This window comes from Phenylobacterium sp., assembly GCF_031360265.1.
Lineage (GTDB): Bacteria > Pseudomonadota > Alphaproteobacteria > Caulobacterales > Caulobacteraceae > Phenylobacterium.
In genome coordinates, this window is the sequence record NZ_JANMBF010000038.1 from 1 (window position 1) to 53,351 (window position 53,351).

At 68.6% G+C, this 53,351-nt stretch carries 47 protein-coding genes; 28 read left to right on the top strand and 19 right to left on the bottom strand.

Annotated features, from left to right (window positions below; all coding sequences use genetic code 11):
* The 3 genes from RMN86_RS03065 to copD form a co-directional block, all read left to right on the top strand.
* The coding region (locus RMN86_RS03065) for a CusA/CzcA family heavy metal efflux RND transporter (protein ID WP_309604356.1) at window positions 1-2,476 on the top strand (2,476 nt) is incomplete at its 5' end.
* A 188-nt stretch (window positions 2,477-2,664) separates the two neighbouring features.
* Window positions 2,665-3,033, top strand: coding sequence for a copper homeostasis periplasmic binding protein CopC (copC, locus tag RMN86_RS03070; RefSeq protein WP_309604357.1), 369 nt, complete (start codon window positions 2,665-2,667; stop codon window positions 3,031-3,033).
* Between the two features lie 4 nt (window positions 3,034-3,037).
* A complete protein-coding gene (gene copD, locus RMN86_RS03075; RefSeq protein WP_309604358.1) occupies window positions 3,038-3,970 on the top strand; it encodes a copper homeostasis membrane protein CopD in 933 nt (310 codons plus the stop codon).
* 56 nt (window positions 3,971-4,026) lie between these two features.
* Here copD and RMN86_RS03080 read toward each other — a convergent pair whose 3' ends face one another.
* Entirely contained in the window at window positions 4,027-4,812 is a 786-nt protein-coding gene (locus RMN86_RS03080; RefSeq protein ID WP_309604359.1) for a copper resistance protein B, read from the bottom strand.
* A gap of 16 nt (window positions 4,813-4,828) precedes the next feature.
* Here RMN86_RS03080 and RMN86_RS03085 point away from each other — a divergent pair, with 16 nt between their 5' ends.
* Entirely contained in the window at window positions 4,829-5,047 is a 219-nt protein-coding gene (locus RMN86_RS03085) for a hypothetical protein (RefSeq protein ID WP_309604360.1), read from the top strand.
* 160 nt (window positions 5,048-5,207) lie between these two features.
* On the opposite strand, the gene RMN86_RS03090 is transcribed toward RMN86_RS03085, so the two are convergent.
* Window positions 5,208-7,007 (bottom strand): copper resistance system multicopper oxidase, encoded by a 1,800-nt coding sequence (locus RMN86_RS03090; RefSeq protein ID WP_309604361.1) that lies wholly within the window; start codon window positions 7,005-7,007, stop codon window positions 5,208-5,210.
* 321 nt (window positions 7,008-7,328) lie between these two features.
* Here RMN86_RS03090 and RMN86_RS03095 point away from each other — a divergent pair, with 321 nt between their 5' ends.
* From RMN86_RS03095 to RMN86_RS03120, 6 genes are all read left to right on the top strand, one after another.
* Window positions 7,329-7,661: a copper-binding protein gene (locus RMN86_RS03095; RefSeq protein ID WP_309604362.1), complete on the top strand. Its 333-nt coding sequence runs from the start codon at window positions 7,329-7,331 to the stop codon at window positions 7,659-7,661.
* A gap of 120 nt (window positions 7,662-7,781) precedes the next feature.
* On the top strand, window positions 7,782-8,075 hold the full coding sequence (locus RMN86_RS03100; RefSeq protein WP_309604363.1) for a hypothetical protein: 294 nt from the start codon (window positions 7,782-7,784) through the stop codon (window positions 8,073-8,075).
* 5 nt (window positions 8,076-8,080) lie between these two features.
* Window positions 8,081-8,512, top strand: coding sequence for a periplasmic heavy metal sensor (locus tag RMN86_RS03105; RefSeq protein ID WP_309604364.1), 432 nt, complete (start codon window positions 8,081-8,083; stop codon window positions 8,510-8,512).
* Complete coding sequence (locus RMN86_RS03110; protein ID WP_309604365.1) at window positions 8,509-9,096, top strand: RNA polymerase sigma factor; 588 nt, start codon at window positions 8,509-8,511, stop codon at window positions 9,094-9,096. Before RMN86_RS03105 ends, RMN86_RS03110 begins: the two co-directional genes overlap by 4 nt.
* 184 nt (window positions 9,097-9,280) lie before the next feature.
* Complete coding sequence (locus RMN86_RS03115; RefSeq protein ID WP_309604366.1) at window positions 9,281-9,787, top strand: nuclear transport factor 2 family protein; 507 nt, start codon at window positions 9,281-9,283, stop codon at window positions 9,785-9,787.
* A gap of 179 nt (window positions 9,788-9,966) precedes the next feature.
* Window positions 9,967-10,533 carry a cytochrome c gene (locus tag RMN86_RS03120; protein ID WP_309604367.1) on the top strand — a complete coding sequence of 189 codons (567 nt, stop codon included), beginning with the start codon at window positions 9,967-9,969 and terminating at the stop codon, window positions 10,531-10,533.
* Window positions 10,534-10,558: 25 nt separating this feature from the next.
* Here RMN86_RS03120 and RMN86_RS03125 read toward each other — a convergent pair whose 3' ends face one another.
* Both RMN86_RS03125 and RMN86_RS03130 read right to left on the bottom strand, forming a co-directional pair.
* Window positions 10,559-11,833 carry a hypothetical protein gene (locus RMN86_RS03125; protein ID WP_309604368.1) on the bottom strand — a complete coding sequence of 425 codons (1,275 nt, stop codon included), beginning with the start codon at window positions 11,831-11,833 and terminating at the stop codon, window positions 10,559-10,561.
* 24 nt (window positions 11,834-11,857) lie between these two features.
* Complete coding sequence (locus tag RMN86_RS03130; RefSeq protein ID WP_309604369.1) at window positions 11,858-14,203, bottom strand: heavy metal translocating P-type ATPase; 2,346 nt, start codon at window positions 14,201-14,203, stop codon at window positions 11,858-11,860.
* 112 nt (window positions 14,204-14,315) lie between these two features.
* On the opposite strand from RMN86_RS03130, the gene RMN86_RS03135 reads away from it, so the two are divergent.
* The 5 genes from RMN86_RS03135 to RMN86_RS03155 all read left to right on the top strand — a co-directional run bounded on the left by RMN86_RS03135 (window position 14,316) and on the right by RMN86_RS03155 (window position 18,412).
* Window positions 14,316-14,591 carry a metal-sensitive transcriptional regulator gene (locus RMN86_RS03135; protein ID WP_309604370.1) on the top strand — a complete coding sequence of 92 codons (276 nt, stop codon included), beginning with the start codon at window positions 14,316-14,318 and terminating at the stop codon, window positions 14,589-14,591.
* Window positions 14,592-14,804: 213 nt separating this feature from the next.
* Window positions 14,805-15,638, top strand: coding sequence for a universal stress protein (locus RMN86_RS03140; protein WP_309604371.1), 834 nt, complete (start codon window positions 14,805-14,807; stop codon window positions 15,636-15,638).
* Between the two features lie 76 nt (window positions 15,639-15,714).
* Window positions 15,715-16,770 (top strand): type II glyceraldehyde-3-phosphate dehydrogenase, encoded by a 1,056-nt coding sequence (locus RMN86_RS03145; protein WP_309604372.1) that lies wholly within the window; start codon window positions 15,715-15,717, stop codon window positions 16,768-16,770.
* Window positions 16,767-17,072, top strand: a complete 306-nt coding sequence (locus tag RMN86_RS03150) for an HAD hydrolase family protein (RefSeq protein ID WP_309604373.1) — start codon at window positions 16,767-16,769, stop codon at window positions 17,070-17,072. The genes RMN86_RS03145 and RMN86_RS03150 overlap by 4 nt, the downstream gene beginning before the upstream one ends.
* Window positions 17,069-18,412: a glucoamylase family protein gene (locus RMN86_RS03155; protein WP_309604374.1), complete on the top strand. Its 1,344-nt coding sequence runs from the start codon at window positions 17,069-17,071 to the stop codon at window positions 18,410-18,412. Before RMN86_RS03150 ends, RMN86_RS03155 begins: the two co-directional genes overlap by 4 nt.
* 7 nt (window positions 18,413-18,419) lie before the next feature.
* Here RMN86_RS03155 and pgm read toward each other — a convergent pair whose 3' ends face one another.
* The 3 genes from pgm to RMN86_RS03170 form a co-directional block, all read right to left on the bottom strand.
* Window positions 18,420-20,093 (bottom strand): phosphoglucomutase (alpha-D-glucose-1,6-bisphosphate-dependent), encoded by a 1,674-nt coding sequence (pgm, locus tag RMN86_RS03160; RefSeq protein ID WP_309604375.1) that lies wholly within the window; start codon window positions 20,091-20,093, stop codon window positions 18,420-18,422.
* 81 nt (window positions 20,094-20,174) lie between these two features.
* On the bottom strand, window positions 20,175-28,715 hold the full coding sequence (locus RMN86_RS03165; protein WP_309604376.1) for a GH36-type glycosyl hydrolase domain-containing protein: 8,541 nt from the start codon (window positions 28,713-28,715) through the stop codon (window positions 20,175-20,177).
* 125 nt (window positions 28,716-28,840) lie between these two features.
* On the bottom strand, window positions 28,841-29,044 hold the full coding sequence (locus RMN86_RS03170) for a hypothetical protein (RefSeq protein ID WP_309604377.1): 204 nt from the start codon (window positions 29,042-29,044) through the stop codon (window positions 28,841-28,843).
* A gap of 411 nt (window positions 29,045-29,455) precedes the next feature.
* Here RMN86_RS03170 and RMN86_RS03175 point away from each other — a divergent pair, with 411 nt between their 5' ends.
* From RMN86_RS03175 to RMN86_RS03210, 8 genes are read left to right on the top strand one after another with little or no spacing between them, the layout of a single operon-like run.
* Window positions 29,456-29,743, top strand: coding sequence for an integration host factor subunit beta (locus tag RMN86_RS03175; protein WP_309604400.1), 288 nt, complete (start codon window positions 29,456-29,458; stop codon window positions 29,741-29,743).
* Window positions 29,744-29,752: 9 nt separating this feature from the next.
* A complete protein-coding gene (gene mscL, locus RMN86_RS03180; RefSeq protein ID WP_309604378.1) occupies window positions 29,753-30,226 on the top strand; it encodes a large-conductance mechanosensitive channel protein MscL in 474 nt (157 codons plus the stop codon).
* 34 nt (window positions 30,227-30,260) lie between these two features.
* Window positions 30,261-31,286 carry a class I SAM-dependent methyltransferase gene (locus RMN86_RS03185; protein WP_309604379.1) on the top strand — a complete coding sequence of 342 codons (1,026 nt, stop codon included), beginning with the start codon at window positions 30,261-30,263 and terminating at the stop codon, window positions 31,284-31,286.
* Window positions 31,287-31,325: 39 nt separating this feature from the next.
* Entirely contained in the window at window positions 31,326-31,967 is a 642-nt protein-coding gene (locus tag RMN86_RS03190) for a phosphoribosylanthranilate isomerase (protein ID WP_309604380.1), read from the top strand.
* Window positions 31,968-31,978: 11 nt separating this feature from the next.
* Window positions 31,979-33,214: a tryptophan synthase subunit beta gene (trpB, locus tag RMN86_RS03195; protein ID WP_309604381.1), complete on the top strand. Its 1,236-nt coding sequence runs from the start codon at window positions 31,979-31,981 to the stop codon at window positions 33,212-33,214.
* On the top strand, window positions 33,211-34,044 hold the full coding sequence (gene trpA / locus RMN86_RS03200; protein WP_309604382.1) for a tryptophan synthase subunit alpha: 834 nt from the start codon (window positions 33,211-33,213) through the stop codon (window positions 34,042-34,044). Before trpB ends, trpA begins: the two co-directional genes overlap by 4 nt.
* A gap of 4 nt (window positions 34,045-34,048) precedes the next feature.
* Window positions 34,049-34,972, top strand: a complete 924-nt coding sequence (gene accD / locus RMN86_RS03205; protein WP_309604383.1) for an acetyl-CoA carboxylase, carboxyltransferase subunit beta — start codon at window positions 34,049-34,051, stop codon at window positions 34,970-34,972.
* 10 nt (window positions 34,973-34,982) lie between these two features.
* On the top strand, window positions 34,983-36,305 hold the full coding sequence (locus RMN86_RS03210) for a folylpolyglutamate synthase/dihydrofolate synthase family protein (protein WP_309604384.1): 1,323 nt from the start codon (window positions 34,983-34,985) through the stop codon (window positions 36,303-36,305).
* 15 nt (window positions 36,306-36,320) lie between these two features.
* Here RMN86_RS03210 and RMN86_RS03215 read toward each other — a convergent pair whose 3' ends face one another.
* The 3 genes from RMN86_RS03215 to RMN86_RS03225 form a co-directional block, all read right to left on the bottom strand.
* Entirely contained in the window at window positions 36,321-37,058 is a 738-nt protein-coding gene (locus RMN86_RS03215) for a SprT family zinc-dependent metalloprotease (RefSeq protein WP_309604385.1), read from the bottom strand.
* Window positions 37,059-37,068: 10 nt separating this feature from the next.
* Window positions 37,069-38,364 (bottom strand): polyhydroxyalkanoate depolymerase, encoded by a 1,296-nt coding sequence (locus RMN86_RS03220; RefSeq protein ID WP_309604386.1) that lies wholly within the window; start codon window positions 38,362-38,364, stop codon window positions 37,069-37,071.
* An 88-nt stretch (window positions 38,365-38,452) separates the two neighbouring features.
* Entirely contained in the window at window positions 38,453-39,070 is a 618-nt protein-coding gene (locus RMN86_RS03225) for an SCO family protein (RefSeq protein ID WP_309604387.1), read from the bottom strand.
* A 128-nt stretch (window positions 39,071-39,198) separates the two neighbouring features.
* Between RMN86_RS03225 and RMN86_RS03230 the strand changes: the two genes are divergently transcribed.
* A complete protein-coding gene (locus tag RMN86_RS03230; protein WP_405041304.1) occupies window positions 39,199-40,575 on the top strand; it encodes an ActS/PrrB/RegB family redox-sensitive histidine kinase in 1,377 nt (458 codons plus the stop codon).
* 84 nt (window positions 40,576-40,659) lie between these two features.
* Window positions 40,660-41,217 carry an ActR/PrrA/RegA family redox response regulator transcription factor gene (locus RMN86_RS03235; protein ID WP_309604389.1) on the top strand — a complete coding sequence of 186 codons (558 nt, stop codon included), beginning with the start codon at window positions 40,660-40,662 and terminating at the stop codon, window positions 41,215-41,217.
* Window positions 41,218-41,223: 6 nt separating this feature from the next.
* On the opposite strand, the gene RMN86_RS03240 is transcribed toward RMN86_RS03235, so the two are convergent.
* Window positions 41,224-41,595 carry a MarR family winged helix-turn-helix transcriptional regulator gene (locus tag RMN86_RS03240; RefSeq protein WP_309604390.1) on the bottom strand — a complete coding sequence of 124 codons (372 nt, stop codon included), beginning with the start codon at window positions 41,593-41,595 and terminating at the stop codon, window positions 41,224-41,226.
* Between the two features lies 1 nt (window position 41,596).
* Window positions 41,597-41,887 carry a hypothetical protein gene (locus tag RMN86_RS03245; RefSeq protein ID WP_309604391.1) on the bottom strand — a complete coding sequence of 97 codons (291 nt, stop codon included), beginning with the start codon at window positions 41,885-41,887 and terminating at the stop codon, window positions 41,597-41,599.
* A 126-nt stretch (window positions 41,888-42,013) separates the two neighbouring features.
* Between RMN86_RS03245 and RMN86_RS03250 the strand changes: the two genes are divergently transcribed.
* The gene (locus RMN86_RS03250) at window positions 42,014-43,123 is read left to right on the top strand and encodes a histidine kinase (RefSeq protein WP_309604392.1); all 1,110 of its coding nucleotides are present in this window, start codon (window positions 42,014-42,016) and stop codon (window positions 43,121-43,123) included.
* Complete coding sequence (locus RMN86_RS03255; RefSeq protein WP_309604393.1) at window positions 43,120-44,007, top strand: LytTR family DNA-binding domain-containing protein; 888 nt, start codon at window positions 43,120-43,122, stop codon at window positions 44,005-44,007. Before RMN86_RS03250 ends, RMN86_RS03255 begins: the two co-directional genes overlap by 4 nt.
* Window positions 44,008-44,070: 63 nt before the next feature.
* On the opposite strand, the gene mmcB is transcribed toward RMN86_RS03255, so the two are convergent.
* The 7 genes from mmcB to RMN86_RS03290 form a co-directional block, all read right to left on the bottom strand.
* On the bottom strand, window positions 44,071-44,517 hold the full coding sequence (mmcB, locus tag RMN86_RS03260; protein WP_309604401.1) for a DNA repair putative endonuclease MmcB: 447 nt from the start codon (window positions 44,515-44,517) through the stop codon (window positions 44,071-44,073).
* 74 nt (window positions 44,518-44,591) lie between these two features.
* Window positions 44,592-45,125, bottom strand: a complete 534-nt coding sequence (locus RMN86_RS03265) for a lipocalin family protein (RefSeq protein WP_309604394.1) — start codon at window positions 45,123-45,125, stop codon at window positions 44,592-44,594.
* 167 nt (window positions 45,126-45,292) lie between these two features.
* A complete protein-coding gene (locus tag RMN86_RS03270) occupies window positions 45,293-46,420 on the bottom strand; it encodes a ferritin-like domain-containing protein (RefSeq protein ID WP_309604395.1) in 1,128 nt (375 codons plus the stop codon).
* 157 nt (window positions 46,421-46,577) lie between these two features.
* Complete coding sequence (locus tag RMN86_RS03275; RefSeq protein ID WP_309604402.1) at window positions 46,578-48,974, bottom strand: ATP-binding protein; 2,397 nt, start codon at window positions 48,972-48,974, stop codon at window positions 46,578-46,580.
* Window positions 48,975-49,032: 58 nt separating this feature from the next.
* Entirely contained in the window at window positions 49,033-49,395 is a 363-nt protein-coding gene (locus tag RMN86_RS03280; protein WP_309604396.1) for a response regulator, read from the bottom strand.
* 240 nt (window positions 49,396-49,635) lie between these two features.
* Window positions 49,636-50,046 carry a metallopeptidase family protein gene (locus tag RMN86_RS03285; RefSeq protein ID WP_309604397.1) on the bottom strand — a complete coding sequence of 137 codons (411 nt, stop codon included), beginning with the start codon at window positions 50,044-50,046 and terminating at the stop codon, window positions 49,636-49,638.
* Window positions 50,039-50,572 (bottom strand): hypothetical protein, encoded by a 534-nt coding sequence (locus RMN86_RS03290; RefSeq protein ID WP_309604398.1) that lies wholly within the window; start codon window positions 50,570-50,572, stop codon window positions 50,039-50,041. The genes RMN86_RS03285 and RMN86_RS03290 overlap by 8 nt, the downstream gene beginning before the upstream one ends.
* A gap of 229 nt (window positions 50,573-50,801) precedes the next feature.
* Between RMN86_RS03290 and RMN86_RS03295 the strand changes: the two genes are divergently transcribed.
* Window positions 50,802-53,126, top strand: coding sequence for a PAS-domain containing protein (locus RMN86_RS03295; protein ID WP_309604399.1), 2,325 nt, complete (start codon window positions 50,802-50,804; stop codon window positions 53,124-53,126).
* Window positions 53,127-53,351 lie beyond the last annotated feature (225 nt).

A 53,351-nucleotide genomic window follows, 5' to 3' on the forward strand; every position in this document is an offset into this window, starting at 1 on the left:
ACTGGCCGAGGCCGAATATATGGTCCGCGCCTCCGGCTACCTGAAGACGCTGGACGACTTCCGCGCAATCCCCTTGAAGACCGCGGCCGGCGGTGTGCCGGTGCGCCTGGGCGATGTCGCCACCGTCCAGATCGGCCCGGAGATGCGCCGGGGCGTCGCCGAACTGAACGGCCAGGGCGAGGTGGCTGGCGGGGTGGTGATCCTGCGTTCGGGCAAGAACGCGCGGGCCACCATCGCGGCGGTGAAAGTCAAGCTCGCGGAGCTGAAGAAGAGCCTGCCCGCCGGCGTCGAGATCGTCCCGACCTATGACCGTTCCCAGCTCATCGACCGAGCGATCGGCAATCTGCGCGAAAAGCTGATCGAGGAGTTCGTCATCGTCGCCCTGGTCTGCGCCCTGTTCCTCGGGCACGCGCGCTCCGCCCTTGTGGCCATCCTGACCTTGCCGCTGGGCGTGCTGGCGGCCCTGCTGGTGATGCGGGGGCAAGGCGTCAACGCCAACATCATGTCGCTGGGCGGCATCGCCATCGCCATCGGCGCGATGGTCGACGCCGCGGTGGTGATGATCGAGAACGCCCACAAGAAAATCGAGCGCTGGGAAGGCGCCCATCCGGGTGAGCATCTCGAGGGCGAAAAGCGCTGGATCGTGATCACGGAGGCGGCGGCCGAGGTGGGGCCGGCGTTGTTCCTCAGTCTGGTGATCATCACCCTAAGTTTCGTGCCGGTGTTCTCGCTGCAGGGTCAGGAAGGCCGCCTCTTCGCGCCCCTGGCCTTCACCAAGAGCTACGCCATGGCCGCCGCCGCGATCCTGTCGGTCACGCTCGTCCCGGTCCTGATGGGCTGGCTGATCCGAGGCCGAATCCCGGCTGAGAACGCCAATCCGCTCAACCGCTGGCTGGCGGCGGGCTACGGACCGGTGCTGGGTTGGGTCATGCGCCGGCCTCGCGCCACGCTGCTGATGGCGGTGCTGGCCTTCGCCACCACGGCCTGGCCGCTGGCACACCTGGGCGGAGAGTTCATGCCGCAAATGAACGAGGGCGATCTTCTCTACATGCCCTCGGCTTTGCCCGGCCTTTCCGTGGCCAAGGCTTCGGAACTTCTCCAACAGACCGACCGGCTGATCAAGACCGTGCCGGAGGTTCAGACTGTGTTCGGAAAGGCGGGCCGCGCCGAGACCGCCACGGATCCCGCGCCGCTGGAGATGTTCGAGACCACCATCCAGTTCAAACCGCAGAGCCAGTGGCGACCCGGCATGACGCCGGAGAAACTGGTCGAGGCCCTGGACCGGACCGTGAAGGTCCCCGGCCTCACCAATGTCTGGGTGCCACCAATCCGCAACCGCATCGACATGCTGGCCACCGGTATCAAGAGTCCGATCGGGGTCAAGGTCTCGGGGTCGAACCTGGCTGACCTGGACCGCATCGCCCACGCCGTGGAGACCGTCGCCAAGGGCGTCCCCGGCGTCAGCTCGGCCCTGGCCGAACGGCTGACGGGCGGGCGCTACGTCGACGTGGACATCGACCGCGCGGCCGCCGCCCGGTTCGGGCTCAACATCGCCGATGTCCAGACGATCGTCTCCGGCGCGATCGGCGGCGACAATGTCGGCCAGACGGTAGAGGGGCTCGCGCGCTATCCGATCAACGTGCGCTATCCCCGGGAGCTGCGTGACAGCCTTGAGGGCCTGCGCACCCTGCCGATCCTGACCCCCGCCGGTCAGCAGATCACACTGGGCTCGATCGCGAGGCTGACGATCGCTGAGGGTCCGCCGATGCTGAAAACCGAGAACGGTCGGCCTTCGACCTGGGTCTATGTCGATGTCCGCGGGCGCGACCTGGCCTCGGTGGTCGGCGATCTGCAAAAGGCGGTGACCAAGGACGTCAAGCTCTCGCCTGGCGTCTCGGTCACCTATTCAGGCCAATTCGAATATCTGCAGCGCGCCGTCGAGCGGCTGAAGCTGGTCGTGCCGGCGACCCTGCTGATCATCTTCGTCCTGCTCTACGTCACCTTCGGCCGGTTCGACGAGGCGGCCCTGATCATGGGCACCCTGCCCTTCGCGCTCACCGGCGGGATCTGGACGCTTTACTGGCTGGGCTTCCACCAGTCGGTCGCCACCGGGGTCGGATTCATCGCCCTGGCGGGCGTCTCCGCCGAGTTCGGGGTGGTGATGCTTATCTACCTCAAGGACGCCCTGGCCGGGCGCGGCGAAAATCCGACCGACGCCGAGGTCGAGGCGGCGGTCCGGGAAGGCGCGCTGATGCGGGTTCGCCCCAAGGCCATGACCGTGGCGGTGATTGTCGCGGGCCTGCTGCCGATCCTGCTTGGTCACGGAACCGGGTCGGAAGTCATGAGCCGGATCGCCGCGCCGATGATCGGCGGGATGCTGACCGCCCCCCTCCTCTCCATGCTCGTTGTGCCCGCGGCCTATTTGCTGCTGCGCCGCCGCCGCCGGGACCGTTCGACGCCAAGGCCGGAACGCTGACAATCCGGCGCGGCCCCTTCCGGCGTTGGCTTGCCATGACCAGGACCTTCACGGCCATCCGGGCGGCGTAGACTGAACGTCGTCAAATTTGGCTGGCGTCAGAGCTCCGCGGGCGGCATCCCTCGAGGGATGACGGCGCGCAAGCGCGTCGTCACCCAGGCACGTCCGTTCATCGCAAGGAAAACCGCATGCTCGCTCGCATCCCCCAATCGGCCGTCGTCGCTCTCGGCGCCGTCGCCCTGCTCTCCGCAACCCAGGCTTTGGCCCACGTCTCTCTCGTCAAGTCCGATCCCGCCGCGAACGCGACCGTCGCGTCTCCCAAGACCATTGCCTTGACCTTCGACGAAGAGCTCACCCCAGCCTTCTCGGGCTTCAACGTGATGATGGGCGATGGCATGAAGATGAAGTTCAAGACGACCGTTTCCAAAGACCACAGGACAATTACGGGGGTCTCGAGCGGTCCTCTCATGGCGGGCGCCTACAAGATCGCATGGCATGCCGCGGCGGCCAATGACGGCCATAGGTCGACCGGCGCCTTGGCGTTCACCGTGAAGTAGCCAAGTGTTCGAACCTGCGGTCGTCGTCCTCAGGTGGGTCCAGATGACGGCGGCGATGATCCTGTTCGGGTCGTCGCTGTTCTTCCTCTACGCCATGCCGCGGGCCGGCCCTGGCGCGGCCGGCGCGCTTCGGTGGCCCCGGCCCGTGCTGATCGCCAGCGCCGTGACGGTCCTGGTGGCCTGTAGCCTCGGCTTTCTGGCTCAGACCGCCGTCCTGGCGGGTTCCCTGCACGACGCGCTCCAGCCTGACGCGCTGAACGCCGCCCTCACCGGAATGAGCTTCGGACGATCCAGCCTCGTCCGCGCCGCGGTGGCGGTCCTGTTGCTCGCGACGTCCGGCTTCCGCGGATCCGCGCGAACGGCTTGGTGGCGCGCGGCCCTCGCCGGCGGCGTGATCTGCGCGAGTTTTGCGTGGATGGGCCACGGCGCGGCGACCAGGGGCGCCGGCGGCCTGCTGCATCTGGCCAGCGACATCGTGCACACGCTGGCCGCCGGTGTTTGGATCGGCGCCCTGGTCGCGTTCTTTGTCCTGTTGATCACCGACCACCGGCATGGCGATCAAGAGCGCCGAGCGGTGCACGCCGCCCTGCATGGCTTCTCGGGCCTTGGCTCCGGACTGGTGGCGGTCCTGGTGGCGACCGGGCTTGTCAACGGATGGTTTTTGGTCGGCCTGCCGAGCCTGCCGCACCTGTTGACCACCTTCTACGGCCAGTTGCTCAGTCTCAAGGTCCTGCTCTTTCTGGGGATGGTCGGCCTGGCCGCCGCCAACCGCTTTCATCTGACGCCTGCCTTGGACGCGGCGCTGAGGAAACCGTCAGAGACTCGCAGCGTCGTCGCGGCCTTGCGCCGCAGCCTCGTCGTGGAGACAGGATTGGCCATCGCCGTCCTCGCGCTAGTCGCCTGGCTCGGAACCCTTGCGCCACCCCTGGCCGCATAGGTCCGGAATCATCGCGCCATGGCTCCAAGCCGGCCCTCGAGGTCGCCACCGCGATGTCAGAACCAGGCTCGGACTCCGACGACAAGGCTCGTCGTCTCCGGATTTTCTCCCAGCGCCCGAGCATAGCTGGCCGTCTTGCCGGCCTTGCGATCGTAGGAAACACCGATATAGGGCGCGAATTCGCGCGTGATTTCATAGCGCAGCCGCAGGCCAAGCTCGGCGGTCGAAAGACCTGCGCCCGTCCGCGTCTCCCGAGTGTCCTGCGCCGCCAGGTTGAGCTCGACGCGCGGCTGCAGGATCAGCCGTTGCGAAAACCGCAGATCGTAGGTCGCCCCGATCCGCCCAAGCAGTTCGCCCTTGTTCGACAGGAACAGCGCGCCGCCGACATCGAACCAATAGGGCGCGAGCCCTTCGACGCCCACAGTCGCATAGGTGCGCGACCGGGGTTTGAAATCCTGGCGCAGGCCGCCCTCGACGTTGAAATAAGGTCCGATCGCATGGGAATAGAGGCCCTGGACCTCCGCGCTGTCCAGGCCGCCCCGCCGGCTCCCCTCGCCCTCGCTCTTGACGACGAACCGGTCGATGTCGCCGCCGAACCAGGCCTGGCCCTCCCAACGGTAGCCTGCGCCGCCGCGCGTGCGGGCCTGGTATTCCGCGAGGTTGACCATCACCGTCGAGGTGCTCATCCCGCCGTGCTCCTGGCGAAGGCCCGCGCGCGCCGCGGCCATCGCCGCCGGGTCGTAGAAGCGATCCGCTGCGTTGTCGGTCGGCGCAGGCGGCGCGGGTCCATTGGGAATTTCCGGTTCGGCGACAGCCGGCGCCGCGTCCGCGCCAGCCGCCATTCCTTTCATCCCGGCCATGTTCCCCGTCGCGGCGCCGGAGGCCGTGGGCAAGGTCGCCGACATGCCGGGCATTGCGGCCATGCCGGTGGGCGGCTTTTGCATCCCTGGCATATCGGCCATGGCGTCGGTCGCCGTCGGGGGCCCCGACATGCCCGGCATCGCGGCCATCCCAGGCATTGCCGCCACCGCGCCGGCGCCGTGGCGCGGGGCGGCCGCAACCTTGCGCGCCTTTTGAGACCGCCCTTGGGGGACAGCCTTCGTTGTCCTCGTCGCCTTCGGGGCCGCCTTTGCCGGCATGGGCGTCGACATGCCCGGCATCGCCATATTGCTCATAGGTTGCGCGGCTGCGGGCGCGGCCGCGGCCAGCGGAATGAGGCCCAGGACCAGGAACCGGATCATGCGGCAACCGCGTCGAGCGGCCGGACGGCGAACACCTGAAACATCCCCGCGTGCATATGGTAGAGCATGTGGCAGTGGAACGCCCAGTCGCCCGCGGCGGCGGTGAAGTCCCATGCGACCTTGCCGCCAGGCAGGACCAGCACGGTATGCTTCCGCGGTCGGTGGCCAGCCGGCCCATGGACCAGCTCGAAGAAATGCCCATGCAGGTGGATCGGGTGGGCCATCATGGTGTCGTTGATCAGGGTCACGCGCACCCGCTCCCCCTTGCGGAACGCGTAGGGTTTGGTCGTTTCGCTGAACTTCTCGCCGTCGAAACCCCACATCCACCGCTCCATATTGCCGGTCAGATGGATGTCCAGGGCGCGGGACGGGGTGCGTGAGTCGGGGTTTGGATCGAGCGCCACGAGATCCCGATAGACCAGGACCCGATGGCCGACGCTTTCGAGACCTTGACCCGGCTCACCGGTTCGGTCGATGGGAATGGGGGCGATGGTCTGCACGCCCGGCCCCATCCTGACGCCGGGCGCATTCTGTCCGTCGCGCATGGACATCTTCATGCCGCCCATGTCGCCCATCGCGTCCGAGCCGTGAGGCGCGCGGGGCGCCATCCCGGGAACCGTTGCGCCGCGCGTCTCCGCCGCCTTGTCGGTCGCGGGAGCCGCGCCGCCCATGTTCATCGACGCCATGTCCATGCCCATGTCCTTCATGGTGGCCAAGGGGCGCTCGCGAAGCGGCGGGACCACCGCGATCATGCCGGCGCGCGGGGCCAGCGTGGCCCGCGCCATGCCCGACCTGTCGACCGCCTCGGCGACCAGGGTGAAGGCTCTATCCTCCATGGGCTGCACGATCACATCGTAGGTCTCGGCGTTGCCGATCTGGAACTCGTCGACCTCCACCGGACGCAAGTTCTGGCCGTCGGCGGCCACGACCGTGAGTTTCAGGCCGGGAATCCGGACGTTGAAGACCATCTGGGCGGCGGTGTTGATAAACCGCAGGCGCACCCTCTCACCCGGCTTGAACAGACCGGTCCAGTTGTCCTTCGGACCATGCCCGTTGACCAGGAAACTCAAGACCGCGCCGGTGACGTCGGAGATATCGGTGGGGTCCATGCGCATCTTGGCCCACTCGATGCGCTCCTGCAGGGTCTGATCCTTACCGGCGAGGAGCCCGGGAAGGGTTTGCTTCTGGTAGTTGTAGAGACCCGTTTGTTGCTTCATCCGCTTGTAGAGCAGGTGGGGATGCATGAAGCTGTAGTCCGAGAGCACGATCACATGCTCTCGATCGTAGGCCACGGGGTCCTCGCCTTTCGGATCGATGATGATCGGCCCGTAGTGACCCTCCGCCTCCTGCAGTCCCGAATGGCTGTGATACCAGTAGGTGCCTGACTGGATGATCGGGAATTCATAGACGAAGGTCTGGCCGGACTTGATGCCAGGGAAGGTCACGCCGGGCACCCCATCCATCTGGAACGGCACGAGGAGGCCGTGCCAGTGGATCGACGTATCTTCCGCCAGGTTGTTCCTGACGGACAGCCGGACAGTCTGACCTTCCCTAAGGCGAAGCAGCGGTCCGGGAACCGTTCCGTTGATGGTGACGGCGTGGCCCGCGCGACCGTCAATGCTGAGCCGCGCGTGGTCGATGGTCAGGTCGATGTTCGGCCCGGTCAAGGTCGGCAGGATCGGCGCGACACCCGGGGTGGCGCTCTGCGCCCAGCCCGGCATCAGGGAGGTGAGTGCGAGGCCTCCGCCCACAAGTGAAGCGCCCCGCAGGAGCTGGCGACGGTCGAAGTCAGTCATGGCGTCTGGAAGTCCCAACACATCGGCGTGCGGCGAGGGGCGTCCGCGCGCACTCGTTTGGATACGCGCAGCAGGGCTCGCCGCCCTCACCGCATTTGAAGAAATGTCCCGGCGGAATCGTCACCGAGGCGCGATCGCCCAGGACCTTGCGGCGGTCCTGGCGGTCACGCGCGGGTCGCCCGATGAGCTGGCTGGCGGCATCGCTGACGGCTTTTCAAAAAAGCTGGCCGCGGGATGAGGGCAGGAGAAGGCTGCGCGCGTAATGTTCGAAAGACCTGTGTTGCGCGCGTCCGCGCCTCACCTTGAGATGGAGAGACTCCCATGAAAATCATGCTGATCGCAGCGGCTGCCCTGGCGTTCTCCGGCCCGGCCCTGGCGCAGGCGGCCCATGACACGCCAGCCATGACCCACATGGACCCTGCGGCCCCGGCTCCGGGCGCGCAGGGCAGCGGAATCATCAGGAAGCTGGACGCCAAGGGTGGCGCGGTCACCCTTCAGCACGGCCCCATTGCAGCTCTGAAGTGGCCTGCGATGACCATGACCTTCAAGATTGAACCCGGATTGCTGACCGGACTGCGGGTGGGCCAGAAGGTCGATTTCACGGTAAAGCCGGGGGCGACCCCGGAAGTCGTGGCGATCAAGAGCGCCGGCTGACCTCCAAGTCGGCGGGGCGTCGAAGACGTCGACCCTTGCCGGCGCCCTGCGTCTCACCCTTAGGGGATCGGCCCGTCCGGAACGTATAGCCCAAGGGACCCCGACGTGAAGGATTTGGACATGAGCGAACGGCTCGATGAGTTGGTCACGCGCTTGGCGCTGGCGGCGACGGACCGGCCGCTTGGCGGGCTTGAGATGGAAATCGCCCGCAGCATCCGGCTGCGCCGCCGTGACCTCGCGGCGAATGCGGCGCTCGCGCCCGTGCGGGTCGCCAGCGTTGGCCTCGCCCTGGCGCTGGGGCTCACCGCGGGCGGCGCCGTCGCCGTCGCCGGCATCGCGGCCCCCAGGAGCTACGGCCCGTTCTCAAGCGTCGCCCACCTGGCGCCCTCCACCCTGCTCGAGGCCCGCCGGTGAGTTTCATGCGCGGCATCCTCCTGACGCTCGTGCTCTCGATCCTCGGGGCCGCTGTCGGCGCCTGGGCCGGAGCCCAGTACGTCATCCATCGGATGTCCTCCCCCGTCTCCTTGCATGATGTCATTCACGAGAAGCTGCATCTGACGGGCGAACAACACGCTCGCATTGGCGGCATGGAGCGCGAGCACGCCGCGCGGCGCGGCGCGCTGGAGGCGGAAATGCGCGCCGCGTACGCCCGGGTGGCGCAGGCCCGCCAGGGACAGCACGCCTACTCGCCGCAGGTGCAGGCGGGCATCGACCGCTTCCATCACGCGATGGGGGAACTGCAGAAGGAAACGATCGTCCATGTCCTGGCGATGCGCACCGTCCTGACGCCCGCCCAGGCCGAGCAGTTCGACCAGACCGTCGTCCAGTCGCTTACCGAAGATCCGCGGTGACGTCGGAAGCCGAGGCGTCAGACCGCGGCCTCGCCGTCCAGGCCGCGACGGGCGACGACCGTGCGTTCGGCCGCCTGGTCGGCCGTCACAAGGATCGTCTCTACAGGCTCCTTCGCCGCTACACCGCCGATTCGGACGAGGCGTATGAAGCGGTCCACGAAGCGTTCATTGCGGCGTGGGGGGCACTTCATCGCTACGATTCCGAGCGGCCGTTCGGAGCCTGGTTGACAACCATCGCGATTAACAAGGCCCGCGACCGGGGCCGACGCGCGGCGGTGCGTCGGATGATCTTCGGTCCGTTCAGCGCGGAAGGGTCCGATGTTGCCCGAGCCGCCGATCCGGCGAAGCCCGCCGATGACGTGGTCATCGAGGACCAGGAGGCCCGTCGGCTGGAAATGGCGATCGCCCGCCTCCCCGCCCCCCTGAAGGCGCCCCTGCTGCTGACCGCCTTCGACGGATGCTCGCAGCTGGAGGCGGGCGAAATCCTGGGCGTCTCGGCCAAAACGATCGAGACAAGGGTCTATCGCGCGCGCAAGTTGCTGGCGGCGCAATTGCGCGCCGGCGACCCCTGCTCGGTCGGGTGAGGCGATGGGAGATCTTGCCGGGCGCGGCGACGGCGCCGGCGCGGCGCCGGACGTTGCCACAAGGCTCAAGCGCGCCGCGGTCCGGTCAGCAGACATTGGCATCGGCTATCCAACTGACGTCCGGCCTGGCGGCCTGGGCGCGCAGGCATCAGGACGCCCAAGTGGCGTATTCGGAGATTCATCCATGACGCGATTGCTGCGACTATCCGCTCTCTGCCTTGCGGCGGGGCTCGTCCTGCCGCCGCAAGCCCTGGCCCACACGGCCGCGCCATCCGCCGAAACCCGGCCGATTGCCCTGGCCGGGGCCGCGGCGGACGCGGCTGGCGTTGTCGACGCCTTTCACGCCGCCCTTAAGGCCGGTGACACCGGCAAGGCGGCCAGCCTGATGGCGGCGGGCGTCCTGGTGTTCGAGGCGGGCGGCGCGGAGACCTCGAAGGCGGCCTACGCCGCGGAGCACCTGCCGGCCGACGCGGCATTCGAGGCGACCGCGCTTGAGACCATCCTTCGCCGTTCCGGGGCCGCGGCCAGCGACAGCGCCTGGATCGCCACGGAAGGCCGGGTTCAAGCCCGCGCCGGCGAAAAGGTCACCGACCGGCTCACGACGGAGACGATGATCCTTGCCAGGACCGCCGGCGGGTGGCGGATCGTCCATGTCCATTGGTCCTCGCGCGCCAACCCACCCCCGCGTTGAGGGCCCGCAGGGTCGGAACCGGGTCGTCGCTGATTTCCGGGGCCGCTTGGCGGGATTGAGGGGTCTGATCGCCCTCGCGCGTATCCCAGGGGCGGATCGTCTCAGCAGAGCAGGACGCAGCGGCAAGGGAGCGGACCATGGATCGCAAGCCATTCGACCTTAAGCGCCATCTCCCCAGCGTGGCCTTCGTCCTGGTGGCCGCGCTGGTCGCGGGCGGGGTCGGCGGGGCTTTTCTCGAGGCCGGGATTTACAACATCGGCGCCGACGTCCCCCACACCAGACCGGTCCTTTGGATGATCGGCAGCATGCGCGACCGATCGATCGCTGTGCGGGCGCGCGACATCAGGATTCCCGCCGACCTGGCCAGTCCGGCCCGCATCGCTGCGGGCGCGGGCCTCTACGCGGAGATGTGCAGCGGCTGCCATCTCGCCCCCGGCATGGAGAAGACCGAAATCAGCCAGGGGCTCTACCCCGCGGCGCCCGAACTCAGCCGCGGGCTCGCGCACACGCCTGGCGAGGAATTCTGGATGATCAAGCACGGCGTCAAGATGACCGCCATGCCGGCCTGGGGGCGCACCCACAGTGACGAGCTGATCTGGGACATGGTCGCGTTCGTCAGAACCCTGCCGACCCTGTCGGCCGCGCAATATCAGGCCACCGTCAACAGCGCGCCGAAGGATCATGACGCGATGATGCGGGATATGCCCGGCATGGCCATGAAGCCTGTTGGAGGCGTTGCGAAGTAGATTCCGCCACGCAGACGGTCCGTGGTCAGACAATGAAGACCGGCGCGAATCCGCCGCCGGGCGTTCTGAAATTGGTGGTCTGGCCCTGATAGATTCGCGCCGCCGTCAGCAGGGCGGCACCCTGATAGGTGTAGAGCCTGACGTCCAGCTTCATAGACTTCACCTCCCCGTCGATCCTGATGCGGCGTTCGCTGGGCGTCGCCAGCCTCTGGGCGATGTACCCGCCGTCTCGCACCTCGTCCCAAACACCGCGGGTTATCTTGTCGCCGCGATAGACCGCCTTGCCGCCGTGGCCGCCCGCCGGCTTGAAGAAATGCTGCTTGCGCGTCGCCCACAGGGCGTCCGCGTTCTCGCCGGTCACCAGGACCGTCGCCGGGACGGCGGCAAGGCTTTGCCGCTGGGCCGGTGTTATCGCCCAGCGCGCCGGCGCAACAGGATCCGACAGCAGAATCAGGTTTCGCTTGTCGGCCAGCAGGGCGTGGTTGCGGGGATTGGGCGTGAGCACGACGGCGCCGGACAGGTAGGCGTCGCGCAGCGCTTCATGTCCTCTGGCGCTGAGGGAGAAGTCGACCAGCCGGTTGTAGACGAGATCAATCGTCTCACCTTCGAACCGCAGACTTCCATCGGCGAAGCTCAGCTCACCAGGATCGACGATCCTGGCCTTCAGGCCATGGCGTTCAAAGAACCGTTGCGCCAGCAGGAACTCGGGGAACAGATATTGTTCCCGCGGCCGGTCATCGACGATGGCGAGGGTGCGCGGCTGACCGGCGCGACCCTGCAATCGCCATTCGCTCAGGAACATTTCCCAGACTGCGGACTCGAAGCCGCCCGGCGGGGACGCCTGCAAGGCGTCCTCCACCTCGCGGCAGCAGGCGCTCTGCGCCCGCGCCAGGACGGCGTTCAGAAAGGCGCCCCCGGCGTTTGTGTTGACCTCGATGAGCTTGGGGCCTTCGGGGCCGAGGTGGAAGTCGTAGCCCATGAAGACCCCACGCGGCCCGAAATCCTGGCGCGCGATCGCCGGGGCCCAGGTCAGCGCGGCGTCCTGATACGCCGGGTCCTCGGCCACCGCCTCGATGGCGGCGACCACGTCGAGCATGGCCGCCAGCTCATGCCTGGCGATGAACACCGGCCCGCTGGAGAAGAGATTCGGCCGGGCGGTCATCATGGCCACGATCAAGTCTGGGTCCCGCGCTTCGGCCCGGATGGCGGTCTCCAGCCGGGCGGCATCCAGCGTGATGCAGAAGCAGTCCCGATTCAGCCATGCTTCCCGGCCGGACCCCGCGGCCTCATCCCCCGTCATGGTGTTTCACTCCCGCGTCACGCCTCACAGGCGGGCGACGCGCAGACGCAACGCATTGCTGATGACGCTGACGGATGACAGCGCCATGGCAGCCGCGGCGATGGCCGGCGAAAGCAGCTGGCCAAACAGCGGATAGAGCACCCCCGCCGCGATCGGCACGCCGGCGACGTTGTAGACGAAGGCGAAGACCAGGTTCTGGCGGATGTTGCGCATCACCGCCCGCGACAGGCGGCGCGCACGGACCAGGCCTTGGAGGTCGCCCTTCAATAGGGTCACCCCGGCGCTTTCGATGGCCACGTCGGAGCCCGCGCCCATGGCGACGCCAACGTCGGCGGCGGCAAGCGCCGGCGCATCGTTGACGCCATCGCCGGCCATCGCCACCACGCGGCCCTCCGCGCGCAGCTTCTGCACCACCTTGGCCTTGTCTTGAGGCAGCACCTCGGCCTCGACATCCTCGATACCCAGCCGCTTGGCCACGGCCAGCGCCGTGGTGCGGTTGTCGCCGGTCATCATCACCAGCCGGATCCCGTCGGCCAGCAGCGCGCGCACCGCCTCGGGTGTCGTCGCCTTGACGGGGTCGGAAATCCCCAGGACGCCGGCCAGCCGTCCGTCGATGGCTGCGAAGACCGCCGTCGTTCCGTCCTGGCGCAGGGCTTCGGCCTGCGCCAACAGGGGCGCAAGATCGATGCCTTGCTCGGCCATCAGCGGCGCGCCGCCGAGCACGACCGACTTGCCATCCACCTTGCCAAATACCCCTCGGCCGACCGGAGACTCGAAGTCGGCGGCTTCGGACAGCGTCAGGCCGCGATCCTTGGCGGCGCGCAGGACGGCGTCGGCCAGGGGATGCTCGCTGCCGCGCTCAAGGCTGGCGGCGAGTCGCAGAAGCTCGCCCTCGTCGACCCCAGCGACGGTCTTGATGGCGGTCACCGCTGGCCGCCCCTCGGTCAAGGTGCCGGTCTTGTCGATCACCAGGGTGTCGATCTTTTCGAAGCGTTCGAGGGCTTCGGCGTTCTTGATCAGCACCCCTTCCCGGGCGCCTCGGCCCACGCCGACCATGATCGACATCGGAGTCGCCAGGCCAAGCGCGCAGGGGCAGGCGATGATCAGCACGGACACCGCCGCGACCAGGGCGTAGGCGAAGCGCGGCTCGGGCCCGACCAGGGCCCAGACCCCGCCGGCGATAACGGCCACCGCAATGACGGCGGGCACAAACCATCCGGCGACCCGGTCCGCCAGGCGCTGGATTGGCGCGCGGCTGCGCTGGGCCTCCGCGACCATCTGGACGATGCGCGACAGCAGTGTGTCGGCGCCCACCTTCTCGGCGCGCATGATGAAGGAACCGGTCTTGTTGAGGGAGCCGGCGATGACCTTGCCCTCGGTTTCCTTGGTGACCGGCATGGACTCCCCGGTGACCAGGGACTCGTCGATGGAAGCCCGCCCCTCGGTCAAGGCGCCGTCCACCGGGATCTTCTCGCCGGGACGCACGCGCAGACGGTCGCCGACCTGGATCAGGTCGAGGGTCACTTCCTCGTCGGTCCCATCCTCTCGGAGGCGGCGCGCCGTCTTCGGCGCGAGGTTGAGCAAGGCCTTGATGGCGCCGGAGGTCTGTTCGCGCGCCCGCAGCTCCAGGACCTGCCCCAGCAGCACCAGGACGGTGATCACCGCAGCGGCCTCGAAATAGACCGGCACGACCCCGGAAGCGTCGCGAAAGGCGGGCGGGAACAGGCCGGGCGCCAACACGGCCACCACGCTGTAGGTCCATGCGACGCCCACCCCCATGGCGATCAGGGTGAACATGTTGAGACGTCGGGTGATGAGCGAGGTCCAGCCGCGCTCGAAGAACGGCCACCCGGCCCACAGCACGACCGGCGTCGCCAGCGCGAACTGGATCCAACTGGATGCGTGATGGCTCACCAGCATCAGGCCGCCGGGCATCAGATGGGCGCTCATCTCCAAAACGAACACCGGCACGGCCAGGACCAGACCGACCCAGAAGCGCCGGCTCATATCGGCGAGCTCAGGATTGGGACCGCTGTCGGCGGTGATGGTCTCCGGCTCCAGCGCCATGCCGCAGATCGGACAGGACCCCGGGCCGACCTGGCGGATCTCGGGGTGCATCGGACAGGTGTAGATGGCGCCGGGCGGAAGCGTCGGATCCGGCCCGGGCGTCCGCGGCGCCAGATATTTGTCAGGGTCGGCCTGGACTTTCGTCCGGCACCCCGCGGAGCAAAAATGATAAGGCCTGCCAGCGTGCTCGGCGTGGTGCGCGGTCTTGAGGGGATCGACGGTCATTCCGCAGACGGGATCGATCACCGTCGCCGCATTGGCCCCCGGCGGACCGTGGTTGGGGTGGGCGTGACTGTCGTCCATCGACGGGTCTCCACATCAAGCGCTTGCCGCCACCCGCAGCGGCAACATACCTATATGGGGTATTTCCGCCATACCTCCAGTCCGAATAGGAATGGTGGCAGGAGGCCGCGCCTTGACCCAAGACAACAAGCCGAAGCTGCTGAACCGGCTGCGCCGCATTGAGGGCCAGGTGCGAGGCGTCGCGCGGATGGTTGAGGGGGACCGCTATTGCATCGATGTCCTGACGCAGATTCGGGCCATCCGCGCAGCGCTGTCGCGCGCGGAGACCGAGATGCTCAAGGACCACCTCGGGCGTTGCATCGAAGGCGCGATCGTTAGCGGCGACGCGGCGGAACAACGCAAGAAAGCCCGTGAACTGATCGAGCTGCTCGACCGCTCGGCGCGTTAGCGACCCGCGCGAGAGGCGCGGGGGTCAGACGGTCGCGAGGCTGCCGGTGACCGCCGGGGGCGGCGCCGCGCGCGGGCGCCTTGAGCCCGGGGCGGCGCCGGGCCGTAAGCAATTCGATTGAGGCGCGTCTTCAATACGGACCTGTCGCGGTCCACGAACGCCGGCCCGGGTCCGACCTCGGGCCAGGAGACCCGCCGCCCGAGGAGACTTTCCATGCCGCTCAAGACGATCCTGGTCCATGTGGAGGCAGAGCCGACGCCGGACCCCCGCCTGGCCTTGGCGATCGACATTGCAAACCGCTTCGACGCCAGCCTGCTTGGCGTGGGGGCCGAACTCTACCAGAACGCCTACAGTGGCGACGGCGGCTTTGACGGCGGCTACATGATCGCCGCCGAGACCGAACGCGTGGATGCCGACCTGAAACGCGCTGAGGCGAAATTTCGTGCGGTCGCCGGCGCGGTCCGCCAAGGGTCGGCGTGGCGATCCGGGGTCCGCTTTCCGCTGGCCGAGCTCGCCGCCGATGCGCGGGCCGCCGACCTGGTGGTCGCAAGCCTCGGCGCTCGCCCACACGTGTCGCAATATGAGGTCGCTCTGCCGGGCGCCCTTGTCCTGCAAGTGGGCCGCCCGGTCCTGGTCGCGCCCCCCGGGATGGCCGGATTGAACGCCGCGCATGTGCTGGTCGCCTGGAAGGACACCCGCGAGTCGCGCCGGGCGGTGGCCGACGCCCTGCCCTTCCTTCAAAGGGCCGAAACCGTCGAGGTCGTTGAAATCTGCGACAGCAAGGCCGCCCAGCCCGCAACGACGAGCCGCCTGGACGACGTCGCCGCCTATCTGACCCGCCATGGCGTCAAGGCGACGGTCAAGGCTCACATCGCCGAGCGGGACGCCGCGGCCGCGGAACAGCTGCTGGAGATCGCCGAACAGCAGGCGGCCGACCTCATCGTAGCCGGGGCCTATGGTCACAGCCGCTTGCAGGAGTGGGTGTTTGGCGGGTTCACCCGAGCGCTGCTCACGCAGACCGGGCGGCCGGTGCTGTTCAGCCACTGACCGCGGACCTCGCCCCGGCTGTAAGGTTCCGGCCTCCCCGCCGTCCATTGGATCGAACATCGCCGGAGGGTTCGTGTTGGACGGGACGATTGGGGTGGCTGTGAACGGCTACGGCGTGATCGGCAAACGAGTCGCCGACGCCGTCGGGGCGCAAGGCGACATGCGCCTGGTGGGCGTAGCCGATATTGCAACCGACTGGAGAACGCGCGTCCTGCAGCCCAAGGGCGTGCCGCTCTTTGCCGGCACAGCGGAGGCGCGGGAGGCGCTGCGTGCCGCCGGCGTGCCGTCGGCGGGCGGCCTGGAAGACCTGCTTGGCGCCGTGGACGTCATCGTCGACTGCACGCCCAAGCACGTCGCGGCCGAGAATGTGCCGATCTATCGCGCGCGCGGGCTGAAGTTCATTCTTCAGGGCGGAGAGAAGCATGCCGTCACCGGCCACTCGTTCGTCGCGGAGGCCAATTTCGCAAGCGCGGTCGGGCGCGACGCGACGCGGGTTGTCTCCTGCAACACCACGGCGACCGTGCGCACCCTGACTGCCCTCAAGCGAGCGGGCCTGCTCCATCGCGCCCGGGGGACCCTGCTGCGCCGCGCCACCGACCCGTGGGAGAGCCACCTGGGCGGGATCATGAACACGCTTGCCCCGGAGTCCGAAATCCCCAGTCACCAGGGGCCGGACGCCCAGACGGTCGATCCCGACCTCGATGTCCTGACCATGGCGGTCAAGGCGCCCGAAACCATCGGACACCTGCATTACTGGTCGGTGCAGATGACCCGCGACGCCACCAGGGACGAGGTGCTGGATGCGTTCGGCGCCTCGTCGCGCATCGTGCTGATGAAGGACGAATACGGTCTGGACGCCCTCAATTCCGTGAAGGAACTGATGGCCGACAGGGGTCGCTCGCGCGGCGATCTCTATGAGGTCGCGCTTTGGGCCGACATGCTCAAGGTCCAGGGCGACGAGCTGTTCTACGCCTACATGGTCGACAATCAGGCCATCGTCATTCCCGAGACGATCGACGCCATACGGGCGCTCAGTGGCCGCGAGACGTCCGGACCCCGTTCGATCGAGGCGACCGACGCCGCGCTGGGGATCGGAGGCGGCCTGTTCGCGCCCCGGCCGGTTGGCCCGTGACGTTTCGCACGCTCGGCGAGGCCGGCGAAATCACCGGCGTTCAGGCCAACAAGGGTGGAACGGCGCGGACGCTGGGCGCGATCCTGCACTTCGATCGGCGGAGGGCGACCGTCGTCGGCCAGATGACCAACCCTGTGGCGATGGTCCAGGCGGCGGGTTTCGCGGTGGCGACGGGTCATGCGCCGGACATGGCGACGGCGACCGTTGGCGTGGTCGCAACCCCCAACCGCGACGAAGGCCGCGCCGACGCTGTCGATCCGTTCGCGCGGCCTCGCCGCCCGGCGCCGCCGGTTGCGTCATGAGTGCGGGCCTGCGCGCCACCGAGTCGGAGCTGGAAACGCTGCAGCGCGAAACCTTCGACTATTTCCTCAACGAGGTGAATCCCGCCAACGGCCTGATCCTCGACAAGACCGCCGAGGCCTGGCCGGCCAGCATCGCCGCGACCGGGCTGGCGCTGGCGTGCTACCCGGTTGGAGTCGAACGCGGCTTCATGACCCGCAAGCTGGCGGTGGAGCGCACGCTGGCCACCTTGCGCTTTTTCTGGCAGAGCCCTCAGGGGCCGGAGCCGGACGCCACGGGACATCATGGCTTCTATTATCACTTCCTCGACATGCAGACGGGGCGGCGCGCCTGGGACTGCGAAGTCTCGACCGTGGACAGCGCCTTCCTGCTCGCGGGCGCGCTGACGGCGGGCGCCTATTTCGACGCGGACTCGCCCGACGAAGCGGAAATCCGCACCCTCGCCGACGGGCTCTATGCGCGCGCCGACTGGGTCTGGGCGCAGAATGGCGGCGCGACGGTCACCCACGGCTGGCGACCGGAGAGCGGGTTCATCGCCTATCGGTGGGAAGGCTACGACGAAGCCTTGTTGCTCTATGTTCTGGCGCTGGCCTCCCCGGCCCACCCGCTGCCGCGGGCAAGCTACGACGCCTGGCTGTCCACCTATCGGTGGGAACGGTGCTACGGCTACGACTATCTCTACGCGGGGTCGCTCTTCACACACCAGCTGTCGCACGTCTGGATCGATTTTCGGGGCATCCAGGACGCGTTCATGCGCGACAAGGGCATCGACTATTTCGAGAACAGCCGGCGCGCAACCTACGTGCAGCAACGCTATGCGATCGAAAACCCGCGCAGGTTCGCCAGTTACGGGGAGCATTGCTGGGGGATCACCGCCAGCGAGGGGCCCGGCCCCGCAACGCTCAAGCTGGCCGGCGTGGAGCGCACCTTCTTCGACTATCTTGGACGCGGCGTCCCCTACGGACCTGACGACGGAACCCTGGCCCCCTGGGCGGTGGTCGCATCCCTGCCCTTCGCCCCTGATATTGTGCTGCCCGCCATCGCCTTCTGCATTCACCAGGCCAAGCTGAAGGAAGCCAGCGCCTACGGATTCAAGGCGTCGTTCAATCCGACTCATCCTGGCGAGCCCGGAAACCCATTTGGCTGGTGGGTCTCGCCGTGGCACTTCGGACTCAATGAGGGTCCCATCGTGCTGATGATCGAAAACCACGCCAGCGGCATGGTCTGGCGATTGATGCGCCGCTGCCGCCCTATCCGGGACGGCCTGCGGCGGGCGGGATTTGCCGGCGGGTGGCTGGCCGGGACCGACCTCGCGCCGGAGGATGCGCCGCGCGAGGCGTGAAGGTCGGTCAGTCCGGCGCCGGCTCGCCGCCGGCGCGCTCGAAAAGCTCGCCGATCAACGCCTGGGCCTCGCGCTGGATATCCCGCAGGTGGTCAGGGCCGAGGAAGCTCTCGGCGTAGATCTTATAGACGTCCTCGGTGCCCGAAGGCCGCGCCGCGAACCAGCCGTTGCGGGTCCGCACCCGCACGCCGCCAAGCCCGGCGCCGCCACCGGGTGTCGTGGTCTCTACGGCGATCACAGACTCGCCCGCCAACTGCGCGATCTGGAAGTGTTCGGGCCCGGCCTTCGCCAGAACGGCCTTTTGCCGGCGCGACGCGGGCGCGTCCAGGCGTTCGTAGAAGGGTGTTCCCAACGCCTGGGTCAGGCCCCCGTAGAGCACTCCAGGATCCCGCCCCGACGACGCGGTGATTTCCGCGGCCAGAAGGCCAAGCAGAAGGCCGTCCTTCTCGGTGGTCCAGACAGTGCCATCCCGACGCAGGAACGCGGCGCCGGCGCTTTCCTCCCCGGCGAAACCGAGCGCGCCGCGTGTCAGGCCGTCGACAAACCAGCGAAAACCCACGGGGGTTTCGATGAGCTGACGCCCCAGCTGGCTCGCCAGCCGGTCGAGCATCGCGCTGGTCACCATGGTCTTGCCCACCGCGCAGGCGCCTGGCCACGCCGTCCGCGCCCCGAACAGGTAGGAGATCGCGGCAGAAAGATAGTGGTTGGGGTTCATCAGGCCTTGCGAGGGGGTCACGATCCCATGCCGGTCCGCGTCGGTATCGTTGCCGAAGGCGATCTCGAACTGCGACTTCAAGCCCACCAGCCGCGCCATGGCGTAGGGTGACGAACAGTCCATGCGGATCTGGCCATCCCAGTCGGCGGTCATGAACCCGAAGGTGGGATCGACCACTTCGCTGACTACGGTCGCGTTCAGTCCGTACCGGTCGATGATCGGCGCCCAATATCCCACGGCCGCGCCCCCCAGCGGATCGATCCCGATGCTCACGCCGGACGCGGCGATCGCGGCCATGTCCAGGACCGACGGCAGATCGGCGACGTAGGGCGAGGTGAAATCGAACCGGCGGACCTCCGCTGAGACGCGGGCGCGGGCGAACGGAATTCGGCGAATCCCCACCAGTCCGGCGGCGAGGAAATCGTTGGCAAGGCGCTCGATCGCGCCGGTCGTGACGGCGTCCGCGGGGCCGCCGTGGGGCGGATTGTATTTGAAGCCGCCGTCGGCCGGGGGATTGTGCGACGGGGTGATAACGACGCCATCCGCCAGTCCCTGGCTGCGGTCGCGGTTGTAGCTGAGAATCGCATGCGAGATCACCGGCGTCGGCGTGTAACCGCCGGCGGCATCGATCATCGTCGTCACGCCATTGGCGGCGAAGACCTCCAGCGCCGTCACGAAAGCCGGTTGCGACAGCGCATGGGTGTCAATACCCATGAACAACGGGCCGTCGACGCCGCGGGCCTTGCGATCAATGCAGATGGCCTGAGTGATCGCCAGGATATGGGCTTCGTTGAACGCGTTGTTGAACGCCGAGCCGCGGTGGCCGGAGGTCCCGAAGGTCACCCGCTGCGTGGCCACCGTCGGATCGGGGCGACCCTCATGATAGGCCCTCAGCAGCCGGCCCACATCCAGGAGAGACGCAGGCTCGACGAGCTTGCCCGCGCGCGGATCGACATCGGACGACATCAGCACTTAACCCCTTTGGCGGCACATCCGCCGGTTGCGGCGTCCAACGCCGGGTCAAGGGTCCCGCGCGAACGTGCGCCTTCAGCCCAGACGCACCGTAACCCGGTGCGCCACGCCATCGTCCACGAGCGGGATCGACAGCGGGCGCCCCGGAATCGTCACGCCATCGAGTTCGGCGCTCGCGATGCCGCGTTGCACACCTTGCGGATTCTCGACGACCACGGCGTAGCGCGAGGCGCCATGCCGCAGGGTGATCTCATAGCGCGGCCATGAGCCCGGGATACAGGGATCGATATGCAACGCGCCGCCGGCCACGCGCAATCCCAGGATGCTCTCGACGCCCGCGCGCTGCATCCAGCCCGCCGAGCCGGTGTACCAGGTCCAACCGCCGCGCCCGACATGGCCCGCGGCGGCATAGACGTCGGCCGCCGCCACATAGGGCTCCACCTTGTAGCGATGCATGTCGGTTCGGGTGCGGGCGTTGTTGATCGGGTTGAGCAACCCGAACAAGGCGGCAGCCTTGTCTCCTTCTCCCAGTCCGGCGAACGCCATCACCGACCACAGCGCGGCGTGGGTGTATTGGCCGCCGTTCTCGCGGAGGCCGGGCGGGTAGCCCTTGATATAGCCGGGGTCGCGATGGGACCGATCAAAGGGCGGCGTGAACAACAGGGCCAGTCTGTCGTGCGGCAGGATCAATTCGCGGTCGACAGCGTCCATGGCCAGGGCCGCGCGGTCCGGCCGCCCGACGCCCGACAGGACCGCCCAGGACTGGGCGATGGAGTCGATGCGGCACTCCTCGCTGGTCGCGGAGCCGAGCGCGGAGCCGTCATCGAACCAGCCTCGAAGATACCAATGTCCATCCCAGGCTTCGCGTTCCAGCGCCGCGCGCAGCGCCTTGGCGTGCGCCGTCCACCGGGCCACGCGCGCCTGATCGCCGCGAGCCTCGGCAATGGGCGTGAAGGCGCCCAGCGCGGTGTGCAGCAGCCAGCCGAGCCAGACGCTTTCGCCCTTACCCCCCACGCCGACCCGGTTCATGCCGTCATTCCAATCGCCGCCACCGATCAGGGGCAGGCCGTGGCGGCCGACCATCAGGCTGGCGTCGAGCGCGCGGGCGCAGTGCTCATAGAGGCTGCCGTTCCCGGGCAGGACGGTGGGCAGGAAGAAGCTGTCGCTCTCGCCGGGATCGAGCGCTGGGCCGTCCAAAAATGGCGTCAGTTCGTCAAGCACCGCGACATCACCTGTCACCGTGACGTAGTGCGCCGTGGCGTAGGCCAGCCAGGCCCGATCGTCCGAAATGCGCGTCCGCACGCCCTGGCCCGAATGCGGCAGCCACCAGTGCTGCACGTCACCCTCCAGGAACTGGCGGCCGGACGCGCGCAGCAGGTGCTCTCGCGTCAGCGACGGCCGCACCGAAGCCAGGGCCATGCCGTCCTGCAGTTGATCGCGAAAGCCATAGGCGCCGCTGGCCTGATAGAAGCCCGATCGCGCCCAGACTCGACACGCCAGGGTCTGATAGGTCAGCCAACCGTTGAGCATGATGTCCATCGACCGGTCGGGGGTCTTCACCTGGACCGAGCCGACGACCTCACTCCAGAAGCTCCGAACCTCGGACAGCACGGCGTCCAGGTCGGTATCGCGGTAGCGGGCGATGAGGGCGCACGCCGCGGCCTCATCTGGGGTGTCGCCGAGAAACACGTCGATCTCGGCGACCCCGTAGGGCGCGATCTCCAGGGTGGTCTGCAGCGCCGCGCACGGGTCCAGGCCGGACCCGACCCGTCCCGAAAGCGCACCTTCATTCGCCAGCGCCGCCGGCCAGGCGAGCGCGCCATTGCGGCCAATGAATTCGCGGCGGTCGCCCGTCCAGCTCGTCTGGCGCCCGGCCAGATCGACGAAGGCGACCCGGTCGCCGAAGGCCGGGTTCCAGGGGTTGTTCGCCAGCAGGGCGCCGTTATCCGGATCGATCCGCGTGGAGATGAACGGCGCGCCGGCGGTGCGCGAGGGCCCCAGCGCCCACTCGACATAGGCGGTCACTGACAGACGCCGGGTTCGGCCGGAGAGGTTGCGGAGCCGCAAGCGGGAGATCTTGATCGGGTCGGCGAGCGGCACATATTCCAGAAGTTCGGCGGCGATCCCGTGCGAGGTGTGTTCGAAGCGGCTGTAGCCCCATCCATGCCGCGCGACATAGGTCCCCGCCTCGTCCCGGATCGGCAGCGCCGTCGGGCTCCACAGGTCGCCGGTCTGCTCGTCCCGCAGATAGAGGGCCTGGCCCGGCCGGTCGGTCACCGGGTCGTTGCACCACGGGGTCAGCTGACGCTCGCGGCTGTTCACCGACCAGGCGTAACCGCCGCCCTCCGCCGATACCTGGAACCCGAAACCCGCATTGGCGACCACGTTGATCCAGGGGGCGGGCGTCGATTGCCCCGGTCCGAGGGTTGTCACATATTCCCGTCCGTCCTCGGCGAAACCGCCAAGTCCGTTGAAGAATTCCATGCCGGGGGCCGGCCGCGGGACCTGAAGCTGCGAGGTCGCCAGCGGACGACGTGGTGGAACCCGTCGCGGTGGTCCGGCCTCGGGCGCACGCTCCAGCTGATCAACCAGCCGTCCGCGGTCCCCCACCAGGACCACGCGCGCCACAGCGCCAAGGAGCGTCCGCGCCTCGGGCGAGATCAGATCGGCGCGCAGCATGAAGGTGTGCCCGGGCGGCCGCTCGTCGCCGATCTGAGGCCGTGACTGGCTGGCCCTCACCAGGGTCTCGAGCGCGGTCTGGAATTCCTGCACGTAGGACGACCCCCGCTCGTTGAGGATCACCAGATCCACCGCGAGCCGCTTCATCCGCCAATACTCGACCGCCTGAAGCGCCTCCTTCACCAGCCCCAGCTGATGAACGTCTTCGACACGGACCAGCAGGATCGGCAGGTCGCCCGAAATGCCGAGCGGCCACAGACCTGGCTGCCCGCCCCGGCCTCGGCCGATCACCTCGGACGGCGGCCGCAGCACCTGCGCGGCGTAGATCATGTGTCCGGCAAGACGCTGGTATTGCCCCGCATCGCTTCGATCGACGCCGAGGTGGTGCAACTGAACCTGGACCTGGGTCCAGGCCAGGGCCGCGGCGCGTTTGAACGCACCGACGTCATGGTGCTTGTCGACCAGGTCCAGCACCGCCTCGCGGGATGACGCGACCATCGTCCAGAAATCGATGCGGGCCGTTGCGCCCGGCGCAATGCGCACGCGGCGCCGCAGGGCGAAGATCGGGTCGAGCACCGGGCCGGTCGTGCCCGAGAGAGGCCGGCCCGTGAGGATCGAACTGGGGGCGCGGACGCTGCCGCCCCGACTGAGGAACCGAGCGCGGTCGGTCTCAAACTCGCGTTTGCCGACCGTCTCGCCGTCGACAACCGCCAGATGCGCCGCCCAGACCTGCGGTTCGCTCGGCGAGCGCTGCCGCCGCCGCGCCACGATGGCGCCCAGACCGGCGAGATGTTCCGTTTCGATGAACATCTTCGAGAACGCAGGATGAGCGACATCGGCCGACTGTGGACCCAGCACCAGTTCGGCATAGGACGTGACTTCGATTTCACGCGCCCGATCACCCGCGTTCGAGATCGTCACCCGGCGGACTTCCGCATCGTCTTCGGCGGAGACGAGCACCTGGAGATTGGTCGAGACGTCACCGTCCCGGCGGGTGAATTCCGCCCGATCCTCGTTGAACGTGACCGCATAGGCGTCAGGCTCAGTCCCGGCCGCCTGGTAGGTCGCCGTCCAGACCTCGCCGCTGGCGGCGTCCCGCAGATAGATATAGGCGCCCCAGTCGTCGCAGGTCGCGTCGTCCCGCCAGCGCGTCACGGCCAGATCGCCCCAGGTGCTGTAGCCGGACCCGGCGGCCGTGAGCATGACCGAATAACGGCCGTTCGACAGCAGCTGGGTCGCCGGCGTCGCCCCGTGCGGGCTGGTGTTCCTCCACGCGGCCGGTCCTTCGATCTCGCGGACCCGCGCCGCGGATGTTGTCTCGGATACCAGTGGCGGCGCGGCGATGACCTCCCGCGGCGCGCGCTCCTGCAGCAGCAGCTCGGTCGCCTGCACCATGGGCTCAGCGTGGAAGCGGCTGCGCATCAGGCCGTCGAGCAGGGTGTCGGCGATACCGGCGATCGTCATGCCCTGGTGGTGCGCCATGAAGGCTCGCACCAAGGCGACGGGTTCGCCGTCGGGGACCCGCGCCGGCGTGAAATCCAGCGCCTCATAGAACCCGTACTGGCCTTGCGCGCCAAGGGCCTCCAGCCGCTCAAAATTGCGAACGGCGGCCTGCGGGTCGATCATGCTCGCCAGGGCCGTGGCGTAGGGCGCGACGACGGCGCTATCGGCCAGGCCGCGCTTCAGGCCGAGGCCGGGCACCCCGAAGTTGGAATATTGATAGGTGAAGTCCAGGTCGCGCGCGTTGTAGGCCGATTCAGACACGCCCCAGGGGGCGTTCAACCGCCCGCCGTACTCGATCTGGCGTCCGACGATGAGCCGATTGGTCTGCTCGATCAGGCTGTCGGCCGGCGCTCTCATGACGATGGAGGGCATGAGATATTCGAACATCGACCCCGACCACGAGATCAGCGCCGCGCCGCTGGCGACCGGAGTGACGGCGCGGCCAAGGCGGAACCAATGCCGCGCGGGTGCGTCGCCCTTGGCGATGGCGATGAAGCTCGCCAGGCGCGCTTCGGAGGCGAGGAGATCATAGCAGCTGGGGTCGAGGGCGGCCTCCGACGTCTGATAGCCGATCGACAGCAGCAACCTGTCAGGATCGATGAGGAAGCCGAACTCCATCGCCATCGCCAGCGCGTGGGCGGTCCGCGCCAGGTTCAGGAGGCGCGCATCCAGCGGGCCGCTCGGCGGCTCGGCAGCGTCGCGCCGGTGGCCCTCGATGCCGTTGCGCACGGCGTCGGCCCAGAACTGAAGGTCCGCGCCGGTCTGGTCTTCTTCCTGAAGGGCGATCTCGCCGACCGCGTCGGCGAGGATTGCGGCCTGTTCGGAAATCCGCGCCAGCGCCGCCTGAGGCTCGGCGGCTCCGGCGCGAAGCAATTCCCCCGAGAGGCGTTCGATCTGGTCCTCGAGCCGTCGCCACGAGACCGCCGGTGACTTGCGAGCTTCCCGGAGACGCCGGGCCTCGTCGCGGACAAGGTCGAGGCCATCCGACGCGCCTTGCAGACGCTGCTCGAGTGACAGGCCCTGGCCTCGCCAGTCGCGGCAGGCGTGGGCGACCGCGATCAGATGGCCGGCCAGATTTCCGCTGTCCACCGAGGATATGTACGGCGGATCGAGCGGACGCAGGTCGCGCGTATCGTACCAGTTGTAGAGATGCCCGCGGTGCTTGGGCAGGCGAGCGACCGTCGCCAGAGTTGCCTCCAGCCGCTCAACGGCCTCGAGGGTCCCGATCCAGGCGAAATCCCGCGCGCTCGCGACCGCCAGCAGGTAGAGGCCGATGTTGGTCGGAGACGTCCTGTGCGCCACCACGGGCTCCGGCGTCTCCTGGAAGTTGTCCGGCGGCAGCATGTTGTCGTCCGGGGTGACGAAGACGTCGAAGAACCGCCAGGTCCGTCTGGCGATCAGGCGCAGGGCGCGGGTGTCGGCCTGGTCCAGGGCGCGGCGGCCGGCGACGCGCGGCGACAGGCTCGCCCAGAGCGCGGCGGCGGGGGAAATGACCCAGGCGAGCGCGAACGCCGCGGCCAACGGCCAGGCGCCTTGTCCGCCGGCCCAGGCCACGGCGACCGCCGCGGTTGCGATGATCGGGGCCCCCGGCATGCTGCGGTAGAATTGCAGAAGTCCCGGGGCCGGGACCGCCGCCGCCTGGGCCGCGGGCACCCATTCGAGGAGGTGACGACGGGTCAGCGTGAGGCGGACTAGCGTGCGGAGGATGGCGTCGCTCATCAGCCAGGCCTGATCCGCCAGGAAGACGATCATCAGTCCGAGCTGGATCAGCGCGAAGCGAAGCTCGCCTGCGAGGGCGCGATAGTGGCTGGGCAACGAAACGCCGGGACGGCGTGGAACGATCTCGGCGATCACCGGGATCAGCGGTGGCAGCGCCATGGTCAGGACGATGAAGACCGTCCAAGCGACAGCATCTCGCAGAGGCAGGGCCCAGCCCGCGACAAGCGCCGTCACCAGGGCGGGCGCGGACAGCGAACGCCGTACGTTGTCGAGCATCTTCCAGCGCCCGATGGCGGGAAGGCCTCCTCTTGGGCCGGCCCCCAGTATCCATGGCAGGAGCTGCCAGTCGCCCCGCGCCCAGCGATGGTGGCGCCGCGCGGCGACATCGTACCGGGTGGGGAATTCCTCGACGACCTCGACGTCGGACGCCAGCCCGGAGCGGGCGAAGACGCCCTCGAAGAGGTCGTGACTGAGGAGGGCGGACTCGGGGACGCGACCTTTCAGCGCCGCCTCGAAAGCATCCAGGTCATAGATGCCCTTGCCGGTGTAGGAACCTTCGCCAAACAGATCCTGGTACACGTCCGACACCGCCGCGGCGTAGGGATCGATCCCCGAGGCGTTTGAGAACACCCGCAGAAACAGCGAACCCTCGCGCCCCACCGGCAGGGCCGGCGTCACTCTCGGCTGCAGCACCGCATAGCCCTCGACGACCCGCCCGAGCACGGGGTCGATGCGGGGCCGGTTGAGCGGATGCGCCATCTTGCCGATCAGCCGCCCGACCGTCTCGCGCGGCAGCCTGGTGTCGGAGTCCAGGGTGATCACGAACCGGACCTTCGAGGGGACCGGCGGGGGCGCCAGGAATGTGGTGTCCTGCGCGCCACGCAGCAGCCGATTCAGCTCGGACAGCTTGCCGCGCTTGCGCTCCCAGCCGATCCAGCGCCCCTCGCCCCTGTTCCAGACGCGCCGACGGTGCAGCAACAGGAACCGTGCGCCGCTGGCGGTCGCGGCATACCGGCGGTTCAGCCTGGCGATGCCTTCCTGGGCCGCCTCCAGCAATTCTTCGTCGCCGTCCTGCTGTTCGCTCGCCGCGTCGGCCCAATCCGACAGCAGCGCGAAGTGAAGATCGCCTTCGGGGCTCGCCAGGTAGTGGATTTCCAGGCGCGAGATCAATTCCTCGATCTCCGGCAGGGAGGTCAGCAGCGTCGGAACGGTCACCAGTGTCCGCAGGTCGGGGGTGATCCCGCCGCGCAGCGCCATCGCCGGCAGCAGGGTCGCGTGGAATCCCTGGGTCACGACACGGTTCACAATGGCGACCGCAAGGTCGACCGCGGGGATGAGTCCCAGAATCGCCAGCGCAAGCAGCCACAGCGCGTTCAGGCCGCTTGCCGCGGCGATGAAAAGCGGAATGGCCAGTAGGCCTGCAGCGACCAGGGCGCCGACGCCGACATACCCTCCGATCCCCAGGGCGCGGTACACCCGCCCCGGCATCGAGTGGGCAGGCGGTCGAAAGCCGATTTCGGCCTCGAATTCGGCTCTGCCGCCGGCGATCAGAGCGTACCCAGGGTCGTGTCGTCGCGGGTCACCCCCGGGGCCGTCAGTGTCCCGCGCTCGGCCAGCCATGGCCACGGCCGCGTGGGCCACGGCCAACTCGCTGAGATGGGAGCCCCGGGCGAGCTGTTCGACGGCGTTTCGGTAGAGATTGCGGGTCGGGAAATCCATGTCCGCGAAGGGGCTTCCAGCCTTGAACACCTCGTCCACGAGGCTGATGCGCTCGAAGAGCTCCGTCCAATCCACGTTGGAGATGAGGCGCATGCTGGTGATGATGTTGCGCACCGTGACGCTGCCGGACACCTGCCTCTGGTGCTCGTCGCGAACCACCGCGTCAGCCGTCGTTCCCTGCCGCGCCAGCTGGTCGTCGAGCCACTCCAGCGCTGGGGCGATGCGCGGATCCTGATCGCGAAGGCGATGGACCAGTTGCACCAGGAACGCGTCCGGGAACGTCGTCTGGGGCTGCGGGTAGAGCACGCTCTGCGCGGGTTCGGCGGCCCGGCCCCCGGCGCCCAGCACTCGGTCGGCCAGCGCGTCCGCGGCGCGACGGCCGGCCCGGCTGTCCATGATCCGCTGGGCGATCCGCCTGAGGTTCTCGATCAGCACGATGCGCAGGGTGATGGCGACGGCCCAGAGTTCGCCGATGGTCAGCGGCTGGACCTCCTGGTAGGCGCGGAGATAGCGACACAGGATCTCCGGATCGAAGAGGCTGTCGGTATGGGCGACAAACGCCCAGGCCACGCCGAACACGCGCGGATATCCGGCGAAGGGTCCTCCGGCGAGCTTGGGGAGCTGACGGTAGTAGCCTGGCGGCAGATCTCCCCTGACCTCCCGAATCTGCTTTTCGACGACGTGAAAATTGTCGATCAGCCACTCGGCCGCGGGGGTGATTTCCGCGCCGGCGTCGATCGCCCCGGCGACGTCGCGATAGGCCGCCAACAGCACCGCCTCGTCATCTGCGAGCCGCTTCGAGAGTATAGCGCCCCGCACCACCGGGACGGTGACCTCCTGCGCCGCGGCCAAGCTCCGCGCGTGCTCCTCAAGCCGCTCGGCGCCGAAGAGCTCGGCACGTATGGGCGCGCCGTCGTCCCAGGGCGCTCTCGGGTGCGCGCCTCCCAGCAGGCCGCGGAACGGCGTGGTCAGGTCGGGCCCGCGGCGGAGCAGCATTTCCTGCGCGCGGGCGCCGGGCTCAAAACCCATTGAATTGCCGGCCTTTCACCGGGTGGGACGTCGATCATGCATTGCCGATGCGTCAACCGGGCGCCGGACAGCGGACCCCAGGCGACCCGAAATCATGGACCCATCGTCAGAGGCAGGTCAGTCCGCTTGACGCCCTCGACGATCACTTCGGTGTGCGCGCCATGCCTGCCGATCGCTTCGGCGAGGCATCTCGCCTCTTGGACCGCGGAGTCCCTTGACCAGAAGGGGGTGCTCATCTGCTCGCCCAACCGGACAGCCCAGCCGTGCGTCTCCTTGACAACCTTGAACGTGAGCATGGCGCGTCTCCAGGGTTTGACCGAGTCGGGAGCGAAATGCCTTGCGCGGCCGCGCGTTCCCTGCGCGCCGCCTGGCGTTGGGCAGGATGGTCGCGCTCGAGGGGATTTCTCTTCATGCATGGGGTTGGAACTTCGGCTCTAGTGGGGTGAAGACGCGCGCGACCCCGGGGCATTACAGACGGCCGGTTTTTGGATTTGACGGCGGGTGCGAGGGCACGGCTCCGCGCCCGGCCTCGGCAAGCGAATCTCCGCCACGTCAGCGGGCGCTACCCGCGATACGGGCGTCGCTACGCGCCAGGATTGTCACGCCGCTTCGATGTTCGGGCTTTTTCGCCGGATCGAGAAAGCCCGAATTGCGCCTTGAATACAAAGGCGGGTTCGCCCATGGTCGGCTTCGTTCAAGGGGCCCGCATGATAAAGTCGGAACTCATCGTCAAGCTCGCGGAAGAAAACCCGCACCTGACGCAGCGTGACATCGAGCGTGTCGTGGGCGTGGTTCTGGAGCGGATGATCCAGGCGCTGGAAACCGGCGGCCGGGTGGAACTGCGCGGGTTTGGGGCTCTGTCGGTGCGCTCGCGCGATGCGCGCGCTGGACGAAATCCCCGGACCGGAGAGCCGGTGGACGTGCGCGCCAAGCACGTTCCCTTTTTCAAGAGCGGCAAAGAGCTGCGGGGGCGGCTGAACGCCGCCGATGAATAGGTGTCTGGGATGAGTGACCCAACGAGCAAGAGCGGCATCTTCGGCGAGTTCCGCGAGTTTATCGCCCGAGGCAATGTCATTGATCTGGCCGTCGGCGTGATCATCGGCGCCGCATTCAACGACATCGTCAAAAGCCTGGTGGACAATGTGGTGATGCCGCCCATCGGCCTGCTCCTGTCGGGTATCGACTTTGCGAAGCTGCAGTGGGTGCTGAAGCCGGACGACCCGCTGACCAAGGCCAATGAGCTGGTGGCGATCCAATACGGCCTGTTCCTCAACACCGTGATCAAGTTCGTGATCGTCGCCTGGGTGGTGTTCCTGATGGTCAAGGGGGTCAACGCGATCCGGCGGCGCGACGCCCAGCAGGTCGAGGAAAAGCCGCCCTCCGCGCCGCCGCCGCAGGAGCTTCTGCTGATCGAGATCCGCGATCTGCTGCAGTCCGGGACCGCGACGACCGCCGCCAAGCCCCGCGCCACGACCTAGCCGCGCCGGAGCGGACCGGCTGCTGGATCTGATCATGCCCGAGGCCACCCGCCAAGCCTGGGCCGGATCGCCGCCGGACTGGGCCCTGGACCTGTTTCCCGCCGGCCTGGTCGCTTCGGCGCACCCGTCCAATCCTGGGGCCCGTGTCTGGTCGCTTGTCGGCGATCGCATCGGCGCGCGAATTTCAGAGCAGTTCAAGGCCGGGGCCGGTGAATACCACACCCGCTATGCCGCCAGCGCCCACTTCCAGGAGCTGTTCCGCCAGGCCCTGGCCGGAACCGGGATCGCGGTGGCCGAGGCGCCCTTGATCTTCGACATGGGCTCGGGCTCCGGGGTCAATTCCATCGTGCCCTGCTTCAGCCTGTTCCCCGGCGCGCGGCAGGTGGCCAGCGACCTGTCCGCCGATCTGTTGCTCATGCTGGCAGACTATGCGGTCAACACCGGCCTCTCGGAGCGGGTGATCTGCGTGGTGATGGACGCCATGAGCGCCAGGGTGGCGACCGGCCGGTTCGACCTGGTTACCGGGGCCTCGATCCTGCATCACTTGGTGCGTCCCGCCCTGGGGCTGAGGGCCGCCGCCCGCGCCCTGAAGCCGGGCGGGCATGCCATCTTCTTCGAGCCGTTTGACGGCTATGGTTTGATCCGCCTGGCCTATGAACGGATCCTGGCCGAGGCGGATCTGCGCAAGGCGCCACTGGAGCCCGCGGTGGAAGCCGTGCTGCGCGCGATGATCGACGACATCGCCGCGCGGACCGAGCCCGATCCCCGGCAGCCCGGGTTCGCCAGCCTCGACGACAAGTGGCTGTTCTCGCGCGAGCACATCACCACGGCGGTGCGTGACTGCGGCTTCTCGGAAATTCGGTTCGTTTCGCACAACGACCATGCGACGCTCTATCGCGACGTGGCGCTGGTGCAGCTTCGCCTGGGGACCGGGCGTGACGACCTGGTTCTCCCCGGCTGGGCGACGGAAATCCTCGACGGTTTCGACCGGGCCCTGCCGCGCCCGGTGAAGGGGCTGCTGATGCTCGAAGGCTCGGTGGTTCTGACCAAGGGCGCGTGAGCCCTTGCGGCAAGGCGCGGCAACGCCCTAATTCCGCGGATGGGTGTCCTAGCCAAGATCTGCGGCGTTTCCACGCCTGAGGCGATCGCCGAGGCGGTGGCGGGTGGCGCCGGCTGGCTGGGGTTCGCGTTCATTGCCGCCAGCACCCGTAATATCGACCATCAGGCGGCTCATCAGTTGGCGCAGCCGGCGCGCGGCAAGGTCAAGGTGGTGGCGCTGGCGGTCAATCCCAGTGACGCCGAGATCGACCGGATCGCCCAGATCCTCGCCCCCGACCTGATCCAGCTGCACGGCGCGGAGACCCCGGCCCGGGCGCGCGCCATCGGCCAGCGGGCCGGGGTCGGGATCATCAAGGCCCTGCCGGTCTCCGAGGCCGCCGACCTCGCCGCCGCCGCCGACTATGAGAGCGTCGTCGAACACCTGATGTTCGACGCCAGACCCGCCAAGGGAGCCGGCGTTACGGGCGGCGGAGGCCAGCCATTCGACTGGACACTGCTCGCTGGGCGCCGCTTCCAGAAACCCTGGTTCCTGGCCGGCGGGCTCAATCCGTGGAACCTCGCCGAGGCTGTGCGGCAGTCTGGGGCGCCGCTGATCGACGTTTCTTCTGGCGTGGAGCGTGGTCCCGGACTAAAGGACCCCGCCTTGATCCGGGCGTTCCTCGACGCCGCGAAACGCGCCTAAAGCCGAGCCCTGTGAACGCGTCATCCTCTGCCAGTGGGGGCCTCCCCAACGACTACGCGGCCTACCCCGACGCCAACGGGCGGTTCGGTGACTATGGCGGGCGCTATGTGCCCGAGACCCTGATGCCGCTGGTCCACGAACTGGACGCCGCCTATCGCGCGGCCCAGGCCGACGCCGGCTTCAAGGCTGAGCTCGACGGGTTCCTGAAGCACTATGTCGGCCGGCCCTCGCCGCTCTATTTCGCCGAGCGACTGACGACGCATTTCGGCGGCGCGAAGATCTATCTCAAGCGCGAGGAGCTGAATCACACCGGCTCGCACAAGATCAATAACTGCATGGGCCAGATCCTGCTGGCCATGCGGATGGGCAAGACCCGGATCATCGCCGAGACCGGCGCCGGCCAGCATGGCGTCGCCACGGCCACGGTTTGCGCACGCTTTGGGCTGCCTTGCGTCGTCTATATGGGCTCCGTCGATGTCGAGCGGCAAAAGCCCAACGTCTTCCGCATGAACCTGCTGGGCGCGGAGGTGAGGCCGGTAACATCAGGTTCCGCCACACTGAAGGACGCCATGAACGAGGCGCTCCGCGACTGGGTGACCAATGTCGAGGACACCTACTACCTGATCGGCACGGCGGCGGGGATGCACCCCTATCCGCAGATGGTCCGCGATTTCCAGTCGGTGATCGGCCACGAGGTTCGCGAGCAGATCCTGGAGATCGAGGGCCGCCTGCCCGATGCTGTGGTGGCCTGCGTTGGCGGCGGCTCCAACGCCATCGGCCTGTTCCACCCTTTCCTGGCCGACGAAGGCGTGCGGCTCTATGGGGTCGAGGCGGCGGGCGAGGGCATGGAGACCGGACGCCACGCCGCGGCGATCAACGGCGGCCGACCCGGCGTCCTGCATGGCAACATGACTTATCTGCTGCAGGATACTGAGGGTCAGATCACCGAGGCCCATTCGATCTCGGCCGGCCTCGACTATCCCGGCATCGGCCCCGAGCACGCGTGGCTGCACGACGTGGGCCGCGCCACCTACCTCACCGCGACGGACCTGGAATCCCTCGACGCCTTCAAGCTCTGCGCGGAACTGGAAGGCATCCTGCCGGCCATCGAATCCGCCCACGCCCTGGCGCGGATCGGCGACGTGGCCCGCGAGATCGGCAAGGACGGGATCGTGGTGCTGAACCTCTCCGGCCGGGGCGACAAGGATGTGGCGACCGTCGCCGCCCACCTGGGGATGGAGATTTGACCACCGCGCGCATCGACGCCCGCTTCGCCGCGCTGAAGGCCGAGGGGCGCGCGGCGTTCGTGGCCTACATCATGGCGGGCGATCCCGACTACAGCCTGGGACTGGAGATCCTGAAAGGGTTGCCGGCCGCCGGCGCCGACCTGATCGAGGTGGGTTTCCCGTTCTCCGACCCGATGGCCGAGGGACCGCCGATCCAGCGCGCCGCCCTGCGCGCCCTCGACAAGGGCATGACCCTCACCCGGACCCTGGAGATGATCGCCGCGTTCCGGGCGGGCGACCAGGTCACGCCGATCATCCTGATGGGGTACGCCAACCCCCTGATCAATCGGGGCCTCTCCGTCTTCGCGCGCGACGCGGCCGCGGCGGGCGCGGATGGGTTGATCGCCGTGGACATTCCGCCGGAGGAAGCCGATTCGCTGGCCGATCTGCTGGATGCCGAGCAGCTCTCCCTGCTGCTGCTGTCCACCCCCACCAGCGATGATGCGCGGCTGAAGGTCATCCAGCGTCGGACATCCGGGTTCGCCTACTACGTCTCCGTCGCCGGCGTGACGGGCGTGAAGCAGGCTGACGCCGCCACCGTTGCGCCGCAGGTGGAGCGGGTGCGCAGGGCCTCCGGCCTGCCGGTGGCCGTCGGATTCGGCATCAGGACGCCGGAACAGGCCGCGGCCGTGGCTCGTGTCGCTGACGGCGTCGTGGTGGGCTCGGCGCTTGTGGACGAAATCGCCCAGGCGGTGGAGATGAACGAAGACGTGACCCTACGGGTTCTTTCCAAAGTGAATTCCTTGGCTAAGGCTGTGCGCTCCGCGCGAGTCGGCCAAACGACGGTTTAGACCCATGGCGATGGCTGAGCAGAGAAACGACAAACCCGGGCGGCCGACCGCGCCCAAGGAGCGGACCGGCTGGCTGTCGCGTATTGCGCCGGGCGTCCGCAATGCCTTCTCCAAGCGCGAGACGCCGGAAAATCTCTGGGTCAAATGCCCCGACACCGGGGAGATGATCTATCGCCCCGACCTTGAGGCGGCGCTATGGGTCACGCCCTCCGGCCACCATATGCGCATCGGCGCGGCCGCGCGGCTGCGCTATACTTTTGACGACGGCAAGTTCGAGCGGATCGCGTCGCCGACGGTGGTCGAGGATCCGCTGAAATTCCCCGACGTGAAGCCCTATCCCGAACGCCTGAGGGCGGCGCGCAAGGCCACCGGTGAGCCAGACGCCATGGCGATCGGCTACGGCAATATTCTGGGCCAGCCGACCATGGTCGTGGTCCAGGACTTCGCCTTCATGGGCGGATCGCTGGGCATGGCCGTGGGCGAGGCCTTCATCAAGGCCGCCCAGGAAGCCGTGAAGCGGGAAGTTCCCTTCGTGATCTTCACGGCGGCCGGCGGCGCGCGCATGCAGGAGGGGACGCTGGCCCTGATGCAGATGGCCCGCACCACCCTGGCGGTGAACGAGATCAAGAGCGCCGGCCTGCCCTATGTCGTGGTGCTCACCGACCCGACCACGGGCGGGGTGATGGCCTCCTACGCCATGCTCGGCGACGTGCATCTGGCCGAGCCCAATGCGTTGATCGGCTTCGCGGGCCGCCGCGTGATCGAGCAGACGATCCGCGAGACCCTGCCGCCGGGCTTCCAAAGGTCCGAGTTCCAGGTTGAGCGCGGCATGGTCGATCGCGTGGTCAGTCGCGCTGACTTGCGTGGCGTGCTGAGTTCGGTCCTGAAGACCCTGATGATGGGGCGGGCCCAACTTCCCGCCGCCTGATCCCGCCCCCATGCACGACCATGACCCCATCCGCGCCTCCGACGCGGTGATCCAGCGCCTGCGCGCCAATCACCCAAGCCTTATCGACCTCACCACGGGGCGCGTGGAACGATTGCTGGCGGCGCTGGGCCATCCGGAACGCCGCCTGCCGCCGGTGATCCATGTGGCCGGCACCAACGGCAAGGGCTCGACTGTCGCCTACCTGCGCGCCATCGCCGAGGCCCAGGGATTGAGGGTTCACGCGATCACCTCGCCGCACCTGGTCCGTTTCGCCGAACGGATCCGCCTCGCCGGAAAGCTGATCACCGACGAGAAGCTCGACGATCTCACCGACCGGCTTGAGACCGCCAACGCCGGCGAACCGATCAGCTTCTTCGAGATCACCACGGTCCTGGCCCTCGAGGCCTTCGCCGAGACCCCGGCCGACCTCTGCCTGGTCGAGGTGGGCCTGGGCGGCCGGTTCGACGCCACCAACATCTTCGACGCGCCCGCCGTCAGCGTGATTACGCCCGTCGACTACGACCATCTGGAATTGCTGGGGCCCGAGCTCGGCAAGATCGCCTGGGAGAAGGCCGGCATCATCAAGCGCGGCCGGCCGGTGGTCAGTGCGCGCCAGCCGGACGAGGCGCTGGAGGTCATCGAGCGCGAGGCCGACGACCGCATGGCGCCCCTGTTCCTGATGGGCCGCGACTTCGACGCCTGGGAGGAGCGGGGTCGCCTGATGGTGCAGATGCCTGAGCGTCTGCTCGACCTGCCGGCGCCCAGCCTGTTCGGCGGCTACCAGTTCGGCAACGCGGGGTTGGCGGTGGCCGCCGCCCTGACGTTCGACCACGACCTTGCCGAGGACGCGTTGAGCGCGGGGGTGGCCTCGGCCGTCTGGCCGGCCCGGTTCCAGCGCCTGACCAAGGGTCCGCTCGCTGCGCTGGCCAAGGCGCGTGGCTCTGACCTATGGCTCGATGGGGGGCACAATCCGCACGCCGGGCGCGCCCTGGCCGAGGCGGCCTCCCGCCTGGTCGATCGTGACCCGCGCCCCCTGGTCCTGATCGCCGGGATGTTCGCCCGCAAAGACTCCGAGGGCTACTTCCGGCCCTTCGCCGAGATGCATCCCAAGGTGTTCACGACGAGCTTTGAGTCGCCGAATGCGGCCACGCCGGGCGACCTGGCCGAGGCCGCTCGGCTGGCCGGCCTGGACGCCGAGCCGGTCGCCGATGTGACAGAGGCGCTGCGCCGGGCGCTGGACGGCCCAGGACCCGCGCCCCATGTGCTGATCTGCGGCGGCCTGCACTTCGCCGGCGAGGTTCTGGCCATGAGCCGGGACACCTGGCCTGGCTGAGGCGGCCGGCGGCGCTCACCGCCCGAAAGCGTGCAGCCGGGCGCCTTCGACGCGCAACCACGCCCGGTGCGGCGCCGGCTCGCCGACGAGGGCCTTCACATGCGCCCAGAAGCGGGGACCGTGGTTCAGTTCGAGCAGGTGCGCGCATTCGTGGGCGGCCACATAGTCGGCCACCTCGAACGGAGCCAGCGCCAGCCGCCAGGAATAGCGAATCGCCGCCTGCCCCCCCCGCAGGCCCGGCCGGCAGGACCCCCAGCGGGCCTTGGCGTCGGCGACCGTCACGCTGGGCGCCGCCGCGCCCAGCATGGCGGCGTAGACCTCCGTGCGCTCGGCCAGCACCGCAAGCGCGCGGCGCTTCAAGATCAGGATCACGGCCCGCGCATAGCCTTCCCCTTCGCCCATGGCCCAGATCGAGGCCGGCTCTGCGCCCGCGGCGGCGGTCCAGTTGGCGCGGCCTGTCCCGGTCCGCAGGACGACGGGCTCGCCGAACACCCGCAGCACCAGGCCGGGATGTACGGGCGCCGCGTCGGGAAGTTCAGCGATCCTCTGGGCGATCCAGGCGGACCGTTCGCGCGCGAACGCGGCGGCCTCGGGCAGGCGGCGCGGCGAGGGCGCGGTCGCGACGATCTCGCGCCGGGTGCGGTCGAGGCGCAGCGACACGCGCCGCGCCCTGCGGTTGACCCGCAAGGTCACGGGCGTCCCGGCCACGTCCAGCCGGTCGCCGTCGGCGAAAGCACGGCCGAAGAGACTCATGCCTTGGAGTCTAGGCGGCTTTGGCCGGTTTGGGGAGCGTCCTGACACTGGCCGGGCCGTGGGCGATGTCGGTGTTCCAGATCACCTCGCGGACCCGGGGATAGATCTCCTCACGGAACCGCTTGCCGTTGAACACGCCGTAGTGGCCGACGCCGGGCTGCACATAGTCCTGCTTCAGGGCCTCGGGGATGCCCGAGCACAGGGCGTGCGCGGCCTGGGTCTGGCCGATCCCGGAGATGTCGTCGAGTTCGCCCTCGACCGTCAGCAAGGCGATGTCGGTGATCAGCTGCGGCTGCACCCGCCGCCCGCGATGCTCCAGCTCGCCCTTGGGCAGAAGATACCGCTGGAAGACCACGTCGACGGTCTGCAGGTAGAATTCCTCGGTCAAGTCCAGCGCCGACAGATATTCATCGTAGAACTCCAGGTGCCGGTCGGCCGAGTCGCCGTCGCCGGCCATCAGGTGAGCCAGATAGCGGCGGTGCGCCTGCTGGTGCTTCTCGGCGTTCATCGACATGAAGCTGGCGAGCTGCACGAAGCCGGGGTAGACGCGCCGCCCCATGCCCGGATAGGGGCCGGGGACCGTATCGATCATGTTCGACTGGAACCAGGCGAAGGGCCGCTCCTCGGCCAGTCTGTTGGTCACCGTCGGCGACAGGCGCGCGTCGATCGGCGACCCCATGAAGGTCATCGAGCGGGGCCGGCTCTCGTCGCCGTCCTCGGCCATCAGCGCCGCGGCGGCCAGCACCGGGGGCCCGGGCTGGCAGACGGCGACGACGTGCGGCCGCGGACCCAGCACGCGCAGCATCTGGCGGATGTGGTCGATATAGTCGTGGAAGTCGAAGCGGCCCTCCATGACCGGCACGTCGCGGGCGTTGGTCCACTCGGTGATGTAGACCTCATGGTCCTGCAGAAAGGCCTGCACCGTTCCGCGCAGCAGGGTCGCGTAGTGACCCGACAGCGGCGCGGCGATCAGCACCGCCGGCTCCAGCGTCCGGCGGCCGGCGCGGCGCATATCGGCGCGGTCGCGGGCGAAATAGGTGAGCTTGCACCAGGGGCTTGACCAGACCTCGGTGGCCCGGACCCGCACGGTCGCGCCATCGATCTCGACGGTGTCGATGCCCCAGGCCGGCTTGCCATAGCGCCGGGTGAGGTTGGCGAACAGGTCGGCGTTGGCGTAGAGCCGCCGGCCGAGATCGGTGTCGCGCGCCGGGTTCAGCGGCGAGGACCAGAAGTCACGAGTGAGCCGGGCTGCGGCCCGGAGCGGCGTGGACGCGTAGAAACCGGCTTCATAGAGGGTGTACAGCATGCCCCATCCCTTGTGCGCCGCAACATAAGACCCGAACGGTTAACCGGGTCCATAGACTTCGCCTAGGAGGATTCTGCGGCGCGGAGTCTCACCCGGGGCAGGATCGGGCGCCGGGGCCTTGCTGCATCGCCGAGATGATCATCCGGGCCAGCAGTTCCGGGGCGACGCCATAGGGTATGACACAGACCAGCCGGCCCCTCGGGCTCATCAGATAGGTGATGGTCGAATGGTTGATCGTGTAGCCGGCCCCCTCGCCGGCCTTCTGGTAGAAGACGTGATAGGCGCCCGCCGCGCCCGCCACCTGCGCGGCCGTGCCGGTCAGGCCCAGCACCCGCCGGGGGAAGGCGGTGTTGGACAGGTAATTTGCAAGCACCTTCGGGGTGTCGCGCTCCGGGTCCAGGGAGATGAACACGGTCTGGACGTCGCCCGCCTTCGATCCCAGCAGCTTCTCGGTCTGGCCCAGCGCCAGCAGGGTCGTCGGGCAGGCTTCCGGACAGTCGGTGAAGCCGAAGAACACCGCGCTCCACCTGCCCTTGAGTACGCCTTCGTCCGTCGCGCGCCCGGCCTGATCGACCAGGTGAAAGGGTCCCCCGATGTCCGCCGCCTGCCGGGTCGGCCCCAGGATGCCCCGCTGGACCGCCAGGCCGGTGAACAGGGCGAAAGCGGCCGCCAGGGCCGCCAGGACGATCAGCACGGGCCGGCTCATGGGGCGTTCAACGCGTTCATCCCGCTTTAGGGCTCGTCAGGGCGCGGCGCGCGCGCGATCCTTGCGCGATCATGGCCAGACCGAAGACCGTCCCGGAGGCGCGCCCCCCCAGCTGGGGGCCTGCAGCGTTGGATAGGACCGGCGGCCCGGTCACGCAAGCCAGACCCTTCGGCCACAGGCCGGGCCAGGGTGGCGATTGGTCCGAGGGCGCTGTGCATCGTGGGCGACTGCGCGTGCGGACCCTGGTCAGCCTGCGCTGGCGGGTCATCGGCGGCCAGGCGCTGCTGCTGCTGCTGGCCGCGGGCCTGCAGGTCAACGCGCCATACCCGTTGTGTTTCGCCGTGGTCGCCGCCGGGGGCGTCCTGAACCTGCTGACCGCCCTTACCTCGCCCGGGCAGCGGGTGTTTGGCGACCGCGAGGCCGCGATCCAGCTGGGCCTCGATATCGTGCAGATCGGCGGACTGCTGTTGCTCACGGGTGGCGCGTCCAACCCGTTCCTCCTGTTGCTGATCGCCCCGGTGACGCTCGCGGCCGCCACCCTGCCGCTGCGCCACGTGCTGGCGCTTGGCGCCTTGGCCACGGGGCTCGCCAGCGCGCTGGCCTTCGCCGCCCTGCCGCTTGCGGGCGCCATGGCCGCGGCCCTGATCCTGCCGCTCGGCTATCGGCTGGGGGCGGCGCTGGCGCTGGCCTGCGGAATCGCCTTGACCGCCGGCTATGTGCGCCAGGCCGCCGTGGAGTCGGCCAGGATGGCCCTGGCGCTGGACGTGACCGAGGCGGTGCTGGCGCGCGAACAGCGTCTGTCGGCCCTGGGCGCCCTGGCCGCCGCCGCGGCGCATGAGCTCGGCACCCCACTGGCCACCATCTCCATCGTTGCCAAGGAGCTGGCTCGGGAGGCGCCGACGCCGGCCGTGCGGGACGACGCCGATCTGCTGGTCGCCCAGGCCGCGCGCTGCCGCGAGATCCTGCATCGGCTGACCGAAACGCCGGACGCCGCCTCCGACCTGGTGCATGAGCAGCTCTCCCTGCGGCAACTGGTGCAGGAGGTGATCGCCCCGCACGCGGAGACCCGTGACACCACGATCCGGGCGGTCAGGGTCGAGGCCATCGTCACCGGCGTCGCCGGCCTGAAAACCCCGCACATCCGTCGGATGCCGGAGATTACCCACGCCTTTTCCGCCTTCGTCGAGAACGCCGTGGATTTCGCTGGCTCCGAAGTCCTGGTCTCCGCCCGCTTCGACGCCGAGACGATCTCGATGGAGGTCCGCGACGACGGCCCGGGGTTTGCGTCCGACGTCCTCGGCAAGCTCGGCGAACCCTATGTCACCACCCGTCCGGGGGCCGAGGGGTCGCGGACAGGACATATCGGCATGGGGCTGGGCTTCTTCATCGCCAAGACCTTGCTGGAACGAACTGGGGCCCTCGTGACGTTTCACAACAGCAGCCCGCACGGCGCGGTGGTGTCGGCCCGCTGGCCCCGGTCGAGCATCGAGGCCGGCGCGGCGTGAGTTGCAGCTTGCAGATGCGCCAGAAGGCGCGACAGGATGCCGCATGCGTTTGGGTCTCGGGCAGCCCAGGTGAAGGATGATTACGTGACCGACCTTTCCGCCGAGATCGCCGCCCTGCCCGACAGAACACTGCTGGTGCTGGACGACGACGCCCCTCTGCGCACCCGCCTGGGCCGCGCGCTGGAGCAGCGCGGCTTCGAGCCGACCCTGGCCGGCAGCGTGGCGGAAGCCCTGGCGGCCGTGAGAGATCGCGCGCCGGCCTTCGCGGTGCTGGACATGCGGCTCGAGGACGGCACCGGCCTGAAGGTGGTCGAGGCGATTCGAGACGCCCGACCCGACGCCAGGATCATCATGCTGACCGGCTATGGCAACATCGCCACCGCCGTCCAGGCGGTGAAGGCCGGGGCTGTGGACTACCTGTCCAAGCCCGCCGACGCCGACGACGTGGCCCGCGCGCTGCTGGCCAGGGGCGGCACGGCGCCGGCGCCGCCCGACAATCCGATGAGCGCCGATCGCGTCCGCTGGGAGCACATCCAGCGGATCTATGAGCTCTGCAATCACAACGTCTCGGAGACCGCACGGCGGCTGAACATGCACCGTCGCACCTTGCAGCGGATCCTGGCCAAGCGGGCGCCAAGGTAGGGCGGCTCAGGCCGCGCGCGAGGCCCGTTCGCCCGCGATGGGCGCCGATTTGCCGATGATTGCGTCAAGCTGGTCGCGCAGGTCATGGCCCTGAGCGGTCAGGTGGATCACATGGCTGCGCCCATCCTGCGGATTCAGAAACGCCTCCAGCAGGCCGAGGGCGGGCGCCTGCGACCACGCCGCCCCCGCGACCCCCAGCGCACGCAGCGAGCGCGAGGCGGTGGATTGGGTCAGCCGCGCCAGGTCGGCCACCTCCTGCACGGTCAGGCCTTCGGTCTCGGCGGCGTATAGGAAGGCAATGATCTCATTGACGCTGACGCGAACATCCAGCGCCTTGAACAGGTGCAGGGCCTGCAGCAGGGCGTTGCGGCGGCGCACCTCAGACCTCGCCGTAGCGCAGCCGCGCGCCGGGAACCCGCGGCGCGGCGCGAGTCAGCGCGAGCGCCTTGCGCTGACGCCGCTCGCGCATGGCCAGGGTCGCGTCCGGATAGCTGTTGCGGATGGCCCGCAGCAGGCCCTCCAGCCGCTTCTGGTGATCGGCCGCCTCGATAAAGTCCTCGACGGTCAGTTCGATGGAGATCTGTCCGCACAGCTTCATGATCGCCTCCCACCCAGGGTTGAGGTTCAAGATCGGAGCGGTCGCGCCGGCGCGCACGCCGTATTCGACCAAGGTTGCAAATCCCGATGCGAAGCGCAGTCGTTGCGGCGAACGGCGGGTTTCCCACGACGAGCGGCGTCGCGCCGCGGGGCCCACTGGCCTAGGATGGCGCCATCGTGACGGCGCGGGGAGCGTCCATTGACCATCGCCTTCGGCCAGCCGGACGAGCCCAGGAGGGCGGGTGCGCGCCCGTGGCTCGACCGCTACCTGGTCGCCAACCTGACGCTGTGGCTGTTCACCTATCTGCTGATAACCGTCCGATCGCTGGGCATGGGCTCCCCGCTGCCGACGGTGATCGCGATGAGCGCCAGGCGGGGCGTGGTCTGCGCCGCCGCCTTCGGTCTCTGCGTGCTGTTCCAGAGGCTGCTGCTGAGCAGCCGCGCATGGCCGCGCTCGCGGCGGCTGCTGCTGGCCGCCGGCCTCTCCATCCTCGGCGGGGCCTTCTACACCCTGCTCAACCAGCTGGTGTTCTACGCCATCGCGCCCGTCGCGCCCTTCGACGGCTCCCCGCTGGAACGCGCCTATGCGCTGATGCTCAACTTCTCAGTCCTGATCTGGTCGTTCATCGCCTGGTGTGCGGTGGTCTTCGCCCTGGACTACGACCAGCAGGCCCGTGAGCAAAGCCTGCGGCTGGTGGAAGCCCAGGCGTTGGCGGCCGAGAGCCAGAACCAGATGCTTCGCTACCAGATCAATCCGCATTTCATGTTCAACACGTTGAACGCCCTGTCGTCGCTGATCCTGCAGAAGGATTTTGACCGCGCCGAACGCATGGTGCTGTCGCTTTCCAGCTTCCTGCGCGCCTCGCTGGACAAGACGCCCGGCGACAAGGTCGCCCTGGCCGATGAACTGGCCGCGCAGCGCCAGTACCTGGCTATCGAGCAGGTGCGCTTCGGCGACCGTCTGCGCCTGCGCGAGACCGCGCCGGCCAGCCTGCTGGACGCCCTGGTGCCAGGCCTGATCCTGCAGCCCCTCGTGGAAAACGCGGTGAAATACGGCGTGGCGCGCACGCTGCGGCCGGTGGTGGTGGAGATCGCCGCGCAGGCCCGCGGCGACCGGCTGGTCCTGACGGTTCGCGACGACGCGGCGCCCGATCTCGCCGATGCGGCGGTAACGCTTGGCGTCGGGCTCTCCAATGTCCGCCGCAGGCTGGCGGTGCTCTATGGCGACGCCGGCGTCCTCACCTGCGGCCCCAACCCGGGCGGCGGTTTCCTGGCGACCGTCGAACTGCCCCTGGAGCGACGGCGGTGACCGGCCTGCGGATCCTGATCGTCGATGACGAGCCCCTGGCGCGACGGCGGCTGGAGATCCTGTTGCGCGACGCCGCCGGCGTGCAGCTGGTAGGCGCGGCCGCCGATGGCCTGATGGCCGGCCGGATGATCGCCGAGCTGACGCCCGACGTCGTGCTGCTGGACATCAAGATGCCCGGCATGACCGGGCTCCAGGTGCTCGCCGCCCTGGCGGACCGGGGCCGCGAGCCCACGCCGCTGGTGATCCTGGTGACGGCCTTTGACCGCTTCGCCATCGAGGCTTTCGAGCGCGCGGCCTTTGACTACCTGCTCAAACCCGTCGAGCCGGCGCGGTTGTCGGCGGCGTTGGACCGCGCGCGCGCGGCCCTGGCGGACCGGGCGGCGGCGGCGCGGGCGCGCGAGCTTGAGGAAATTCTCGACAATCTTCGGGAGGGACCGGGGCCGCCGCGGGATCTGTTCGACCGCGACCTGTGGATTGTCGATCGCAGCGGCCGGTCCAGCCTGGCGGTGTCGGCCATCGACTGGGTGGCGGCCGAACGCGACTATGTGCGCCTGCACAGCGGCGCGCGCAGCTTCCTCATCCGCCAGTCCATCGGCGCGCTCGCCGCGCGCCTCGACCCGCGGGCGTTCCTGCGGGTGCACCGCTCCAGCCTGGTCCGGGCCGACCGCATCGTGGGCCTGCGTCACGCCGGCGCTCGCAGCTGCGTGGTGTTGTCCACCGGCGCCGAGGTCGCGGTGTCCCGCCGCCACATGGCCGCGCTCAAGGCCCTGACATCCCCCCGCAAGGCCGTCGGCAGCCCGCACGCCGCGCTCGCCGCTGTCCGGGACCCGTACCCGCCTTCGCCGCCGGGGCAGGCCGGCGGCGGTGAGCCCGGCCAGCGATAGCTGACCTTCGCGCCATCGAACCCGGCCAGGCGCCGCTCGCGTTCCAGGACGACATCGGCGGCGTCACTCCAGCGCCATCGCCGCAACGCCCGCCGCCCTCAGCGCCGCGAGCCGTGCGAACGCCAGGGTCAGCGCCTTGCGCCGGGCGCCCGCCAACGGCGCCGCGGTCGCCTCGCGCAACACGGCGCCGCCGAAGCCGTCGGCGACAATCAGGCCGGGCTCCGGCGGCAGGGCCTCGCGCGGGAACTCCGGGTCGACAGCGAAGGCGAAGGCATCGCAATAGGGCTGGTATTCGCGCCACTTCAGGTCGGCGCGAAAGTCCTCCAGGCTCGACTTGACCTCGACAATGAAGATCTCGCCCTTGCGCCCGAGCGCCAACAGGTCGGCGCGGCGACCATTCGGCAGGGTCACCTCGGCCAGCGGCGCATAGCCGAGGTCGATCAGCAGCCGCGCCGCCCCACGGGTGACGGCGGCGGTGGTCTCCGGCCGCGAGCCGGCGATGAAGGTGATCGTGGTGTCCACGCCGCCAGATTGTTCCGCCTTCGTTCCCAGCGCAACCCCGCAGGTCTCGGGTCGGCCCCGGGTCAGCCGCGCGTCGGCAGGGGCAGCGGGAATTCCAGGCGCCCGATATCGAAGCCGAGTTGCCGGATACGTGCGACAGCCTGGGCGCGGATCAGTGTCGGCAAGGTAGGCTTTTGCGACATCAGCCAAAGATACTTGCCGTCGCGGGTCGCCAGGATCAGCCACCCCTGGTCGATGCGCTGGTCGAGCACCCAGTATTCCTGAGAGATCAGGCCGCCGAAGAAGCTCATCCGGAACTTGGCGTTGGAGACCGGGTCGGCGACCTTGGCCTTGGCGTTCCACTGCGACAGCGGGCCGTCGGGGGCGCCCTTGTGGCAACTCTGCACGACGGTGAAGCCCTCGGCGGTGCGGGTCCAGTCCGAAGCGCCCGCCTGGCAGCCGTGCTGGATCCTATTGGGCAGGCGGGCGACCTCGTACCAGCGCCCCATCATCCGGGTGAGCTCCAGCCGGTCGACGGGGTCGGGCATGGCGGACGCGCTGGCGCTCAAGGCCAGGGTCACGGCGAACGCGAGGAGGGCGATCAGGCGTCTGGGCATGGGCCTTGGGATAGCGGGCTGCGGTGGGGAAGGGAATGCCCGCGAATGCCTCGCCGGCGCCACATAAGGACACACCGGAACCTTGCCCTTTTCAGGGCGCCCGCACGTCACCGCGCCGGCCGGTCACGGGCTTGGCGACGCCTCGTGACCTCCAGACCGCCCGCTGCCTATTCCGCGGCGATCAGGATCGCGCGGGCCTTGTCCGCGAAATTGATCTCCTGGAGGTAGCGGATGCCCTCCTCGGCGATGTCGTCGCCGACCATCTTGTCGCCCTCGCCCTTCAGCTCGTCGATGTCCACGTACAGGGCGTAGAAGGCCTTGGTCCGCTCGGTAATGATCCCGGCGTTGAGCAGCGTCTTGACCAGCACGCGGAAGATATTGGTGGCTTCCTTCATGTCCTCGCGGCGGGTCTCGTCGTTGATCAGCTTGCCCATCTCCTCGATCACCCGGTTGGGATCGAGGCCGAATTCCTCGTAGAGCCCGACGTTCTGGGTCGGCGCCACCAGGTTGAACAGCAGCGTCTGGAAGCAGTGGGCGGCCCACATCTCGATGATCTCGTGTTCCGCCGCCGACAGGTGGGGGATGGTCCGGTCGGCCCAGATCTTCCCGAACTTGTGGTGGAACGCCTCGTCGGTCATCACCAGCTGGGTCAGCTTCCTGGCCAGCGGATCATTGGTCTCGTTGAAGATCGTGGCGAAGGCGCCCATGGCCAGGCCCTCCACCAGCATCTGCATGCCGATGATCTTCTTGTAGACCTCAGGGGCGTGGATGATCTCGATCAGCAGGTCCTTCAGGATCGGGCCGCATTCGACCGGGCGGCCCCAGCGGGCCTTGATGTATCTGGCGAAGGCGGTGACGTGGCGGGCCTCCTCGCGGGTCTGGTTGGCGGCGTATTCCTGCGCGCCCTGGTCCTTCAGCACATGGCACAGGCTGGCCGACAGGTTCAGCGCGCCCTGCTCGCCGTGCAGGATCGAGGAGAAGGTTCTGAGCGTCGAGGCGTTGGAAAAGGCGATGCGCGCCTTCTCGGTCTTCAGGTGGTCGCGCACATAGTCCAGCTGCAGGGCCCCGACGAACTTCTCCGGCAGGATCATGGTGTTTTCCATGTCGAACGCTTCGGAAAAGTCGATGTAGCGGGTGTCCAGCGGATCCCAGAAATGGTCGTGGGTGGCGCTGATGATCTTGTCGAAGGCCGTGGAGCGAGCGTTGTAGCGGTCCAGCTCCAGCATCGACTCGAAGTCGTCGGGCGCGACGGCGTCGTAGATGATGTCCTTGGTGATATTGCCGTCGGCGGCCATGACGTCGTCCCTCAAAGCACCGGGCGTAGGCCGCCCAGGTCGCGATCAGCCGCCACTCTCTCACTCAAACCTTTCCCGGTCAATAAAAGTGACGGAGGCGTCACCTGTATCTCCGCCGGCTGCGGGCGCCGCGATCGGCAGTGCGGGGTTCGGCCGGTCAGTGGGGTCGGCCGCCGGCCCTCAGGTGGTCCAGATAGGTCGACAGCTCGCCAACCCATCGGCGCGATGAAACCCCGTCGGAAAGGTCGGCGGCGCGCTCCAGCCCAGCGCCGATGTCGGTGATCATCTGGAAGCCGAAACCGCCGCCGGAGCCGCGCAGATTGTGCCCCAGGAGGGTCACCACCTGGAAGTCGCCGCACTCGAGCGCCTCCATCAGGGCGATGACATTGAGCCGGCAGTTCTCCAGGTAGGCTGGCGTTCGCGCCGCCAGGCGTTCGGCCGCGCGCGAAGGGGCCGGGGCTTCGGGCTTCGACCGGGCCGGCGGGCCCGCCGACGAGTGGTCCCGGATCGCCTGCAGCAGCACCTCCTGCTTGATGGGCTTGGTCAGGTAGGCCGTGCAGCCGGCCGCCAGGCAGCTTTCCCGGTCCCCCTTCAAGGCCGAGGCCGTCAGGGCGATGATCGGGGTTGGCGACCGGTGGTTGGCCGTCTCCCAGGCGCGGATGGTCCGCGTCGCGGTCAGGCCGTCCATGGCCGGCATCTGGCGGTCCATCAGCACCAGATCATAGCGCCCCGCCTTGAACATCTGGCAGGCCAGCAGGCCGTTCTCGGCCACATCGACGACGTAGGGGGTGTCCTCGAGGTAGGCCAAGGCGATGGTGCAGTTGTCGGGCGAGTCCTCCGCCATCAGGATGCGCAGGGCCGGCAGCGGCGCGTCCGGATCGACCCCCACCGGGGCGACCACCGCGCGGCGCGGCGCGGTCGAGACCTCGAATGGCACGGCGAAGGCAAACAGGCTGCCCTGGTCGATCTCGCTTTCCACCCAGATGCGCCCGCCCATCAGCTCCACCAGACGCCGCGAGATGGTCAGTCCCAGGCCCGAGCCGCCAAACCGCCGGGTGGTCGAGGAATCGGCCTGGGTGAAGCGCTCGAACACGCGGTCCAGCTTGTCGTCGGCGATGCCGATCCCGGTGTCGGTCACCGTGAAGCGCAGGGCCGTGGGCACCGCGCCGTCGGCGTCCGGTTCGACCCGCAGCGAGACGCTGCCGGCCCCGGTGAACTTGATGGCGTTGCCCAGCAGGTTCAACAGCACCTGGCGCAGCCGCGTAGGGTCTCCCACCAGGTCGTTGCTGACGCCCGGCGCGATTTCGCAGACCAGGGTCAGCGCCTTTTCCTGCGCCCTGGGGGCGACCATCTCCATCACCTTTTCCAGGTGGTCGCTGAGCGAGAAGCCCGTGCGCTCCAGATCGAGCTGCGAGGCCTCCACCTTGGAGAGGTCGAGGATATCGTTGATCAGGTTCAGCAGGTTGTCGCCGGACCGGCGGAAGATCTGCACGAACTTGTCCTGCTCGGGCGTCAGCGCGGTCTTCGCCAACAGGTCGGCGATCCCCATGATGGCGTTCATCGGGGTGCGGATCTCGTGGCTCATGCTGGCCAGGAAGTCCGACTTGGTGCGGCTGGCGCTCTCTGCGGCGGCCTTGGCCTGCTGCAGCTCCACCTGAACGCGCTTGGCCTCGGTGACGTCGCGCGCGGCGGCGAACACGCCCTTCAGGGTGCGGCTGCGGTCATAGAAGGTGGTGGCGTTGTAGGAGACCACGGTCTGCTTGCCGTCACGGGCGCGGGCGGTCAGCTCATAGTCGGTGACCGACTTCTCGGCCAGCACTTGCTTGATCCCGGCCTCGGCCCGCGCCGGGTCGGTGAAGCAGTCCTTGAACGGGGCGCCGATCAGCTCGTCGCGGGTGCAGCCGGTCAGGGCCTCCATCTGCTTGTTGACGTCGGTGATGATGCCCGAGGGGTCGGTGGTCATCAGGGCGTCGATGTTCGATTCGATCAGCGAGCGGGTATAGAACTGCTGGTCGCGCAGCCGCTGGTCGGAGGCCTTCTTTTCCTCCTCCACGACCTTGCGGGCCGTGTTGTCGGTGCCGATCAGCAGGTAGCCGATGATCGCGTCCTGGGCGTCGCGCAGGGCGGTGACCGACACCACCGCCGGGAACCGGGTCCCGTCCTTGCGGATATAGGTCAGCTCATAGATGTCCTCGATGCCGCGCGAGGCCTTGAACACCAGGGCTTCGAAGCCCGGCGTGATCGGCGTGCCAAGCTCGGCGCTCAGGGCCTCGGCGCGCGCGATCAGCTCCTGCGGGTCGGAGATGTCGGCCGGGGTGATGGTGTTCATCACCTCCGACGCGCCATAGCCCAGCATCCGCTCGGCTCCGACGTTGAAGATCTGGATCACCCCCTTGGCGTCGGTGGCGATGCTGGAGAAGTTGGCGCTGTTGAAGATCGCGCTCTGCAGCGCGCCGATCTTGACGATCGATTCCGCGGATTGGGGGCCCGACCCGACCTTGGGGTCTCCCGCCGTAGGGAGCGCCAGGCCCGTCTCGGCGTCGGATTGGGTGATCGGCTGTCCTCACTCAAAATGCGCGCACGGCTGGCGGGCGCCGCGACGACGTAGCTCGTCAGTTGAGAAGTTGTTCCATGGAGACCCCAAGCTGTTCGGGGGAGTAGGGCTTCTGCAGGAACTGTCCGCCGCGCACGAACCGCTCCGTCATCTCCGGGGAGAGCGGGGTTCCTGAGGTATAGAGCACCCGCAGATCGGGCTGCAGGACAATGGCCTGGTTGGCCACCTCATAGCCGCCGAAGGCCAGCTCCCTCAGACGCATGTCCACAAACAGGGCGTCGATGGGAACCGCCCCCGACAGGTGGGCGATGGCCTCGTCAAGGTCGCAGGCGACCAGCGTGGTATGACCCAGATCGCCGATCATCCACTCCGCATTCTCGCGAATAAAAATCTCATCCTCGACGATTAAAATCAATGACATCAGATAGAGACCCTGTTTTTCACCGGATTTTGGGCAAATATTCCAAGATTTAGAAATGCCTACCCGGCGCGAACAACACCCCAAAAATGCGTTTAATCTGAGGGAATCGCCGCTAACTCAGCGTAGCAAATGCAAAATCTTGAAGACATGCACAATAGATCAGTACGCGACTCTGCGCCCTTATGGCTTACGGAGATATGACGAACTTGATTTTTTGGCGGGACGCCGCGCCGCGACCGGCTACCCCGGTTTCGCCTCGATCGCGGCGATCTGGGCGTCCGACAGGCCCATGTGGTGACCGATCTCGTGGACCAGCACGTGGGCGACCAGTTCCTCCAGCGTAACCTGGCCGTGCTCGGCCCATTCGTCGAGGATCGGGCGGCGGTAGAGGAACACCATCGAGGGTTGGGCGGCTGGCCCGAAGTCCGAGCGATGGCCGATGTGGACGCCCTGATAGAGCCCGGTCAGGCCGAACGGGTCTTCGATGCCGAGCTCGTCCAGCACCTCGTCGGATGGAAAATCATCGACGCGAAGGATCACCTCGCCGGCGATCTCGCGGAAGGCTTCTGGCAGCGCCAGGAACGCCGCCCGAGCCAGGGCCGCCAGGTCGTCCAGCGATGGCGCCATGCCGACAGCGGGCGGCTCACTCATCGGGCATGACGATGTGCGGGGCGTCGGGCGGACGCACTTCGAAGAGGCCGATGTCCAGCGGCTGTTGCGGCTCCACCGGCCGCAGCGGCTGGGTGGTCAGCGCCCGCAGGGCGGCCGTGTCGAGGGGCTGGCGCGCGCGCCGCGCCTTGCGGGCCTGGGGCGTTTCGATGGGCCGCCGCGCCGTCGCGATCCGCCAATAGGAGACCATCAACCGCCAGGCCGTGCGCGGCGGCTCGCCCTTCGGCAGGGGCCAGCGCCGGCCGTCGGCGAAGCTCGGCTCCGCCCGCGCGACCGTCTGCCCGGGCAGCACCTGTTCGGTGAGGCGTCGCCAGGGTTCGTCGAGCAGACCGCCATAGGCCGCCGCGGCCGCCGCGCGGGTGGCGAAAGCCGGGCCCGTGGGATCGGTGGTGAACACCACGGCCTCGCCCGCCAGCCCGGTGGCCTCGCGCTCACGCGCCGCCAGGCCCAGGGGGCGCGCCAGCGCCTGTTCCGCATTGCCGGCCACAGGATAGAGGATCGCGGTCATGACGCCTCGGGTTGGGTCTCCGAACATGCGCCAACTTAGCGTACCTTTGGACCTGCGGCAGCCGCCAGTGCAGCCTTGAGCCCTTCCCACTCAGGTTGACTCAACCTGAGTGGGAAGGGCTCAAGATATGGCGACGACCCTGTGCTTTCCCGGCTGACTTGATTCAAGTCAGTCGGGACAGGGTCTAGTCTGTCCGCGAGCTGATTCGGAGCGGGGCCAAGAGCCAAGGATGAGCGCCCACCAACTGATCCTGGCGGCAGCGGCGGGCGCGGTCTCGCTGGCGATCTGCGCCGTGCTTTGGGCCCTGGCCCAGCGCCGCAGGGCGCAGGATCGGATCGCCGGGCTCAGCGCCCGGCTGGCTGTCGCCGAAGCCAGCGCCGAGACCGCGCAGGCCTCCGCCGAAGCGTTCGATTCGGCCCTGGTGGCGGTGGAAAACGGCCACGCGCTGCTGGCGTCGGGCGAGGAGTCCCTGGCCGTCTGCGCCGAGGCGCTGGGCGTGGCCGGACCGGAGCCGCAGACCGTCATCAACGCCCTGATGCGCGCCGACCCCGATCATGCGCGTCGCCTGCGCGCGCTGTTCGAACGGGGCGAGGCCTGCGCCTTCGAGGTGCAGGGGGACGGCGGGCTGGTGTCGGTGGAGGGGCGTGCGGCCGGGGCCACGGCCTGGCTGCGACTGTCCGCGGCGGTCGGCGAAGATGCCGCCCTGCCGACCGCGCCGCGCTTCGCGGCCTTCCTCAACGCCCGACCGGCGCCCGCCTGGATCGCCGCGGCCGATGGCTCGCCGGTCTGGGTCAACGCCGCCTGGCTGCGCGCCGCCGACGCCGCCAGCCTCGACGAGGCCGCCGCCCGCGGCGCGGCCTTCGACCGGTCCGCCGATGCGCTGGCCAGCGAGGCCGCCAATCTCGGCCAGCGCCGCGACAGCGTCCGCTGGTCGACGGTGTCTGGCAAGCGCCGCGCCTTCCACATCACCGCCCAGCCGCTGGAAGGCGGCGGCGTCGGCGTCTGGACCGAGGATGTCAGCGAGCATGAGGACCTGCGCGAACTGCTCAAGCGCAGCGTGGAAGCCCACGACGAGACGCTGAACCACATCGCCGATGCGGTGGCGGTGTTCGACAAGGCCAAGAAGCTGATGTTCCACAACACCGCCTTCGCCGAGCTCTGGGGGCTGGAGCCGGCCTGGCTCGCGGACCAGCCCAGCCACTCCGAAGTGCTGGACCGCCTGCGCCAGCGCCGCCGCCTGCCCGAGACCGCGGACTACGGCAAGTGGAAGGCCGCCGAACTGGGCCGCTACGAGCAGCTGGCCGCCGGCCCCGACGAGATGTGGAGCGTCCCCGAAGGCCGCACGCTGAAGGTCGTGCGCCAGCCTCATCCGATGGGCGGCCTGCTGCTGCTGTTTTCCGACATCACCGACGAGCTGAAGCTGAAGAGCCAGTATAACGCCTTGATCCAGGTCCAGCAGGCGACCCTCGACAAGCTCTCCGACGCGGTCACCGTGTTCGGGTCCGACGGGCGGCTGCGGCTGCACAACGAGGCCTTCGCCCGGTTCTGGAACGTCACGCCCGAGCGGGTCGAGGCGGCCGGCGACTTCGAAGGCGTGGTCGATCTGTGCATCCCCAAACTGCACGACAAGAGCTTCTGGGCCGAACTGAAGGGACGCGTCGCCGATCCCGATCCCCAGGCGCGCGCGCCGACCACCGGCGAGGTCAAGACCTCCGACAGTCGCATCGTGGTCTACCAGTCCAGGCCGCTGCCGGACGGCGCGACGCTGATCGCGTTTACCGACGTCACCGACGCCCGCAAGCTCGAAGGCGCCCTGGCCGCCAAGGAGCAGGCGCTGGCCGACGCCGAGCGGCTGAAGCGCGATTTCGTCGGCAACGTCTCCTACGAACTGCGCACCCCGCTGACCACCATCATCGGCTATGCCGAGCTGCTGGAGCACTCCGGCGAGGGCCTGTCGGAGCGAGGGCGCGGCCATGCCGCCGCCGTCAAGTCGGCCGCCACCCAACTCGCCCGGTCGATCGAGGATGTGCTCGACATGGCGCAGATCGACGCCGAGGAGATGGCGCTGGACCTGGAGGACGTCCGGGTCGCCGACCTGCTGAGCGCCCAGGCCCGACGGTGGACGCCGCAGGCCCAGGCGGCCGGTGTCAGCATCGTGGTGGCGCCCGCCCGGGACCTCGGCTTCATCCGCGGCGACGCCCGCCGCCTGGCGCAGATTCTTGAGCACCTGATGGAAAACGCCCTGGGCCAGACGCCGGCGGGCGGCGTCGTCACCCTGGCCGCGAAGAAGGCCCTTGGCGAGATCCAGCTGCAGGTCTCCGACACCGGTCGCGGCATCCCCTTCCATGTCCAGGCGCACATCTTCGACCGCTTCATCGGCCGCGAGCGCGGGGGGCCGGGCCTGGGTCTGGCGCTGGTCAAGTCGCTCACCGAGCTGCACGGCGGCTGGGTCGCCCTGGAGAGCGAACCCGGCGCCGGGGCCACCTTCACCTGCCACCTGCCCGAGGAAGCGCAAGGAGCGGCCGCCCAGCCGCAGCTGGGCCTGCGGGCCTGACGCCGCGGCTTTGCCGCGCCCCGCGGTGACTCCGCTTGAGAAACCGCCCGCGAGACCCTACGTTGCAGATGGCGGGTCTGCTGTGGCCCACGTCGAAGGCGACATATTCCAGCGACCTTAATTCACTCATAGGGAGCTGTCCCTGGCCGGGATCCTGGTCCCGGGCACACGGCGCCCACCTGGTCTACCAGGTCGAGGGAATGAAACAGTCCTTCACGGTTCTCA

Coding starts and splice junctions, on each gene's coding strand:
- RMN86_RS03170 (WP_309604377.1), bottom strand. CDS start 29,044: ATGCTCACGTTCAAGGTTGTCAAGGAGACGCACGGCTGGGCTGTCCGG.
- pgm (WP_309604375.1), bottom strand. CDS start 20,093: ATGTCGTCCGATGTCGATCCGCGCGCGGGCAAGCTCGTCGAGCCTGCG.
- RMN86_RS03185 (WP_309604379.1), top strand. CDS start 30,261: ATGCCCGAGGCCACCCGCCAAGCCTGGGCCGGATCGCCGCCGGACTGG.
- RMN86_RS03215 (WP_309604385.1), bottom strand. CDS start 37,058: ATGAGTCTCTTCGGCCGTGCTTTCGCCGACGGCGACCGGCTGGACGTG.
- RMN86_RS03140 (WP_309604371.1), top strand. CDS start 14,805: ATGCCGCTCAAGACGATCCTGGTCCATGTGGAGGCAGAGCCGACGCCG.
- RMN86_RS03270 (WP_309604395.1), bottom strand. CDS start 46,420: ATGGCCGCCGACGGCAATATCACCAAGGACATCATCTACGACGCCGTC.
- RMN86_RS03175 (WP_309604400.1), top strand. CDS start 29,456: ATGATAAAGTCGGAACTCATCGTCAAGCTCGCGGAAGAAAACCCGCAC.
- RMN86_RS03105 (WP_309604364.1), top strand. CDS start 8,081: ATGCGCGGCATCCTCCTGACGCTCGTGCTCTCGATCCTCGGGGCCGCT.
- RMN86_RS03130 (WP_309604369.1), bottom strand. CDS start 14,203: ATGGACGACAGTCACGCCCACCCCAACCACGGTCCGCCGGGGGCCAAT.
- RMN86_RS03220 (WP_309604386.1), bottom strand. CDS start 38,364: ATGCTGTACACCCTCTATGAAGCCGGTTTCTACGCGTCCACGCCGCTC.
- accD (WP_309604383.1), top strand. CDS start 34,049: ATGGCGATGGCTGAGCAGAGAAACGACAAACCCGGGCGGCCGACCGCG.
- RMN86_RS03125 (WP_309604368.1), bottom strand. CDS start 11,833: ATGACGGGGGATGAGGCCGCGGGGTCCGGCCGGGAAGCATGGCTGAAT.
- mscL (WP_309604378.1), top strand. CDS start 29,753: ATGAGTGACCCAACGAGCAAGAGCGGCATCTTCGGCGAGTTCCGCGAG.
- RMN86_RS03285 (WP_309604397.1), bottom strand. CDS start 50,046: ATGAGTGAGCCGCCCGCTGTCGGCATGGCGCCATCGCTGGACGACCTG.
- RMN86_RS03095 (WP_309604362.1), top strand. CDS start 7,329: ATGAAAATCATGCTGATCGCAGCGGCTGCCCTGGCGTTCTCCGGCCCG.
- RMN86_RS03100 (WP_309604363.1), top strand. CDS start 7,782: ATGAGCGAACGGCTCGATGAGTTGGTCACGCGCTTGGCGCTGGCGGCG.
- RMN86_RS03190 (WP_309604380.1), top strand. CDS start 31,326: ATGGGTGTCCTAGCCAAGATCTGCGGCGTTTCCACGCCTGAGGCGATC.
- RMN86_RS03085 (WP_309604360.1), top strand. CDS start 4,829: ATGTTCCCCGTCGCGGCGCCGGAGGCCGTGGGCAAGGTCGCCGACATG.
- RMN86_RS03225 (WP_309604387.1), bottom strand. CDS start 39,070: ATGAGCCGGCCCGTGCTGATCGTCCTGGCGGCCCTGGCGGCCGCTTTC.
- RMN86_RS03165 (WP_309604376.1), bottom strand. CDS start 28,715: ATGCTGCTCCGCCGCGGGCCCGACCTGACCACGCCGTTCCGCGGCCTG.
- RMN86_RS03115 (WP_309604366.1), top strand. CDS start 9,281: ATGACGCGATTGCTGCGACTATCCGCTCTCTGCCTTGCGGCGGGGCTC.
- RMN86_RS03090 (WP_309604361.1), bottom strand. CDS start 7,007: ATGACTGACTTCGACCGTCGCCAGCTCCTGCGGGGCGCTTCACTTGTG.
- RMN86_RS03280 (WP_309604396.1), bottom strand. CDS start 49,395: ATGTCATTGATTTTAATCGTCGAGGATGAGATTTTTATTCGCGAGAAT.
- copC (WP_309604357.1), top strand. CDS start 2,665: ATGCTCGCTCGCATCCCCCAATCGGCCGTCGTCGCTCTCGGCGCCGTC.
- RMN86_RS03155 (WP_309604374.1), top strand. CDS start 17,069: ATGAGTGCGGGCCTGCGCGCCACCGAGTCGGAGCTGGAAACGCTGCAG.
- RMN86_RS03290 (WP_309604398.1), bottom strand. CDS start 50,572: ATGACCGCGATCCTCTATCCTGTGGCCGGCAATGCGGAACAGGCGCTG.
- RMN86_RS03265 (WP_309604394.1), bottom strand. CDS start 45,125: ATGCCCAGACGCCTGATCGCCCTCCTCGCGTTCGCCGTGACCCTGGCC.
- RMN86_RS03210 (WP_309604384.1), top strand. CDS start 34,983: ATGCACGACCATGACCCCATCCGCGCCTCCGACGCGGTGATCCAGCGC.
- RMN86_RS03295 (WP_309604399.1), top strand. CDS start 50,802: ATGAGCGCCCACCAACTGATCCTGGCGGCAGCGGCGGGCGCGGTCTCG.
- RMN86_RS03080 (WP_309604359.1), bottom strand. CDS start 4,812: ATGGCGGCTGGCGCGGACGCGGCGCCGGCTGTCGCCGAACCGGAAATT.